48 protein-coding genes (2 of these 48 only partly in view) are annotated in these 57671 nt (G+C 70.4%); 24 read left to right on the forward strand and 24 right to left on the reverse strand.

All coding sequences use genetic code 11. The features are described 5' to 3' along the window. The 3 genes from C4V41_RS02115 to C4V41_RS02125 form a co-directional block, all read right to left on the reverse strand. Window positions 1-4720: the 5' portion of a SpvB/TcaC N-terminal domain-containing protein gene (locus C4V41_RS02115; RefSeq protein WP_146103493.1), read on the reverse strand. The gene continues 3932 nt to the left of window position 1, outside the view; the window shows 4720 of its 8652 coding nt (coding positions 1-4720); the start codon lies at window positions 4718-4720; its stop codon lies beyond the left edge, outside the window. Window positions 4721-4954: 234 nt separating this feature from the next. Then, entirely contained in the window at window positions 4955-5158 is a 204-nt protein-coding gene (locus C4V41_RS02120; RefSeq protein ID WP_103953993.1) for a hypothetical protein, read from the reverse strand. Window positions 5159-5231: 73 nt separating this feature from the next. Next, complete coding sequence (locus C4V41_RS02125) at window positions 5232-6509, reverse strand: Glu/Leu/Phe/Val family dehydrogenase (RefSeq protein WP_103953994.1); 1278 nt, start codon at window positions 6507-6509, stop codon at window positions 5232-5234. 215 nt (window positions 6510-6724) lie between these two features. On the opposite strand from C4V41_RS02125, the gene C4V41_RS02130 reads away from it, so the two are divergent. Then, complete coding sequence (locus tag C4V41_RS02130) at window positions 6725-8278, forward strand: alkaline phosphatase D family protein (RefSeq protein ID WP_200823686.1); 1554 nt, start codon at window positions 6725-6727, stop codon at window positions 8276-8278. 5 nt (window positions 8279-8283) lie between these two features. Then, window positions 8284-9012: a class I SAM-dependent methyltransferase gene (locus C4V41_RS02135; RefSeq protein WP_103953995.1), complete on the forward strand. Its 729-nt coding sequence runs from the start codon at window positions 8284-8286 to the stop codon at window positions 9010-9012. Between the two features lie 87 nt (window positions 9013-9099). Here C4V41_RS02135 and rocD read toward each other — a convergent pair whose 3' ends face one another. The 3 genes from rocD to C4V41_RS02150 form a co-directional block, all read right to left on the reverse strand. Next, a complete protein-coding gene (gene rocD, locus C4V41_RS02140) occupies window positions 9100-10314 on the reverse strand; it encodes an ornithine--oxo-acid transaminase (RefSeq protein ID WP_103953996.1) in 1215 nt (404 codons plus the stop codon). 1 nt (window position 10315) lies between these two features. Then, on the reverse strand, window positions 10316-11113 hold the full coding sequence (gene ddaH / locus C4V41_RS02145; protein ID WP_103953997.1) for a dimethylargininase: 798 nt from the start codon (window positions 11111-11113) through the stop codon (window positions 10316-10318). A 154-nt stretch (window positions 11114-11267) separates the two neighbouring features. After that, window positions 11268-11723 carry an Lrp/AsnC family transcriptional regulator gene (locus C4V41_RS02150; RefSeq protein ID WP_103953998.1) on the reverse strand — a complete coding sequence of 152 codons (456 nt, stop codon included), beginning with the start codon at window positions 11721-11723 and terminating at the stop codon, window positions 11268-11270. 90 nt (window positions 11724-11813) lie between these two features. Between C4V41_RS02150 and C4V41_RS65760 the strand changes: the two genes are divergently transcribed. Next, entirely contained in the window at window positions 11814-14165 is a 2352-nt protein-coding gene (locus C4V41_RS65760; RefSeq protein ID WP_103953999.1) for a GH1 family beta-glucosidase, read from the forward strand. On the opposite strand, the gene C4V41_RS02160 is transcribed toward C4V41_RS65760, so the two are convergent. Further along, window positions 14162-15103 (reverse strand): isopenicillin N synthase family dioxygenase, encoded by a 942-nt coding sequence (locus C4V41_RS02160; protein ID WP_200823687.1) that lies wholly within the window; start codon window positions 15101-15103, stop codon window positions 14162-14164. The two genes, C4V41_RS65760 and C4V41_RS02160, sit on opposite strands and share 4 nt — an antisense overlap. 90 nt (window positions 15104-15193) lie before the next feature. On the opposite strand from C4V41_RS02160, the gene C4V41_RS02165 reads away from it, so the two are divergent. Further along, on the forward strand, window positions 15194-16381 hold the full coding sequence (locus C4V41_RS02165) for a hypothetical protein (RefSeq protein ID WP_103954001.1): 1188 nt from the start codon (window positions 15194-15196) through the stop codon (window positions 16379-16381). A gap of 103 nt (window positions 16382-16484) precedes the next feature. Here the strand turns inward: C4V41_RS02165 and C4V41_RS65765 are convergent, their stop codons facing one another. The 5 genes from C4V41_RS65765 to C4V41_RS65215 form a co-directional block, all read right to left on the reverse strand. Then, window positions 16485-17870, reverse strand: a complete 1386-nt coding sequence (locus tag C4V41_RS65765) for a glycoside hydrolase family 16 protein (RefSeq protein ID WP_327535608.1) — start codon at window positions 17868-17870, stop codon at window positions 16485-16487. A gap of 110 nt (window positions 17871-17980) precedes the next feature. After that, on the reverse strand, window positions 17981-18787 hold the full coding sequence (locus tag C4V41_RS02175) for a hypothetical protein (protein WP_146103494.1): 807 nt from the start codon (window positions 18785-18787) through the stop codon (window positions 17981-17983). After that, a complete protein-coding gene (locus C4V41_RS02180) occupies window positions 18777-19814 on the reverse strand; it encodes a hypothetical protein (RefSeq protein WP_103954004.1) in 1038 nt (345 codons plus the stop codon). The genes C4V41_RS02175 and C4V41_RS02180 overlap by 11 nt, the downstream gene beginning before the upstream one ends. 283 nt (window positions 19815-20097) lie before the next feature. After that, a complete protein-coding gene (locus C4V41_RS65210; protein ID WP_103954005.1) occupies window positions 20098-20820 on the reverse strand; it encodes a DUF5941 domain-containing protein in 723 nt (240 codons plus the stop codon). After that, the gene (locus C4V41_RS65215) at window positions 20817-22346 is read right to left on the reverse strand and encodes a CDP-alcohol phosphatidyltransferase family protein (RefSeq protein WP_103954006.1); all 1530 of its coding nucleotides are present in this window, start codon (window positions 22344-22346) and stop codon (window positions 20817-20819) included. The genes C4V41_RS65210 and C4V41_RS65215 overlap by 4 nt, the downstream gene beginning before the upstream one ends. A 151-nt stretch (window positions 22347-22497) precedes the next feature. On the opposite strand from C4V41_RS65215, the gene recO reads away from it, so the two are divergent. The 3 genes from recO (at window position 22498) to C4V41_RS02205 (ending at window position 25727) form a co-directional block, all read left to right on the forward strand. Beyond that, the gene (recO, locus tag C4V41_RS02195; protein ID WP_103954007.1) at window positions 22498-23232 is read left to right on the forward strand and encodes a DNA repair protein RecO; all 735 of its coding nucleotides are present in this window, start codon (window positions 22498-22500) and stop codon (window positions 23230-23232) included. Next, on the forward strand, window positions 23229-24002 hold the full coding sequence (locus tag C4V41_RS02200) for an isoprenyl transferase (RefSeq protein WP_103954008.1): 774 nt from the start codon (window positions 23229-23231) through the stop codon (window positions 24000-24002). The genes recO and C4V41_RS02200 overlap by 4 nt, the downstream gene beginning before the upstream one ends. 105 nt (window positions 24003-24107) lie before the next feature. Further along, window positions 24108-25727, forward strand: coding sequence for an ABC transporter permease (locus C4V41_RS02205; protein WP_103954009.1), 1620 nt, complete (start codon window positions 24108-24110; stop codon window positions 25725-25727). A gap of 114 nt (window positions 25728-25841) precedes the next feature. Here the strand turns inward: C4V41_RS02205 and C4V41_RS02210 are convergent, their stop codons facing one another. Further along, window positions 25842-26369 (reverse strand): CGNR zinc finger domain-containing protein, encoded by a 528-nt coding sequence (locus tag C4V41_RS02210; RefSeq protein WP_327536089.1) that lies wholly within the window; start codon window positions 26367-26369, stop codon window positions 25842-25844. Window positions 26370-26482: 113 nt separating this feature from the next. On the opposite strand from C4V41_RS02210, the gene C4V41_RS02215 reads away from it, so the two are divergent. Then, on the forward strand, window positions 26483-27367 hold the full coding sequence (locus tag C4V41_RS02215) for a DMT family transporter (RefSeq protein WP_235029863.1): 885 nt from the start codon (window positions 26483-26485) through the stop codon (window positions 27365-27367). Here C4V41_RS02215 and C4V41_RS02220 read toward each other — a convergent pair. The 6 genes from C4V41_RS02220 to C4V41_RS02245 all read right to left on the reverse strand — a co-directional run bounded on the left by C4V41_RS02220 (window position 27364) and on the right by C4V41_RS02245 (window position 32415). Then, on the reverse strand, window positions 27364-27753 hold the full coding sequence (locus C4V41_RS02220) for a Fur family transcriptional regulator (protein WP_103954012.1): 390 nt from the start codon (window positions 27751-27753) through the stop codon (window positions 27364-27366). The two genes, C4V41_RS02215 and C4V41_RS02220, sit on opposite strands and share 4 nt — an antisense overlap. Beyond that, window positions 27750-28622: a metal ABC transporter permease gene (locus C4V41_RS02225; protein ID WP_235029925.1), complete on the reverse strand. Its 873-nt coding sequence runs from the start codon at window positions 28620-28622 to the stop codon at window positions 27750-27752. The genes C4V41_RS02220 and C4V41_RS02225 overlap by 4 nt, the downstream gene beginning before the upstream one ends. Next, window positions 28622-29401 carry a metal ABC transporter ATP-binding protein gene (locus C4V41_RS02230; RefSeq protein WP_200823690.1) on the reverse strand — a complete coding sequence of 260 codons (780 nt, stop codon included), beginning with the start codon at window positions 29399-29401 and terminating at the stop codon, window positions 28622-28624. Before C4V41_RS02230 ends, C4V41_RS02225 begins: the two co-directional genes overlap by 1 nt. Next, window positions 29398-30324 carry a metal ABC transporter substrate-binding protein gene (locus C4V41_RS02235; RefSeq protein WP_103954015.1) on the reverse strand — a complete coding sequence of 309 codons (927 nt, stop codon included), beginning with the start codon at window positions 30322-30324 and terminating at the stop codon, window positions 29398-29400. Before C4V41_RS02235 ends, C4V41_RS02230 begins: the two co-directional genes overlap by 4 nt. A 132-nt stretch (window positions 30325-30456) precedes the next feature. Next, entirely contained in the window at window positions 30457-31332 is an 876-nt protein-coding gene (fdhD, locus tag C4V41_RS02240) for a formate dehydrogenase accessory sulfurtransferase FdhD (RefSeq protein ID WP_103954016.1), read from the reverse strand. A gap of 105 nt (window positions 31333-31437) precedes the next feature. Beyond that, on the reverse strand, window positions 31438-32415 hold the full coding sequence (locus C4V41_RS02245) for a 2-dehydropantoate 2-reductase (RefSeq protein WP_103954017.1): 978 nt from the start codon (window positions 32413-32415) through the stop codon (window positions 31438-31440). A gap of 120 nt (window positions 32416-32535) precedes the next feature. Between C4V41_RS02245 and C4V41_RS02250 the strand changes: the two genes are divergently transcribed. The 7 genes from C4V41_RS02250 to C4V41_RS02280 all read left to right on the forward strand — a co-directional run bounded on the left by C4V41_RS02250 (window position 32536) and on the right by C4V41_RS02280 (window position 41905). Beyond that, window positions 32536-33747 carry a molybdopterin molybdotransferase MoeA gene (locus tag C4V41_RS02250; protein WP_103954018.1) on the forward strand — a complete coding sequence of 404 codons (1212 nt, stop codon included), beginning with the start codon at window positions 32536-32538 and terminating at the stop codon, window positions 33745-33747. Between the two features lie 88 nt (window positions 33748-33835). Further along, window positions 33836-35509, forward strand: a complete 1674-nt coding sequence (locus tag C4V41_RS02255; protein ID WP_103954019.1) for a thiamine pyrophosphate-binding protein — start codon at window positions 33836-33838, stop codon at window positions 35507-35509. Between the two features lie 14 nt (window positions 35510-35523). Continuing rightward, a complete protein-coding gene (gene frc / locus C4V41_RS02260) occupies window positions 35524-36747 on the forward strand; it encodes a formyl-CoA transferase (RefSeq protein ID WP_103954020.1) in 1224 nt (407 codons plus the stop codon). After that, the gene (locus C4V41_RS02265; protein WP_103954021.1) at window positions 36747-38858 is read left to right on the forward strand and encodes an acetate--CoA ligase family protein; all 2112 of its coding nucleotides are present in this window, start codon (window positions 36747-36749) and stop codon (window positions 38856-38858) included. The genes frc and C4V41_RS02265 overlap by 1 nt, the downstream gene beginning before the upstream one ends. A gap of 166 nt (window positions 38859-39024) precedes the next feature. After that, on the forward strand, window positions 39025-40431 hold the full coding sequence (locus C4V41_RS02270) for an Nramp family divalent metal transporter (protein WP_103954022.1): 1407 nt from the start codon (window positions 39025-39027) through the stop codon (window positions 40429-40431). After that, window positions 40431-40925: a hypothetical protein gene (locus tag C4V41_RS02275; protein ID WP_103954023.1), complete on the forward strand. Its 495-nt coding sequence runs from the start codon at window positions 40431-40433 to the stop codon at window positions 40923-40925. The genes C4V41_RS02270 and C4V41_RS02275 overlap by 1 nt, the downstream gene beginning before the upstream one ends. Then, window positions 40922-41905, forward strand: coding sequence for a TerC family protein (locus C4V41_RS02280; protein WP_103954024.1), 984 nt, complete (start codon window positions 40922-40924; stop codon window positions 41903-41905). The genes C4V41_RS02275 and C4V41_RS02280 overlap by 4 nt, the downstream gene beginning before the upstream one ends. A gap of 42 nt (window positions 41906-41947) precedes the next feature. Here the strand turns inward: C4V41_RS02280 and C4V41_RS61620 are convergent, their stop codons facing one another. The 3 genes from C4V41_RS61620 to C4V41_RS02295 form a co-directional block, all read right to left on the reverse strand. Further along, window positions 41948-42124, reverse strand: coding sequence for a hypothetical protein (locus C4V41_RS61620; protein ID WP_160150141.1), 177 nt, complete (start codon window positions 42122-42124; stop codon window positions 41948-41950). 339 nt (window positions 42125-42463) lie between these two features. Then, window positions 42464-43210 carry a GntR family transcriptional regulator gene (locus C4V41_RS02290; RefSeq protein ID WP_103954026.1) on the reverse strand — a complete coding sequence of 249 codons (747 nt, stop codon included), beginning with the start codon at window positions 43208-43210 and terminating at the stop codon, window positions 42464-42466. Window positions 43211-43392: 182 nt separating this feature from the next. Then, on the reverse strand, window positions 43393-44697 hold the full coding sequence (locus C4V41_RS02295) for an MFS transporter (RefSeq protein WP_103954027.1): 1305 nt from the start codon (window positions 44695-44697) through the stop codon (window positions 43393-43395). Window positions 44698-44786: 89 nt separating this feature from the next. On the opposite strand from C4V41_RS02295, the gene sucC reads away from it, so the two are divergent. From sucC to C4V41_RS02325, 6 genes are read left to right on the forward strand one after another with little or no spacing between them, the layout of a single operon-like run. Then, complete coding sequence (gene sucC, locus C4V41_RS02300; RefSeq protein WP_103954028.1) at window positions 44787-45917, forward strand: ADP-forming succinate--CoA ligase subunit beta; 1131 nt, start codon at window positions 44787-44789, stop codon at window positions 45915-45917. Beyond that, complete coding sequence (sucD, locus tag C4V41_RS02305) at window positions 45918-46793, forward strand: succinate--CoA ligase subunit alpha (protein ID WP_103954029.1); 876 nt, start codon at window positions 45918-45920, stop codon at window positions 46791-46793. After that, complete coding sequence (locus tag C4V41_RS02310; protein ID WP_103954030.1) at window positions 46790-47554, forward strand: hydroxypyruvate isomerase family protein; 765 nt, start codon at window positions 46790-46792, stop codon at window positions 47552-47554. Before sucD ends, C4V41_RS02310 begins: the two co-directional genes overlap by 4 nt. Further along, complete coding sequence (locus C4V41_RS02315) at window positions 47551-48411, forward strand: NAD(P)-dependent oxidoreductase (RefSeq protein WP_103954031.1); 861 nt, start codon at window positions 47551-47553, stop codon at window positions 48409-48411. Before C4V41_RS02310 ends, C4V41_RS02315 begins: the two co-directional genes overlap by 4 nt. Then, complete coding sequence (gene gcl / locus C4V41_RS02320) at window positions 48408-50129, forward strand: glyoxylate carboligase (RefSeq protein ID WP_103954032.1); 1722 nt, start codon at window positions 48408-48410, stop codon at window positions 50127-50129. The genes C4V41_RS02315 and gcl overlap by 4 nt, the downstream gene beginning before the upstream one ends. Window positions 50130-50139: 10 nt before the next feature. Beyond that, window positions 50140-51669, forward strand: coding sequence for an aldehyde dehydrogenase family protein (locus C4V41_RS02325; protein ID WP_103954033.1), 1530 nt, complete (start codon window positions 50140-50142; stop codon window positions 51667-51669). Window positions 51670-51673: 4 nt separating this feature from the next. Here C4V41_RS02325 and C4V41_RS02330 read toward each other — a convergent pair whose 3' ends face one another. Beyond that, window positions 51674-52021: a DUF6703 family protein gene (locus C4V41_RS02330; protein WP_235029864.1), complete on the reverse strand. Its 348-nt coding sequence runs from the start codon at window positions 52019-52021 to the stop codon at window positions 51674-51676. A 60-nt stretch (window positions 52022-52081) separates the two neighbouring features. Here C4V41_RS02330 and C4V41_RS02335 point away from each other — a divergent pair, with 60 nt between their 5' ends. The 3 genes from C4V41_RS02335 to C4V41_RS02345 all read left to right on the forward strand — a co-directional run bounded on the left by C4V41_RS02335 (window position 52082) and on the right by C4V41_RS02345 (window position 57186). Continuing rightward, the gene (locus tag C4V41_RS02335) at window positions 52082-52369 is read left to right on the forward strand and encodes an antibiotic biosynthesis monooxygenase family protein (protein ID WP_103954035.1); all 288 of its coding nucleotides are present in this window, start codon (window positions 52082-52084) and stop codon (window positions 52367-52369) included. 95 nt (window positions 52370-52464) lie between these two features. Beyond that, window positions 52465-53850, forward strand: a complete 1386-nt coding sequence (locus C4V41_RS02340; RefSeq protein ID WP_103954036.1) for a glycine--tRNA ligase — start codon at window positions 52465-52467, stop codon at window positions 53848-53850. Between the two features lie 261 nt (window positions 53851-54111). After that, complete coding sequence (locus C4V41_RS02345; RefSeq protein WP_200823691.1) at window positions 54112-57186, forward strand: M14 family metallopeptidase; 3075 nt, start codon at window positions 54112-54114, stop codon at window positions 57184-57186. 120 nt (window positions 57187-57306) lie between these two features. On the opposite strand, the gene C4V41_RS02350 is transcribed toward C4V41_RS02345, so the two are convergent. Beyond that, a protein-coding gene (locus tag C4V41_RS02350; RefSeq protein WP_103954038.1) for a dienelactone hydrolase family protein crosses the window boundary here: on the reverse strand, window positions 57307-57671 show its final stretch. Its footprint extends 541 nt past the window's final position; only the last 365 of its 906 coding nucleotides appear in the window; its start codon lies off the right edge, out of view; it ends in the stop codon at window positions 57307-57309.

Genomic DNA, 57671 nt, shown 5'->3' on the forward strand with positions numbered 1-57671 from the left:
CGTCGGAGGTCTTGACCGAGCTCAGCACCCACTGCGACTGAGGCTGGGCGTAGGTGTTGCCCGCGCGGGCGTAGCCGAGCTCGATCGACGATCCGAGCGGCCGCTTGACGGTCTTGAGCAGGTTGGTGCGGCCGGTCTGGTTCGCGGCGACCGTCAGCTCGTTGTCCTTGGTCGAGGCGAGGTGGTCGGTGAAACCGTCGCCGTCCAGGTCGCGCAGGCTCTGCGCCGCTCTCGACGCGCCGGTGGAGACGTCCGCGCCAGGGTTGATGATGATATATCCGCCTAATCCGAAGGCGATCGGGATCTTGATGGAGAAGTACAGCCCGCCGCCGACCTTGGCGTTGCTGTCGGCGTTGATGCCGGTCAGGCTGCCGTGGAAGTCGACCGGATCGGCGAAGCCGGTCCCCGTGTTCAGCGCGACCTTGATCGGATTGCCCGCGCTCACCTGGTCGGCCAGGCCGTCGCCGTTGACGTCGGCCAGCGACTTCCTCGTGGTGCTGTCGCCCTGGCTGAACGAGGCGCCGCCGGCCAGGCCGTAGAAGTCGGTGTTGAAGCCGATCCTGAGCCCGCGGTTGGCGCTACGGCCGTCGTTGAGCGTCACCCCGGGCCACGGCTCCGGCGCGGCGAACCGGTAGCCCAGGTTGAGCGCCACCTTCCCGTCGGAGGAGACCCGGTCGGGCAGGCCGTCGGCGTTGATGTCGAGCAGGTCGCTCTTGCCCTCGCTCTTGCCGCTGCCCAGGTCGCCGCCGATGCCCAGCGGCGGCAGGTCGTTGCCGGCGTTGGCGGTGTTGGACGTGGTCGAGGCCGGGGGCGCGGCATGGCCGCGGCCGGTCGTGATCGTACGGGCCGCGCTGCCCGCGCCCGCGTTGCCGACCTTCTGCGACGAGGAGCGGATCCCGCCGGGCAGCTCGCCCCGGGTGGCGCCGAGCACGCCGGTCGGGTCGGTGTACTGCACGCCGCCGCTGCCGACCACGTCGGGGAAGCCGTCGCCGTTCATGTCGAGGTAGTCCAGCTCGCCGGTGGAGGTGCCCTCGGCGATGCTGCCGCCCACGGTGCCCACGTCACCGCCGACGTTGCCGGTCAGGGAGATCTGCTCGGTGCGCGAGATCCTCGGCACGGCGCGTACCTCGGCCAGGCTCGCCGCGGTGGGCAGCCCGATGGACTGACCGCCCAGCCGGGAGCTGGACACCTCCGCGGCGGCGACCCAGTTGAACTCGCCGGCGCCCCAGCGCCCGGTCGCGGGGTCGGGCGCGAAGAGGATCGCGTTCGGCGGGGTGATCCTCGGGTCCCGCTCGAACGCGGCGCGGTCGGCCTGCGGGTCGACGCGTTCGGGCAACTGCGCCTTGACGTCGCTGACGTCGGTCAGGTCCGCCTGCTTGATCGGCTGCTCGGCGCGCGCGCCGTTGCCGTTGTAGCCGACGGCGGCCCAGCCTCGGTACGGCCTGCCGTACACGCCCTCCTCGGCCCTGGTGTGCAGGGTCGAGGCGGCCTCGGCGCCGCCGACCGTCACCGTGTGCCCGGTGATCTTCCCGGTGAGCCGCGGGTCGGCGGCCGTGAAGTCGAAGTACAGCTCGTCGCCGGCCTTCGCGTCGACCTCCACCGCCTCGGCCGTGCCGCCGGCGGTGAGCGTCGCCTTCGCCAGCAGCTCGTTGCGCCGCTTGACGGTGAAGACCACCGTCCCGCTCGTCCCGTCGGCCACCGTCAGGGCGGGCGTGACGGAGAGCCGCCCCGCGGCCGCCACGGCGAACGGCCGCACCGGCTGGTCGCCGCCCGCCACATAGGTGTCGATGTCGTACGGCACCGAGAACGGCCGCCCGTCCTCGGAGGTGTACTGGGCGGTGGGCGCCCATTCCAGCACCGTCACGTCGATGGGGGAGTCCACCGCGATCCGCCACGCCAGCTCCTGCCCGGTGCTGACCGCGAACTCGCCCGCCACCGGGATCTCCCCGGTGAAGGCGGCGTCGACCTTCTTCTCGAAGACGACCTCGCCCTCGCGGGTGACGAGCACGGTGACGTCGTCGCTGGTGGCGGCCTTCTTCGTGATCGCGCCGCCGAGCCGCAGGGTGCCGTCGGCCGGGGCGGTGGCCAGCGCCGCCCGGCCGGCCAGGGTGAAGTCCTCGGAAGCCTGGTAGGTGGAGACGGGCAGGCCGTTGGCGTCGTCGCCGGTCAGGCCGGTGTAGGTGATCTTCGGATCCCACGCGACCAGGTCGTCCGCGCCGTCCATCACCGAGCCGACCCGGAAGTACAGGTGCTGGCCCCGCTCGACCTGGACCGCGTCCACCCCGGCCGGGGCGTGCTGCCCGTGGTCGCCGGTGGCGATCTCGGCCGCCCACAGCTCGGTGCCCTCGCGCTGGATCGCGACGCGGACGCCGTCGGGCTCGGCGAAGTCGGGCCGTGGCTGCGTGGCCGGCTTCAGCGTGACCGCGCCGCTGATCCCCACGGTCCCGGTGTAGGGCGCCGTCCACCGGCGGACGCTGTCCACCAGGGGGAAGGAGGCCGCCCGCCGCTCCGCGTCCTCGGTGTAGTCCGGCAGCAGGCCGTTCGCGGCCACCGTGCTGGACCCGATCGGGACCGGGGTGTCCGCGGCGGCGCCGTAGGCCACGGCCCCGTTCGCCGCCACCCGGCCGAACAGCACCGCGCCGCCGTTGACCAGGTCCGGGATGCCGTCTCCGTTGACGTCGCTGAAGTAGCGGCCGGTGGTGGAGATGGTGTCGACGTAGTTGAGCTGCAGGGCGCCGGCGCCGGGGTAGGCCTCGGCGCCGACGGTGCGGGTGCTGGCGTTCTCGCCCAGGATGCCCGGCAGGTTCTGCAGCGGGGTGATCTCGGCGGCGAACCTCGGCTGCCCGCCCGGCCTGGCCAGGTTCTTGCGGAAGCCGAACCCGCCGCCGTTCTGGAAGACCTTGTCGGGCAGGTGGTCGCCGTCCACGTCGAGCAGGGCCAGCAGCCCCTTGTCCGACGATCTGCTGTAGCCCGCCTTCACCCCGATCGATCCTGACTTGCTGCGCCTGGGTCCCCAGCCGACGTACAGGTGGCCGCCGCCGCCGGTGGAGGCGTTGCCGTTGATCGCGCCCGCCTCGCCGGCGCCGTCGTTGATCGCGTCGACCGCGCCGCTGACCACGTTGTCGTCGGGCGAGGTCCAGTCGACCTTCGCGAACGCCTGGTAGGCGCCGGAGGCGTCCCTGATGTCGTCGAAATAGCCGAACTCGTGGGCGGTGAACGCCTTGCCGTCGGCGTCGAACTGCTTGACCGAGCTCAGCAGCGTCTTGAGGAAGGCGCCCTTGGTGTAGGTCAGCTCGTAGGCGCGCACCGGCTCGCCGTTCAGGGTGACCTCGACGCGGCGCAGCAGGTCGGCCGTGACCTGCTTGAAGCCGCCGCGTGCCGTGACGCTCACGTCGCTGCGGCGCGGTTCGCCCAGCTCACGGTCCCGGACGAAGGTGACCGCGTACGGGCCTTCCGCGTTCCCCCGGCCGGTGTAGGTGATCTTCTTCGGGTAGAGCGCGCGGCCGGTCACGCTGCCGCCCTCGATCCCGGCGTCGTCGACCTGCGTGTAGTGGTAGCGCACCGTGTTGTCGTTGCGGTCCCGCACCTCGCGCAGCGCCCAGGTGAAGACGTTGCCCTGGTCGTCGGCGAGCGTGGCGCCCTCGCCGCCGTACAGCCGGCGGACGCCGGCCTTGTCGGTGACTTCCCAGGTGTACGTGCGCGGCGAGTCGCCAAGGCGCACGATGCGGTCGAATCGGCCCTCGATCCGGGGCCGGAACACCTTGTTCGCGGTCCTCGGCGGCGGGGTGCCCCGGTGTGCCACGGGGGAGAGCTGTTCGCCCATCATGGAGTAGGTCTCGGTCTCCGTCCGCGCGTCGTAGCGGGGCACGCCCCAGCGGCTGTCGACGCTGATGGACGGGATCGTCACGTCCCAGCCGAGCCCGAGCCAGCCGTTGGTCGCGCCGGAGGAGTACGCGATGGCGAGCGAGGGGGCCAGCCCGGCCCGTCCGGCCGGCAGTTCGAGCGGGTACGACAGCCGGGACTCACCACGGTTGTCTGCCACCGGGGGCGCGATCTGGTTCACGCCCGTCGCCGGGGTCGCCGCCTGCAGGCCCTTGATCTGCGTGGGGTCGAACGACACCTGCTCGGGCGACTCCGGCGCCACGACCGCCGCGTTCACCATGTCGGTGAAGTGGTTCGTGCGCGAGACCACGAGCCCGGCCTGCTCGTCGATCGAGACCCGCTCCAGCGCACGCCAGCAGGTGCTCTTCTCGTCGAAGTAGTAGGTGCGCACGTCCTGCGGGGAGAGTCCGGCGGCCTTCAGCGCCGCCGGGTCGTACGGCAGGCTGACCGTGATGTCGCGCTTGAACTCGAACGGCGTCGGCGTGAAACGGTAGCCGCGGCGCGGCCCCTTGGTCACGTTCTCCATCCCGGCGCCCAGGGCGGGGAGCTGCGCCTCGCTGAGCGGGGTCACGCCGATCTCGGTCGGCGAGCCGAGCGCCTCGGCGCCGATCTCCAGCCGTGCCTCGTCGTGCGTGAGAGTTCTGGCCGCCTTGCCGGCGGTCGTCCGGAACGCCGGTCGCTCGGCCTTCCGCTGATCCAGTGGCGCCGCGCCGGCGACGCAGTTGCTCGTGGACAGGGTTGTCTCGGCGGATACGGGTCGCATGCCCGACGCCAGGCAAGAGGTCACCAGCGTCAGGCAGGCGACCAGGGCTAAGACGCGCGTACGAAAGGTGTTCACGTCAACCACTCCCGGGACCGTAAGAGGGCATGCGCGTAGAACGCGGGGCTAGACGACTAAAGGCGGCATAAATGATCATTACCGCGTAATACAGATAAACACTCGCGATCACCGCTGTCCAGTAGTGCGAGTGCTTTGTAAAACCCAATGGGTCGGTCGCCTGCCCACTCCCGGTCGCCCGGAGATCAGGGCCTCTTGCAGGGACGGAGCGGTGAAAGGGATTCTGACAACTCTTTATCCCTCTTGGCGCTTATGGGCGGCCTCCGACACGAGCAGTACCACGACGGCGGCCAGGGCCACCGCCAGATAGCCCCAGGTGGGCAGGTCCACGAGCCGGTGCAGAAAACCCCATTGGCTGTCGAACCAGACGCGGCCCGCGAAGCCGACGAGTCCCTGGATGATGGCGACGACACACACGAAACCCAGCAGCGATCTCATGCCTCGACCCTCGCAGCACAGGGCCCGCCCCGGCATCGAACCTTGGGCGGGCCCTGTGCGACTTAAGTCGCGGTCACGGGTAGAGACCGCGCATCTGGTGCGCCTCGGCCACCCGGCCCACGCCGATGACGTGCGCCGCCTGCCTGAGCGTCAGGCCGCGCTCGGCGGCCACCGACTTGACCTCGGAGAAGGCGCCCAGCATGAGGTCGCGCAACTTGAGCTCGATCTCGCCGGAGCTCCATGGGTAGGCCTGCATGTTCTGCACCCACTCCAGGTAGGACACGATCACTCCGCCCGCGTTGGCCAGGATGTCGGGCACGACCGTGGTGCCGTTCGCGGCGAGGATCTCGTCCGCCTCGGGCGTGGTGGGGCCGTTGGCGCCCTCCACGATGAGGCGGGCGCGGATCCTGGGCGCGTTGACCGCCGTGATCGCGCCTTCGAGCGCGGCCGGGACCAGCACATCGACGTCCAGCTCGAACAGGTCCTCCTGGGCCAGCGCGTCGCCGTGCCGGAAGCCGCGCACGCCGCCGGTCTCGGCGGCCCACTCGCGCAGGCGGGCGATGTCGAGCCCGCCGCTCGCATGGACGGCGCCGGTGGCGTCGGAGACCGCCACCACCTTGCAGCCGGCGTCCGACAGGTATTGCGCGGCCGGGCCGCCCACCTTGCCGAAGCCCTGCACGGCCACGGTCACGCCCTCGGGCGAGCGGCCGAGCGCGGCCAGCGCCGCGATCTGCACACCGCGCGAGGTCGCGCCCGAACGCCCGAGCGAGCCGCCCAGCGTCGCGGGCTTGCCCGTGACCACGCCGGGCACCGAGTAGCCGGCGCTGACGCTGTAGGTGTCCATGATCCAGGCCATGGTCTGCTCGTCGGTGCCGACGTCGGGGGCCGGGATGTCCTTCTCCGGGCCGATCAGCGGCAGGATCTCGTTGACGTAGCGGCGGGTCAGCCGCTCCAGCTCGCGGGTGGTGAGCCCGGACGGGTCCACGGCCACGCCGCCCTTGGCGCCGCCGTACGGGATGCCGACCAGCGCGCACTTCCAGGTCATCCACATCGCGAGCGCGGTGACCTCGTGGATGTCGGTGCCGGGATGAAACCGCAGGCCACCCTTGGCCGGGCCACGCGAGACGTTGTGCTGGACGCGGAAGCCCTGGACGACGTCCAGGCGGCCGTCCTCGCGCCGCACCGGGACCGAGACGGTCAGCGAGCGGCGGGGCGTGGCCAGCATCGTGCGCAGCCCGTCGTCGAGACCGAGCTGCTCGGCGGCCTGTCCGAGCTGGTGGAGAGCGGAGTCGAGGGCCTGGCGGCCCGGGGTGATCAGGGCCGGCGTCGTTGACGGCACCATGATGCTCATGGAGCGATTCCTCCTGTTATGTACGCCCTATTCGTGGGAGAAGCGCCATTGCCCTTCCCATTTGGGCGTTGTTGTCGCGATCATCCTAGCGCGGGTGGTTTGACCTTGCCCGGTTCTTGGTAGAAATCCAAGCTCGCGATCGAGATGCCGTGGACCGTGCCACTCTGGCAGTCTTGCGAGCGAGTATGTGCCTAATCGTCGAATCGAGGGGTGGAATGCCCGCACTCGTGGTGGGACCGATGTTGCGTCATGTCGATCGCGACAGCGCCTCGATCTGGGTGGAGACCGCCGAACCCGGCACGGTCACCGTGGAGGCCGACGGCAGGGCTTACCGGTCGCCTACCTTCACCGTGCACGGACATCACTACGCGATCGTGGATCTCGTCGAGTTGTCCCAGGATATCGCGTCGTACACCGTGACGCTCGATGGGGAGCAGGTATGGCCCATGGCGGGTCGCCCGCCGAGCCGGATCAGGCTGATGCCCGCGGAAGGGATCCGCCGGCTGGCGTTCGGCTCGTGCCGCACCAGCGTGCCGCACGACGCCGCCCACGTACGCAGCCACGGCGACGACGTCCTGCGCGCCTACGGCGAACACCTGCCGCAGGCCGGCGAGGACGAGTGGCCCGACCTGCTGCTGCTCCTCGGCGACCAGGTCTACGCCGACAACCCCTCGCCCGACATGCTGGCCTACATCCACGGCCGCCGGGACACCGAGCCGCAGGCCGAGATCGCCGACTTCGAGGAATACGCCGAGCTCTACCGCCAGGCGTGGACCGAGACGGAGATCCGCTGGCTGCTGTCCACCGTGCCGACCGCGATGATCTTCGACGACCACGACCTGCGCGACGACTGGAACACCTCTCAGGCCTGGCGCGACCAGATGGCCAGGACACCGTGGTGGCGCCGCCGCGTCGTGGCGGGGCTCGGGGCCTACTACATCTACCAGCACCTCGGCAACCTCTCCCCGGCCGACCGCGCGGAGGACGCGCTCCTGCGCACGCTGCAGGACGGGGGCGGCGACGGCGCCGACGTGCTCGACGCCTTCGCCGAGAAGGCCGACGCCGAGCCGAGCAGCAACCGCTGGAGCTACGCCCGCGACATCGGGCCCGCCCGCCTGATCATGATCGACACCCGGTGCGCCAGGCAGCTCACGCCCGGCGACCGCCGCATGCTCGACCCCGACGAGTGGGCCTGGCTGCAGGAGCAGGTGACGCGCCCGGCCGAGCGGCTGATCATCGGCTCGTCGATCCCGTTCCTGCTGCCCGAGGGCGTCCACGGCGTACAGAACTGGAACGAGGCCCTGTGCGACGGCAAGTGGGGTCCCCTGGTGCGGCGCTGGTCGGAGACGCTCAGGCAGGCCATCGACCTGGAGCACTGGGCGGCGTTCCGTCGCTCGTTCGAGGACCTGTCCCGGCTGCTGATCGGGCTCGGCAAGCCCGTGGTCATCCTGTCCGGCGACGTCCACTACTCCTACCTGGCCAAGGCCAACAACGGCCCGGTCTACCAGATCGTCTGCTCGCCGATCCGCAACCCGCTCAGCCGCATGCTGCGCTGGGCCAACGTGTTCACCCAGTTCTCGGTCGCCACCCTGGTGGGCAGCCTGCTGCGGCGGCTGGCGGGCATCCCGCGCCCGCCGTTCAGGTGGCGCATCACCAAGGGCCCGCTGTTCCAGAACGCGCTGGCCACGCTGACCCTGCCCGACGAGGTCACCTGGCACGGCTCCACCGGCGAGGTGGTCAAGCCGATCGACTCGGTCCGCCTACGCTGATCTCCATGCACAAGGACAATTACGCCGTCGCCGTGCCCTTCTACGACCTCTGGCACGAGGACGGTCACGTTCCGGTCGTGCGCGGGCTGCTGCCGCCGCTCCTCAAGGACGTGCGGCGAAGCGTCATCGAGATCGGCGCGGGCACCGGGCTGATCACCCAGCTCATCGCCCGCGAGACCCCCGCCGAGATCTACGCGCTCGAACCGTCGCTGGGCATGCGCTCGGTGCTGATCTCCCGGCTGGCGGCCGACCCCGAGACGCTGCGCCGCGTGACCGTCCTGCCCTGCGGGGCCCTGGACGTCGAGGTGGACGAGCCGGTCGAGGCCATCGTGATGATCTCGGTGCTGCAGAACTTCGGCGCCGACGAGCGGGCCGAGCTCTGGCGGGTGCTGGCCAGGCAACTGGAGCCGGGCGGGCGGCTGGTGTTCAACTGGCGCGAACGCACCGCGCCCGAGCCCGGCGAGCTGGAGGTCATGGGTTCCTACCCGGTCGGCAGGCACGTGTACGAGGTCGCCGGGCAGGTGCTCGACGTCGCGGGCGAGAGCGTCACCTCGCGGTTCGTCTACCGGGTCAAGCAGCACGGCGTGGTGATCAGCGAGGACGAGACGATCTCCACCAACCACTGGCCGGCGGGGGAGACCCTGCGGGCCGAGCTCCGGAAGGCGGGGTTCACGCCCGGCGAGGCTCCCGACGGGATGGAGGTCTGGCACGTCGCCGGCCCACTTGGGTCGTGACGGCGGGCCACCGGTGAGCCGGAGGAGCGTTCCCCTGGACAGGGCCCGGCCACGTGCGGTGGGCGGGCCCTGCCGGGCGAAGCCGTATCAGACGGTCTGGAACTCGTAGAGGGCGTCGGTGAGCTGGCCGATCGCCCACAGCAGGTCGTCCTCCGAGACGACGATCGGCGGCGCCAGCCGGATCGTCGAGCCGTGCGTGTCCTTGGCCAGCACCCCCCGCTTCATCAGCGCCTTCGACACCTCGCGCCCCGTCGCCAGCTCCGGGTCGATGTCGATGCCCGCCCACAGCCCGCGCCCGCGCACCTCCACCACGCCCCTGCCGATCAGCTCGCGCAGCCGCGTGTGCAGCACCTCGCCCAGCTTGGCGGCCCTGGCCTGGTAGTCGCCCGTGTTCAGCAGCTCGATCACCGCGTTCGCGACCGCGCACGCCAGCGGGTTGCCGCCGAACGTGGACCCGTGCTGGCCCGGGTGGATGACGCCGAGCACGTCGCGGTTCGCGGCGATGGCCGAGACCGGCACGACCCCGCCGCCGAGCGCCTTGCCCAGCACGTACATGTCCGGCACGACCCCCTCGTGGTCGCACGCGAACGTGTGCCCCGTGCGCCCGAGCCCCGACTGGATCTCGTCGGCGATCATCAGGACGCCCTCGGCCGAGCACAGCGCCCGTACGTCGCTCAGGTAGCCGTCCGCCGGCACCAGCACCCCGGCCTCGCCCTGGATCGGCTCGACCAGCACCGCCACCGTGTTCGCGTCGATGGCCTGCCTGATCGCCTCCACCGAGCCGTACGGGACCAGCCGGAAGCCCGGCGTGTACGGGCCGAAGTTGTCGTGCGCCTCCGGATCGGTGGAGAAGCTGACGATCGTGGTGGTACGGCCGTGGAAGTTGCCCTCCATCACGATGATGTTGGCCTGGCCCGGTTCGACGCCCTTGACCTCGTAGCCCCACTTGCGCGCCACCTTGATGGCGGTCTCGACGGCCTCGGCGCCGGTGTTCATGGGCAGGATCATGTCCTTGCCCGTGAGGTCGCCGAGCCCGGCGCAGAAGCGCGCGAACTGGTCGTGGTAGAAGGCGCGGCTGGTCAGGGTCAGCCGTTCGAGCTGCTCCTTCGCCGCCTCGATGATCTTCGGGTGGCCGTGGCCGAAGTTGAGCGAGGAATAGCCGGACAGGCAGTCGAGATATCGCCTGCCGTCCACGTCGGTGACCCAGGCGCCGTGCGCCTCATGGATCACGACGGGCAGCGGATGGTAGTTGTGCGCGCTGCGGCGCTCGCTCACTTCGATCAGCTCTGCGCTGGTGGTCATGTCAGTTCTCCCCCCTGATCTCCAGTGTGCAGCACTTGGGGCCCCCGCCTGCTTTACGCAGCTCCGACAGGTCGATCGGGATCACTTCGTACCCGCGCCGCTTGAGCTCCAGTTGAAGGTTCGAGGCCTCGGCGTTGATGACCACGTTCGTGCCGTCGCTGACCGCGTTGAGCCCGAGCACCTCGGCGTCCTCGGCGGTCGCCACCACGGCGTCGGGGAACATGCGCCGCAGCACCGTGAGGCTGCCCGGTGAGAAGGCGTCCGGGTAGTAGGCGACGTTGTGCCCGTCGAGCGGGAACAGCGCCGTGTCGAGGTGGTAGAAGCGCGGATCCACCAGCTTGAGCGAGATCACGGGACGGCCCAGGTATTCCTGCGCCTCCTGGTGGGCGACCACGTCCGTGCGGAAGCCGGTGCCCGCCAGGATGACGTCGTCGAGGGTGAGGAAGTCGCCCTCGCCCTCGTTGACGTGCTCCGCCTCGGCCGCCGGGTAGCCGCGCTCGGTGAACCAGCGCAGGTAGGCGGGCCCCTCGGCGGCACGCTGCGGGTAGGCGAACCGGGCGCCGTAGACGCGCCCGCCCACGACCAGCGCGCCGTTCGCGGCGAACACCATGTCGGGCAGCCCGTCGATCGGGTCGATGAGGCTCACCCGATGCCCGAGCTCCTCGTACGCCGACTTCAGGCACTCCCACTGCCGGACCGCCACGTCGCGGTCGGCGCCGGCCTCGGGATGCATCCACGGGTTGATCGCGTACTCGACCGTGAAATAGTCCGGGCGGCACATCAGGAAGTGTTTGGGCATGCAGCGACTCCATGGTCTTTACCTGGGAAAACCCCGTTCAATGGGGACGCAGCCATGCTAAGAACGCATGGTTATGCAAGCCAAGCGGATCGCATTGCGTGTCCGCGCGGGTGTGTTGCGTCTTTGAGCCTCCGGGGCCCGATCGGTTGCGCGATTACGGCACAGCGGTGCCAGGAGGTGTGTCCACGAGTCTTGACAGGACGATCGAGCTCTTGGTTCGCACCACGAACGACTGCGACGCGATCCGCTCGATCACCCGCTCCACATGCCGTACGTCCGTGGCCCTGATGTGCAGCAGCGCGTCCGCCTCGCCCGTGATCGTGGCGGCCCCCACGACCTCGGGGAACTTGGCCACGGCCACCGCGATGTCCGACGGCTTGGTCTTGCCCTGGCAGAACAGCTCGACATAGGCCTCGGTCGTCCAGCCGAGCGCCTGCGGCGCCACCCTCGCGCTGAACCCGGTGATCGCCCCGCTGTCGCGCAACCGATCCACCCGCCGCTTGACCGCCGACGCGCTCAGCCCCACCTGCTGGCCGATGTCCGCGTAGGTCGCGCGGGCGTCTTCGACGAGCGCCGCGATGATGTCACGATCGAGCCGGTCCAGTTCCACGCGCCCTGTATACAGCCTGGCCAGGCTGGCGCGCGACGAGCGCCGCGCGGGAGACTGGGCGGCAACCATGACCGGAAGGTATCCGCAACAATGAGCACCGCAAGCTTCCCCGAAGGCTTCGTGTGGGGAGTTTCGACATCGGCTTTCCAGATCGAGGGCGCCACGTCCGCCGACGGGCGCGGGCCGTCCATTTGGGACACCTTTTCCGCCGACCGCGCCGAGGCGTGCGACCATTACCACCGATATCCCGAAGACGTGCGGCTGATGAAGGACCTGGGAATGGCCGCCTACCGGTTCTCGGTGAGCTGGGGGCGGGTCTTCCCCGAGGGGCGCGGAAAGCCCAACCAGGCCGGGCTCGACTTTTACGACCGGCTGGTGGACGAGGTGCTCGGCGCGGGCATCACCCCCTACGCGACTCTTTATCACTGGGACCTGCCACAGGCGCTCGAAGACCTCGGCGGCTGGCCCTCCCGTGACACGGCCTACCATTTCGCCGACTACGCGGCGGCCCTGCACGAGAAACTCGGCGACCGGGTGGACACGTGGTTCACGCTGAACGAGCCGTGGGTGGCCGCGTTCCTCGGCTACGGTTCCGGCATTCACGCGCCGGGCCGCACGTCGGCCTCCGACGCCTTCAAGAGCGCGCACCACATGCTGCTCGCGCACGGCCTGGCCACCCGCGCCCTGCGCTCGGCGGGCGCCCGGCAGGTCGGCACCGTGCTCAACATCTCGCCCGTCCTGACGCCCGCCCAGGTCAGCGACTTCACCAGGGAGTTGTCCGACGAGGACGCGGAGGTCGTGGCCAGGATCGACGCCCTGGCCAACCGGCAGTTCCTGGAGCCCATGCTGCGCGGCGCCTACCCGGCCGAACTGCTGCCGATCATCGAGCGCTCCGCCGGTCTCGGCCACGTCCATGACGGCGACCTGGAGATCATCGCGCAGCCTCTCGACCTGCTCGGCGTCAATTACTACACCCCACTGGTCGTCCAGGCCCAGCCGAGCGAGCCCGCCGACCCCGCCTTTCCCGGCAGCGAGGGCGTGCTGTTCTGCACCATTCCCACGGCGGTCACCGCGATGGGCTGGCCGATCGTTCCCGACTGCCTTTCCCTGCTGCTGCGCCGCCTTTCCCGCGAATATCCCGATCTCGATCTGCTGATCACCGAGAACGGCGCCGACTTCGTGGACGTGGTGACCGGAAACGGCATTCACGACACCGACCGGATCAGTTTCATCGAGGAGCATCTGCGGGCCCTGCGCGCGGCCGTCGCCGATGGTGCACGGGTGCGCGGATATCTCGTCTGGACCCTGCTCGACAATCTCGAATGGACGGACGGCTACCAGCGCAAGTTCGGCATCGTGCACGTCGATTTCGCCACCCAGCGGCGGCGGCTCAAGGACAGCGCGCTCTGGTACCGCGACGTCATCCGCCGCAACGGCCTGGCCGAGACCCGCCGCAAGCGGCCCACCCTGGAAACGGTGGCCGCCCGCTCAGGGGTGTCCAGGGCCACGGTGTCGCGCGTGGTCAACGGCGAGTCGTCGGTGAGCCAGGAGGTCAGGGCCGCCGTCCTGCGGGCCGTCAGCGAGCTCGGCTACGTGCCGAACGCCGCCGCCCGCAGCCTGGTCACCCAGCGGACCAACGCCATCGCCCTGGTCCTGTCCGTGCCCCGCCAGGGCGGCGACGCGCTGACGGCCGCCGTGGTCCAGTACGTCACCAGCCTGCTGGAGGGCGCGGGCAAGCAGATCACGCTCATGCTCGCCGACACGGCCGAGAGCCATCGGCGCATCGTCCAGCACGTGGAGTCCCGGCTGGCCGACGGGGTCGTGCTGCTGCCGCCCGACCGGGCCGACACCCTGACCGAGCGGCTGTCGCGGACCGGGGTGCCGCTGGTGCTGCTGGGCAAGCCGGCGATCGCCTCGATGGTCCCGTACGTGGACGTCGACCACACCGGCGGCGCGGCGGCGGCCACCCAGCACCTGCTCGCGCTCGGCCGCCGCCGCATCGGCATGATCTGCGGCCCCATGGACCTGGTCGCCGTCCAGGACCGCCTGGCCGGCCACCGCACCGCGCTTCAGCGGGCCGGCCTGCGGCCGCACCTGGCCATCGCCGACGACCTCACCCGCGCGTCGGGCGCGGCGGCCGCCCGGCGGCTGCTCGGCGACGATCCCGCGCTGGACGCCGTCTTCGCCGCCACCGACCAGCTCGCGATCGGGGCGCTGCAGGCGGCGCGGGAGACGGGCCGGCGGGTGCCCGAGGACCTGGCGGTCGTGGGCTTCGACGACGTCGACGCCGCCTCGGCCACCACTCCGGGGCTCACCACGGTCCGCGTACCGGTCGCCGACCAGGCCCTCGCGCTGGCCCGGCTGCTGCTCTCGCGCCTGGAGGGCCGCCACACCACCTCGGTCGTGCTGCCGGCCCGGCTGGTGGTCAGGGAGTCGGCCTAGAGCTGCCGTTCGAACAGGCGGGGAAAGACCTTGGAGACCTTGGACAGCAGGTACTGCCCGTAGGTGCCGGTGAAGTCCACCTGGCCGTCCCAGCGGTGTCCTGGGGCGTAGGGGAGGGGCGGCACCTCGCTGTCCCATCCAGGGTCGAAGAAGAAGGGGAAGCTGAGGCGCTCGTTGCCGCTGCGGTTGCGTACGCGGTGGGGCGTGGAGCGGTACTGGCCGCCGGTGAGCTTGTCGAGCATGTCGCCGATGTTGCACACGAACGTGCCGTCGAGCGGCGGGGCCTCGATCCAGCCGCCGGCCGTCCGTACCTGGAGACCGCTGTTGGCGTCCTGGAGGAGCAGGGTGAGCAGGCCGTAGTCGGTGTGCTCGCCCACGCCCCAGGTTTCGGGGTCGTCGGGTGGGGACGGCGGATAGTGAAATATCCGGAAAAGGATGGTCGGATCGGCCGTGTAGCCCGTACGGAAGTAGTCCTCGTCCAGCCCCAGGCTCAGCGCGATCCCCGCCATGACCGCCTGCCCCAGCTCCGTCATCGCCCGGAGATAGGCCAGCACCGCCTCCCGCAGCTCGGGCACCTGTGCCGGGAACAGGTTCGGGCCGTGCAGCGGCAGCGGGCCCGGCGGCTCCTCGGCGCCGAAATAGACGCCCTCCTTCAGGTCCGGCCGCCCCGAGGTCAGCTCGCCGCCGACCGGGAAGAACCCCCGCCAGGCCCGGCCGCCCCGCTCCATGGCGATCTCGTTCTTGACCGGCTCGGGCAGCTCGAAGAAGCGCCTGCTCGCCGCGTCGAGTCGCTCGATGAGCGCGGGCGGCACGCCGTGGCCGGTGACATAGAAGAAGCCGCTCTCCCGGCAGGCCGCCCCGATCCGCTCCGCGACGTCCCGCTTCCCTGTCCTGTTGGTGAGAAGAGGTGACACATCAATCACCGGCAATTCGCTCACTCGCACCATTGTTCCCCATTTCGCCCGCATAACCGTGGCTTTCCGGCGCCGCGAATTAGCATCAGAAGCAGGACCCGCTGGGGAGGCCAGATGCGTTTCGTTCGCCTCAATCGCCCGAAGCAGACCCCGCCCGCCGATCCCGGCGACGAGATCACCCGCATCGCGCCCGTCTTCGCCTACGACGGCGACCTCTACCACCTGCCCGACTGGGCGCAGCGCCGCCGCGCGGAACGCGAGCTCGGCCGCGCTCACGCCGCCGACGGCCAGATCGACACGCTCACCCTCCAGACCGGCGCCGTGCCCCGCTTCCACGAGCTGGAGGACGAGCGGCTGGAGGAACTGGCCACCATCGAGGACCGTACCGAGCGGGAGGTCCAGCAGGCCCGCGCCGAGTTCGAGGCCCAGAAGATCCGGCTGGCGGAGTCGCAGCGCGCCTTCGGTGAGGCCCGCAAGGCGCTCGACGACAGCCAGCAGCGGGTGACGGAGCTGGAGCAGCCCAGCAGGCGCCCCGGCGACGGCCGGCCCAGCTCCATCGCCATCTCGGGCAGCCACTGGCCGGTCATCCGCCGCTGGCTCCCCGCCGCCCTGCTCCTGCTGCTGCTCCTGATCGTCGAGGTGCCGATCCTCTACCAGGTCATCCTGAGCTGGGGCGACAGCATCGCGATGACCGCCCTCCTCGCCTCGGGAGCCGCCCTGATCATGCTGGTGGCACCGCACATGTACGGCCGGGCGTTCCGGTCCTGGCAGGAGCACGGCAGCTCCGCCAAGGGCCGCTGGCTGCTCATCGGCGTGGCGCTCACCTGGCTGGGCCTCATCGTCGCCGTCGCCGTCCTCCGGCGCGACGCCCTGGTCAAGCCCCTGGTGGTGGACGGCCAGGAGATCGGCCCCACCTCGGACGGGGTGGGCCAACTGCCCACCATGATCCTCCTGCTGGCCCTCCTGGTGGCCACCGCCCTCATCGCCGCCGACCTGGGCCGCAGGATGCACAACCCCAACGACCGCCGCCTGCGCGAACTGCGCGCCAAACGCGACGCCGAGCTCCGGGCCTGTGCCACCGCTCAGGCCGACTACCAGCGGGACGCGGGTTACGCGGAGAGCGTCGCCCAGTACCTCCAGGCCGTGGACCGCCGCCGCGCCAGCCGGCTCCGGCAACTGGACAGCGGATTCGACGGGCTGGCCACGGCGTACCTCGGGGGCGTGGTGGAGGGGCTGCGAGACCCGGAGGCGGCGAGCTGGGCCGAACGCATCGTCCTCCGCCGCCGCACCACCCGCTCCTGACCCTCCCGATCACCCCTGGCCCTTCCGCCCCTATCGGCCCCAGCCTCCGGGCCACCCAGTGGCCGGGCCCCGGGCGGGTGGTGGCCGCCCGGGGGCCGGAGGGTCAGGAGGTCGCGAAGGTGAACCAGTTGACGTTGACGAAGTCGGCCGGTTGGCCGCTGCTGAAGGTCAGATAGACCGTGTGGGTTCCGGTAACCCCGGAGATGTTGGCCGGCACCGTACGCCAGCTCTGCCACCCACCCGTGTTCCCGAGCGCGAAGTCACCCACCGGCGTGGCGGTCGGGCTGTCGAGCCGGACCTGCACCAGCCCGCTCACCCCGGCCCCCGCCCCCGAGGCCACCCGCGCCCTGAACTGGGTGGCGGCCGTCGAGCCGAAGTTGACCCCGTCGAAGCGCAGCCAGTCGCCGTTGGCGATGGCACCGATGTTCTGGCCGCCGCCCGAGTCGGTGGTCGTCTCGGTGATGGTGCCCGACTGCGCCTGGTACGACTCCGCCTGGATCGTGGACCGGGCGTCCACGCCGCCCGGCGGCTGCGTCGGGGTGGTGGTGCCGCTCTGCCACACCGCCACGTAGTCCACCATCATCGGCCGCCCCGGTACGGTCGCCGCCGTCGGTGTCTGGCCGCCGAGCGCGTTGGGGAACGCCCCGCCCATGGCCACGTTCAGCAGCAGGAAGTAGCCGGCGTGGCCGGTCATGTTGGACCAGGTCGTCGCGTCGAACTGCGACTGGGTGACGCTGTGGAACTGCTGGCCGTCCACGTACCACCGGAGCTGGTTCGGGCTCACGCTACGGTCCCATTCGAACCGGTAGGTGTGGTACGCCGACTGGCAGGTCGACCCCGGGCACGCGCGGTTGGCGCCGAGGCCGGTGGTCTCGTTGCACGGCCCGCCCGGGTTCACGCCGCAGTGCAGGACGGCCCAGACGGAGTTGATCCCGTTGACGTTCTCCATGATGTCGAACTCGCCGATCGCCGGCCAGTTCCAGTAGTTCCCCCGGTACGGCGCCCCGAGCGCCCAGAACGCCGGCCAGTAGCCGAGGGCGGCGTCGCCGGTCACGTTCGGCATCTGGATGCGGCTCTCGATGCGCAGGACGCGCCCGTCGGCGGGCTTGAAGTCGGCGCGCCGGGTCTCGATGCGGGCCGAGGTCCACTCGCCGGAGGAGCTGCGCAGTGGCGTGATGCGCAGGTTGCCCGAACCGTCCAGGCTGAGGTTGGAGGTGCTGGAGGTGTAGTTCTGGATCTCCCCGGTGCCCCAGTTGGCCGGGCCGCCCGGGTACGCGTGTCCGGTGTCGATGATCCAGTTGTTCGACGAGGGCAGGGTGTTCGCGTTGCCGTTGAAGTCGTCGGACCAGACCAGCGACCAGCCCGACGGGGTGGGCGGGACGGTGGCCGAGGCACTGACGGCCACCTTGACGAGCAGGCCGCTGAGTGCCGCGAGCACCACGGCCACGGCCGCCAGGCGACGTCTGTGCCTGTTTGCTGTTGTCATCATCGCTCCATTTGGGGGGTGCGGAGGCGCAGGAGAGAGCGCTCTCTGAGGCGATGTGAACACAGCGTTTACTTCCTGTCAACATCGCACACAGAGGTGAGTGAGAGCGCTCTCTACAGCAGATCCGCCGTGCTCGCTCCCGCCGCCTCGAACGCCTCCTTCCAGAAGCCTTCGAGCTGCGGGAACCGGTCCGGGCTCGACGTCTTCTCCCGCAGGAAGCCGTGCACGGTCACCGCGTACCCGGTCAGATCGGGCAGCAGCCGCGCGTCCCGCAGCTCCTGGATCTTCTGGCGGCGCGCGCTCTCGCTCAGGTCGAGCTTGTTGATGTTCAGGTCGCCCCGGTTGTTGATCAGGTCGCTGAATACGATGATCTGATGCGCCTTGTCCGGCTGCCGATGGGCGGCGATCTGCTTGACCACGTACCGGAGAGCGCCCAGCACGTCCGACCCCTCACCCTCGGTCGGGCAGTCGAACAGCTTCACCGCCCTCGGCACCACCTCCGTGATGCGGTGCTTCCTGATGCGGTCCTCGACGACGGGGTTGGCGTTGGGGTTCTCGGCCTGGGTGGCGGCGATGGGCAGCGGGTCCTGGCGGCAGGTGCTGCTCTCCGAACTGCCGGTGACGGCGGCGAAGGCCATCCAGTCGCAGTTCTGGGCGAAGGCGGGGAGCTTGGAGGTGACGTCGTTCCTGGAGGTGGCGGGGTCGGCGTAGCTGGTGGAGTCCACGATCACGCCACAGACGCCCTTGGCCTCGGTGCCACACGCGACCAGCCCGGACGCCACCAGCAGCAACGCCCCTAACGCACTGAGACGTCGAGAACGACGCCAGCCCACGCCGGGGTGCCGGAACCGCCCCTCGTCCGCGCTGGGGCGCTGGGAGCGACCCCCTTCGTCGTCGCCGCTCCTCACCTCAGTCATCATCCTTCGCCCCCTGCGCGCTCTCTTGAGGAGTTGCCCCGGCGTCCTCGGTGTCCGCCGTGTCCGAGGTGCCGGTCGCCGGTGGGGGGAGTTCGGCGCGGGACGGGCCGGGGAGCGCCCTCGGCAGGACCTCCGCGTGCCACACCTCGATGCGGTCCTCCACCTCGCGCAGGATCCGCCCGATCTCCTCCCGCCCCGAGATCGCCGTCGAGGTCCCGCCAGTGGCGTCCATCGCGATGACCTCGCCCTTCCACAGGGCCGGGACCTCCTCCTTACGCGGATGGGCCCGCAGCACGCCGCTCTTGTAGGCGGCGACGAGCTGCTCGGCCCTGGCGTGCACGGCCTCCACCTCGTGGTCGCGCTCGATCAGCGCGCTCTCCCACTCCTGCGTCAGGTGCTCGATCCGGGCCCTGGCCCGCTGCATGCCGGCGTTCGACTCCTCGACCACGACCCGCCGCCGCGCCTCCGCCCGCCGCGCCCGTGCCTCCGCGATCGAAATGAACGGGTCCATAACGGGCGGGGGAGAAACGCCGTCATCGGGCGGTACGGGGGCCTGACCGTTGGTGAGGGGCGGTGAGCCGGAACTCGTGAGGGGCGGCGATCCGGAACTCGCGTGGGGCGGTGAGCCGGGACGGGCGCCGCCCGTGGGGGCCGGCGGGTCAGAGCTCGCTTGGCCCGGTGTGTGGGGGCTCGTATGGGGCGGTGGGCCGGGGCTCGTGTAAGGCGGTGGGCTGGTGTGAGGCTGGGGGTCGGGGCGGGTGTCGCTTCTGGCCAGTTCCCGCAGGATCACCTCCCGCTCCCCGAGCGCCCGCTCCAGCAGCGCCGTACGCGTCGCGGCCAGCCGCCGGTCCACCTCGGTGACCTGCTCACGGGCCAGGGCCCGGATCTCGGTGACGTACGAGGGCTGGAACTCCGGATCTGTGAACTCGCCCAAAGGATGCCGGCGCGCGTCCCGCATCCCCCGCCGGCGCGCCTCCTCCCGTTCGGCCAGCGGATCTCCCCGCTTGAACAGCCGCGACAAGAACGCCATCCGCGTCTCCTGGCTCCGGCCGGACCGGCACCCGGCCCTAGGGTCCTGATCCCCAGACTAAGCGGTCAATTCCCACGATGGCGGCGATGTCACCTGTATCGGCTCGACCACGCTCCCGGCCCACGTCACGCCCGTTACGGCGGCGCGCCACCGAAGGGTCAGAGGCCGTCTCCCTGGAAGGTCGTCAGCCCGGTACGGCTCGGGCGGTCCGGTGGCACCGCGTACAGAAACAAAAAACGTGCGGCGCCGCACGTGAGAGCGGCGCCGCACGAATCAGAAAGAGTCAGCCCTTCTCGGCTTCCCCCGTGGCCTGCTCAAGAGCGTCTTCGGGAGACGCCTCCAGGTCCTGTTCGGCATCGGCGCCCGCCTGGGCGGAGGCCTTGTCCAGGCGGACCCAGCTCGTCACGCTCTCCACCGCGAACAGCACGAACAGGTACGCCGTCAGCACCGCCAGCACCGGCGTCACCACGTCGAACGCCGCCCCGGCACCGATGATCAGCAGCCGCAGCTCCCACCCGAGCCCCGCGTGGAAGACCCACGCCGGCGGCCAGATGCTCTGCCGCGTCCGGTAGACGGTGTCGTAGGTGTGGTAACCCACGACGTAGACCAGCACGAACAGCAGCCACTTGGGCGCGCCCGCCGCCAGCCCGATGGCGATCATGGTGAAGAACTCGGCGCCGCGCAGCAGCGGCGGGGTGAGCCAGTCGAAGCGGCCCAGGTGGTCGCGCGGCGTCGTCGGCAGGACGAGCAGCAGCATGACGGCCACGGGCAGGAGCAGGACGGGCCCGCCGCCGTCCAGCACTCCGGTGACCGTGATGACGACCACGGCCAGGAAGGCCACGAGCGTGGCGGGGACGGGCGGCAGGCCCGCGCCGATCTTGTCGGCCAGGGCGTGGGCCAGGGGTCCGTCGTCCCGGTAGGCGAGCAGGCGGGCGGTCTGGATGCGGCGGCGTTCCTCGTCGGGGTCCGGCGTGGGGGTGGCCATGGCCTGCGGTTGGGTGATCATACGAGCGACCTCATGAGGCGTCCGGTGAGGGTGTAGGCGGCGGCGACGGAGCCCCAGATCACCAGCGTCAGGAAGGTGATCCGGGCGTCGAAGAGGGCGGCGGTGATCGCGATGGCCGCGAACCGCTCGCCGATGGGGAATACGATCATCTTGCGCGCCCAGTGAACGGCCCGGAACTTGCCGGCCTTCGTCCACATCTTGAGCAGACCCCGCAGGCCCTGGCTGCGCTCCACCTTGCGGGCGGTCAGCTTCTGGCGCAGCTCACGGTCGTCGGGGGCGTCCAGCGCGATCGTGGGCAGCGGGGACGGGGCCTTGCGGCGGTTGGAGATGCCGAAGGAGAAGTCGAGCAGGTGGCGGATGGACTGCAGGCCGATCGCGGCCAGCGCCAGGATCCAGATGTCGTCGCCGTTGCCCGAGACCACCCAGCCGATGGCCAGGCCGGCGAAGACCACATATTCCTTGAACCGGTCGAACGTGGCGTCCAGCCACGCCCCCAGCACGCCGAACTTGCGGGCGTAGCGGGCGACCTGCCCGTCGACGCAGTCGAAGACGAAGGCGAAGTAGATGAGCACGCCGCCCAGCACCATCCACGGGCGGTCGCCGGTGGCGAAGCAGGCGGCCGCGGCCACGCCGAGGACGATCGAGATCAGCGTGACCTGGTTGGGCGTCAGCCCCCGCCGCGCCGCCCAGCGGGCGATGAAGCGGGAGTAGGTGGAGACGAAGTAGGTCGTGAAGAAGCCGTCGGCGCCCTTGACCGCGTTGTTGAGCCTGGCGCGGTCCTCGTCCATTCCGGCCATCTCGGCGCCGGCCTCGTTGACCTCCTCCTGGGTGGTGACCCGGCGGTAGAAGAGGTCGCGGCGGCCCCGGATGCCGACCGACACGCCGTTGCGCACCAGGCCGAAGACGATGAGCTGCATGAGGTCGTCGTCCTCGCCGAAGCGGTCGGCCATCGCGGCCAGCTCGCGGCAGGTCTGCGCCAGCACCGGCGCGTTGCGCGCGCTGAGGTGGAGCGGGCCGAGCATCACGGCGTTGGGCCTCGTCACGGCGTGCGTGGCGGTGCCCACCGAGACCACGCGCGACTTGCCGACGCGGGCCCGCACGGGCAGGCCCTCGACGCGGTTGAGGCCGATCTCCGGCTCCGCCTCGTCGATCGGGATGCGCCCGTCCTGGGCGTCTTCCTGGCCGTTGTCCTCCTCCTCTGTCACCTCCGGCCGCGGCTCCTTGGCGACGAGCGCCAGCGCACCGCGCTTGGACTTGGTGATCTGGTAGATCAGCTCGTCGTGGACGACCGAGTTCTCCGGGATGATGAACAGGCTCTCCGTTGCGGACTCGGCGACCTCGGCCAGGGCGCGCAGGGCCGTGGCCACATCGCCTGACTGGACCGTGGCGAAGCGCGGATCCATCGAAGTGAGCTGGCTGCGTAGCCGCTCGCCCACGGAGGGATTACCGGGCAGCGCGGCCAGCCTCAGGCCGGTCGGAGAGGTGTCGGGGCCGGGCGAGGAACCCAGCAGGACCACGCGGGTCATGACTCCCTTTCGAGGCGGTAGCGGGGGGTTGAACAACGGGTAATGCGGGGACAGACGTCAAAGTCTAGTGAGAGTGACGCAAAGTCGCGTCACCAGAGCATGCCCGTAACGTCGCGTCCGCCGGTATAGAGAGCGGCCGTAAGATGTTCGAGTGAGTCTCTACCGTGACGAAGGCGTGGTCCTGCGCACACAGAAACTCGGTGAGGCCGACCGCATCATCACCATCCTGGCCAAGCGCACCGGCAAGGTCCGCGCGGTGGCCAAGGGCGTGCGCCGCACGACCTCCCGTTTCGGGGCCAGGCTGGAGCCGTTCACGCACGTTGACGTGCAGTTTCACGTCGGCCGTACCCTCGACATGGTCACCCAGGCGGAGACGATCAGGCCCTACGGCGAGGCCCTGGCGGCCGACTATCCCCGCTACACCGCGGGCAGCGCGATGCTGGAGACGGCCGACAGGCTGACGCACGGGGAGAAGGAGCCGGCGCTGCGGCAGTTCCTGCTGCTGGTGGGCGGTCTGCGCACCCTCGCCGAGCGGGATCACGAGGCCAGGCTGGTCCTGGACGCCTATTTCCTGCGCTCCCTGGCTGTGGCCGGCTACGCCCCCGCGCTCGACGCGTGCGCCAAGTGCCAGGCCCCGGCGATCAGGGCGTTCGCCATCGTCGCAGGTGGCGTGGTGTGCGGAGGGTGCCGTCCGGCCGGCGCGGCGGTTCCGGCCGGAGAGACGATCGGGCTCATGACGGCGCTGCTTCGCGGCGACTGGGCCACCGCGGACGCCTCCGAGTCCCGCCATCGCAGCGAGTGCAGCGGCCTTGTTGCCGCATATCTGCAATGGCACCTCGAACACGGAATACGCTCTCTCAGACACGTCGAAAGGGAGCCTGCGTGAACGTCCGACCTCCGTCCCCGCATCCGTCGGGAGCGACCCCGCCGCCGATCCCGCGCGACCTGGTGCCGCGGCACGTCGCCGTCATCATGGACGGCAACGGCCGCTGGGCCAAGTCCCGTGGGCTGCCGCGCACCGAGGGGCACAAGGCGGGCGAATCTTCGCTGTTCGACGTCATCGAAGGCGCGATCGAGCTGGGCGTTCCCTACCTGAGCGCGTTCGCGTTCTCGACCGAGAACTGGCGGCGCTCGCCCGACGAGGTGCGCTTCCTCATGGGCTTCAACCGCGACGTCATCCGCCGCCGCCGCGACGAGCTCAACGCCATGGGCGTACGCGTGCGCTGGGCGGGCCGGCCAGGGCGGCTGTGGAAGAGCGTGATCTCGGAGCTGCAGACGGCCGAGGAGATGACGGACACCAACCGCACGCTCACATTGCAGTTCTGTGTCAATTACGGCGGGCAGGCCGAGATCGTTGACGCGGCGCTCAAATTGGCCGCCGACATCGCCGCCGGGAAGGTCAAGCCGGGCAAGGTCAACGAGAAGGTGTTCGGCCGCTACCTGGACGAGCCGGACATCCCGCCGGTGGACCTGTTCCTGCGGTCGTCGGGGGAGCAGCGGTTCTCGAACTTCCTGCTGTGGCAGTCGGCTTATGCGGAGATGGTCTTCCTCGACCGGCTGTGGCCGGACTTCGACCGGAGGGATCTGTGGGAGGCGTGCGAGATGTACGCCAAGCGCGACCGCCGCTACGGCGGAGCCATCCCCAACCAGGTCTGACCAGCCCCCTGTGGATCCCGCAGGGGGCCCACTTCTGTCCTCGATGCTATACATGAGTATAGTCAACTGTTCCCGTGAACAGTCATGGAGAGGAGTTGGTCGGCGATGGGCACCTTGCCTGGCACCGGCGTGCTCGCCCGTCTGGCGCTGCGCCGGGAGCGGTTCATCGCTCCCTGGTGGATCCTGCTGATCGTGACCATGGCCCTCGTGATGGTCTCCTACATCAACAGGAACATGGCCACCTACGAGCTCAAGGTCAACTACACCGAGGTCATCGGCGGCAACGCCTTCCTGGGCGCGCTCGGCGGCGGGCTGGTGGAGCCGCGGCTGGAGGTGCTGGCCACCTGGCGCAGCGGCGGCTTCCTGTACGTCGCGAGCGCGTTCGCCGCCCTCATGTCCGTCATCCGCCACACCCGCCGGGAGGAGGACGCGGGCCGGAGCGAGCTGGTCCTGTCGGGCAGGGTCGGCCGGCACGCGCCCCTGACCGCGGCGCTGCTCGTCGCGGGCGGCATCAGTCTGGCCGGCGGGACGCTGACGGCCGGGGTGCTGATCGGGATCGGCTTCGAGGGAGTCGGGTCGATCGCCTACGGGGCCGCCATCGCGGTCGCCGGGTGGGTGTTCGGCGGCGTCGCCGCGGTCGCCGCCCAGCTCGCGCGTAGCGCCAGGACGGCCACCGCGATCGCCCTCACCGCGCTCGGCGTCGCCTACGTGATGCGCTTCGCCGGGGACGCGAGCGGGCAGATGTGGCTGAAGTACCTGTCGCCGGTGGGGTGGAGCCATCTGGTGCAGCCGTACCAGGACGAGCGGTGGTGGATGCTCGGCGTCTCCGTCCTGGCCGCCACGATCCTGTACGCGGCCGCGTACGGGCTGCTCGGCCACCGTGACCTCGGCTCCGGGCTGCTGCCCGAGCGCCCGGGGCCGGAGTCGGCTCCCGGCCTGCGTGGCCCGGTCAGCCTGGCCTGGCGGCTGCACCGCGGGCTGCTGGTGAAGTGGGCGGCCGGCGTGGCGGTCTTCGCCGCGGCCGGCGGCGCGCTGAGCCCGCTGACGCGGGACCTGCTGTCCCGGCCGAGCGTCGTGGTCGACAACATCAAGCGGACCCTCGGCGTCTCCACGGGCGCGTCGATGCTCGGCGGCTACTCGTGGTATCTGATCCTGATTCTCGCCTACGCCGTCGCGCTCTACCCGGTGCTCATGACGCTGCGGCTGCGGGCGGAGGAGGGCTCGGGCCGCGCGGAGCTCGTGCAGGCCACCCCGATGATCCGCCTGCGCTGGGCGGCCGGGCACCTGCTCGTGACCGGGCTCGGCACGGCCGCCCTGATGGCCACCGCCGGGTTCGTCCTCGGCTTCGTCTACGCCCTCCTGGTGGGCGACGTGGCCACCGACCTGCCGCGCTTCGTGGCGGGCGCGCTGAGCGCCGTACCGGCCGCCTGGTGCGTCGGGGCGGCCTCCGTGCTGGCGTACGGCCTGCTGCCCCGGGCGAGCGTGGCGATCGCGTGGCTCGTGTGGTTCCTGACCGCCGGCCTGGGCCAGGTGGCCGGCCCCCTGTACGGACGGTGGGGCGGCAGCCCGCTGGAGCCGTTCCACTACATCGGCAACGCCATGATCGGCCCGCCCTTCGCGCCCGTGCCCACCCTGGGCCTGGTCGCGGTCACGGCGCTCCTCACGGCCGGCGGCCTGCTCGCCCTGAGCCGCCGCGACTTCGGCGCCGAGAAGATGGTCTCCTGAGCGACCGGAGACCGGGCGCGCGTCACGGAGCACGCCGTGCACATCAGGGGCGGCGATCCCGTACACGGGAAGGGGATCGACTACCGGCTCGTGGTCGATCTGGGCTGGCGCCGGTCAGGCGCGGCGGCGGGCGCGGTAGGCGGCCACGTGCATGCGGTTGCCGCAGGTGCGGCTGTCGCAGTAGACGCGAGAGCGGTTGCGCGACTCGTCCACGAACACCCGGTCGCAGTCGGGGGCCGAGCAGGTGCGGAGGCGTTCGTTCTCGCCCTCCACCAGCAGGTGCGCCAGCGCCACCCCGCAGTCGGCGGCCACGTGCTCGGCCAGGGTGGCGTCGGCCGCGAAATAGTGCACGTGCAGCGGGTGACCGTCGTGCTCGGTCAGCCGGGGGGTGATGCGGGTCTCCGACAGCATGGCGTTGAGCGTGCGGACGGCCGTCGGCTGGTCGGGGGCCGTGAAGACGCGGTGGAACGCCTCTCGCACCATGCGGACCTGGCCCAGGTCGCGGTTCGTGAGGGCACTGACGCCGCTGATCTGACGGGACTCCACGAACGTCTGCAACTCGGGCAGTCCGGCCAGGCCCTCCTCGCCGCCGGTCGAGGGCGAGGTGTTGACCAACTCGACAACGGTGGCCAAAGAATGCACCATGTCATGGCCAAACGGCATGTTGACTCCTGTCTGGGCCGGGTTCTAGCGTGGTCGCAGCGTATCTCCTGCATGGGATTCCGGGGGTCTCCATGGGTGCACATCGCCGTATCGTGCTGATCGCGATCGCGGGTGCGCTCATCATCTCCACCTCCGGTCCTTTAGTGCGGCTGTCAGATGTATCGCCCGCGACCTCCGCGTTGTTCCGCTGCGCGTACGCCGTCCCGCCCATGCTGGTCCTGGCCTGGCTGGAACGGCGCAGGCTCGGCCCGCTGCCCGCCAAGGGCCGGTGGCTCGCCTGGGCGGCGGGCGTGGTGTTCGCGCTCGACCTGCTCTTCTGGCACCACGCGATCGACTACGTGGGCGCGGGGCTGGCGACCGTGCTGGGCAACCTGCAGGTGTTCATCGTGGCGTTCGCCGCCTGGGGAGTGTTCAAGGAGCGGCCGTCCACGCGGCTGATGATCGGCACACCCGTCGTGTTCGCGGGCGTGGTGCTGATCTCCGGGGTGTTCGACAGCGCCGCCTATGGGAGCGATCCCGTGATGGGGGTGCTGGCGGGGGTGGCGACGTCTCTGTCGTATGCCGCGTTCCTGCTGCTGATGAAGGGCGGCTCCGAGCGGGCGGCGGGGCCGCTGGCGCACGCGACCGTGGTGGCCACGATCGCCATCGCGCTGCTCAGCCCGCTGTTCGGCGGCGCGGACTTCCTGCCGACCTGGCCAGGGCACGGCTGGCTGCTCATCCTCGCGCTGGGGCCGCAGGTGATCGGGTGGTCGCTGATCACGTTCTCGCTGCCGCGCCAGCCCGCCGCGCTCACCGCGCTGCTGCTGCTGATCCAGCCCCTGACGACGGTGGCGATCTCCGCGCTGGTGCTCGGCGAGCGGCCGTCGCCACTGCAGCTCGCCGGGTGCGCGGTGATCGTGATGGGCGTCCTGTACGGCTCCAGCCGCTCCCGGCGGCCCGCCACCCTCCCGGAGGAGGAACGGACGCCCGTCGCCTAGCTCACTCGCGCGGACGTCGAGCAGGACTGGCAGGTGCCGAACACCTCGACCGTGTGCGTGATCTCGGTGAAGCCGTGCTCGCTGCCCACCATCTCGGCCCAGCGCTCCACGGCGGGCCCGGCCACCTCGACGGTGCGCCCGCAGCGGCGGCACACCAGGTGATGGTGGTGGCTGTCGGTCGCGCACGCGCGATAGACCGACTCGCCCTCGTCGGTACGCAGCACATCGACCTTCCCCCCGTCGGCCAGCGCCTGCAGAGCGCGGTAGACGGTGGTCAGGCCGATCTTCGCGCCGTGCAGGCGCATCTCCGCATAGACGTCCTGCGCGCTGCGGAAACCCTCGTTCTTTCGGAGGGTGTCGTGCACGGCATCGCGCCTTGTCGTCATGCGACCTCCTCGACGCGAAGCGCGGGTCGCTCGCTCAATGTCGACTCCTGGGTACGGCCTCGCCGTACGAATCTACCGACACCGAGCGCCAAGACGAAGCCGGCGAGCGCAAGAAGCACGATCGCCGCGCCGGGAGGAACCTTGGCGGAGTAGGTGGAGGCCAGCAGACCCCCCACGGAGGCCAGCACCCCGAACAGCATGGCGAGCCCCATCGTGGCCCGGAACCCGCGCGTGAGCTGCTGACTGGTCGCCACCGGGATCACCATCAGCGCGCTGACCAGCAGCAGGCCGACCACCCGCATGGCGATGACCACGGTGAGGGCGGCGGTGACGGCGATGAGCAGGCTGAGGAAGCGCACCGGCAGGCCGCTGGCCCTGGCCATCTCCTCGTCCTGGCAGAGCACGAACAGCTCCCTGCCGAAGATCAGGACCACCGCGATCACGGTGACGGCCAGCGCGGCGATGACCCAGATGTCCAGGGGTGTGACGCTGGCGATGGCGCCGAACAGGTAGGAGTTGAGCTTGGCGTTGCTGCCGCCCGGCGCGATGCCCATGAGCATGACGCCGCCCGCGATCCCGCCGTAGAACAGCAGCGCCAGCGCCACGTCGCCGCTCGTGCGGCCGCGCGCCCTGACCAGCTCGATGGCCACGGCGCCGGCGATCGAGACGATGACGGCGGTGAGCACGGGCGCGGTGCCGGTCAGGAAGCCCAGCGCCACGCCGGTCAGCGCCACGTGCCCGATGCCGTCGCCCAGGAGCGCCAGCCGGCGCTGCACGATGAACGTCCCCACGGCGGGCGCGCACAGCCCCACCAGCAGCGCCGCGATCAGGGCGAGCTGGAAGAGCTGCTCCTGCAGAAGTTCGAAGATCACCTTGGTTCCCCCTGCCACCCGGTGAGCGGGCCCGCGACCGGTTCCTCCGCGTGCGGGTGCTGATGCTCGTGACCCGGCCGCGCGCAGTCGCCCTCGGGACGCGGCGGCCGGCCGTCATGGGCGACGCGGCCCTCGCGGATCACCACGCCGCGCGTGATGACCGGCTCCAGCGGGCCCAGCTCGTGCGCGACCAGGACCACGGTCTTGCCCGCGCGGACCAGCCCGGCCAGCGTGTCGGCGAGCAGCCGCTGGGTCTCGGCGTCCACGCCGGCGGTGGGTTCGTCCATCACGTACGTGTCCGGCTCGCCGGCCAGCGCGCGGGCGATGAGCACCCGCTGCTGCTGCCCCCCGGACAGCGACTGGACGGGGTCACCGGCGCGGCCGGTCAGCCGGACGGCCTCCAGCGCGCTCGCCACGGCGGCCTTGTCGGCCGCGTTGGTCCTGCGGAACCGGCTCTGCCTGGCGATCCGGCCCGAGGCGACGACCTCGCGGACGGTGGCGGGCACGCCGCCACCGATCTGGAGCCGCTGGGGCACGTAGCCGATGCGCCACCAGTCCTTGAACCTGCCCGGCGGGGCGCCGTACATCAGGGTCGTGCCGCCGCTCAGCGGAGTGAGGCCGAGCAGCGCGCGGACCAGCGTGGACTTGCCCGAGCCGTTGGCGCCCAGCAGCGCCACGACCTCCCCGGGACAGACGGTGAGGTCGATCCCTCGAAGGACGGGCTTGCCGTCGAAGGAGACCCGGCCGTCTGTCATCGCGAAGGCCGTTTCGCTCATGCCGTACACCCCAGTGCTGTTTGAAGGGTTTTGAGGTTATCGCGCATGGCCGACAGGTAATCCCCGGCGGGCTTGGTCTCCAGCGGGTCGAGCACGGCCGTCTTGGCGCCGACCTGGCTCGCCAGCACCTCGGCCACCTTGGGGCTGACCAGGGACTCGGTGAAGATCGTGGTGACGCCCTCGGCCTTGGCCAGCTTGGCCACCTCGGAGATGCGCGTGGGCGACGGCTCGGTCTCCGGGTCGAGGGTGATGCCGACCTGCTTGAGCTTGTAGCGCTCGGCCAGGTAACCGAACGCCTCGTGCGCGGTGACCAGCGTCTTCGTCTTGCACGTGGTCAGGCCCTTGGCGAGCTCCTGGTCGAGTGTGCCGAGCGTGGCCGCGGTCTTGGCGGCGCGGTCCTTGTAGCCCTGGGCGTGCGCGGGGTCGGCCGTGGCCAGGCGCTCGCCGAGCTTGGTGGCGACGGTGGCCAGGCGGGAGGGGTCGAGCCAGAGGTGCGGGTCGTACGAGACCTCCTCGTGGCCGTGCTCCTCGCCCTCCTCTTCGGCGTGCTCACCGGCGGGCAGCGTGGTGACGGCCGTGGCGGCGTCGAAGCTCTTGTCCGCGTCCACCGCGTCGTCGACGGCGGGCTGGACGCCCTTGATGTAGACGGTGAGCGCGGCGTTCTTGAGGTCGGTGACCTGCTGGATGCCCAGCTCCAGGTCGTGCGGCTCGACGCCGGGCGCGGTCAGCCCCGTCACCTGCGTGTCGGATCCCCCGACCTGCTCGGTCAGCCACTGGAGGGGGTAGATGGCGGCCACCACCTCGGGCTTGCCGCCCGCCGCCGGCGCGGTCTCGGCGGAGCCGGAACCGCAGGCCGCGACGGTGAGCAGGGCGGCTCCGGCCAGCAAACCGGCAGCACTGGACCGGGAAAATCCTGACATCATGTGAGTCAGTATGCGTCAAAATGAAAACGGTTGTCAAAATCCGGCGACCGGGCCCGCCTCACGGATGGACGTGGTGGGATGCCGGACGGCGGTGCCCAGGGGGCCTGGAGCTCGCCGTACGGCATCCCGTCATCACCCCGGTGATCGTGCGCCGGCGGAGCCGTCGCCGGCGCCCGAGGTGACGTTCTGTACGCCGGTGCGCAACCGCCGCTCGCCCGTGTAGACGTTCATCGAGTCACCGCGCAGGAACCCGATGAGCGTCAGCCCTTCCTCGGCGGCCAGGTCCACCGCGAGCGACGACGGCGCCGACACGGCGGCGAGCACCGGGACACCCCCCATGACCGCCTTCTGCACCAATTCGAACGACGCCCTGCCGGACACCATCAGTACGGTGCCCCGCAGCGGCAGGCGCCCGTTCCGCAGCGCCCAGCCGAGCAGCTTGTCGACGGCGTTGTGCCGGCCCACGTCCTCGCGCACGCACAGCGGCTCGCCATCGGCCGTGAACAGGCCGGCCGCGTGCAGGCCGCCGGTCCTGTCGAAGACCCGCTGGGCCGCGCGCAGCCGGTTCGGCAGGTCCGCGACGGTCGGCAGCGCCAGCTCGACCGGGTCCTCACGGGTGCTCCAGCGGGCCACTGTGCGTACCGCCTCCAGCGACGCCTTGCCACACACGCCGCAGGAGGAGGTGGTGTAGAAATTGCGCGGCTCGGGCGTCGGCACCTCCGCCGCGAGCCGCGCGTCCAGGACGTTGTAGGTGTTCTCGCCGCCCACCGTCGCGCCCGCGCAGTAGCGGATGGTGGAGATGTCGTCGGGCGACGCCACGGCGCCCTCGCTGACCAGGAACCCGGCGGCCAGGTCGAAGTCGTCGCCCGGCGTCCGCATGGTGACGGTCAGCGGGGTGCCGTTGAGCCGGATCTCCAGCGGCTCCTCGGCGGCGAGGGAGTCGAATTCCCGGACGCGGGCGGCGGCCCGCACCCGCAGGATGCGCTTCTTGACGGCGACCCTAGACAAGGCCGTACCCGAAGCGCCCCTTGGCGCGGAGGCCGCCCTTCGTGACCCGCACCGCGTGGGTGCTCACGATCTCTCCATTCTGTATACGATCTACGGTATGCCGAATTAGACCGCGCGGACAAGGTTCTCGTTCAGCAGATCGCTCACCGCGTGGATCGCCCGCAGGGTGGGGACCTCCGCGCCGGTGAGATCGGCCAGCTCGACCACCGCCGCCAGCAGCACGTCCAGCTCCAGCGGCTTGCCCTTCTCCAGGTCCTGGAGCGTGGACGTCTTGTGCTCGCCCGTCTTCTCCGCGCCGCGCAGGCGGCGCTCGATGGAGATCCCCGGATCGCAGCCCACGCGCCTGGCCACCTCCACGGTCTCCGTCATCATGGCCACGACGAGTTCCCTGGTGCCGTCGTGGCGGCAGATTCCGGCCATGGTCGCCCTGGCCAGCGCGCTGATCGGGTTGAAGGCGATGTTGCCCATGAGCTTGATCCAGACGTCCCGGCGGAGGTCGCTCTCCACCGGGCACTTCAGCCCGCCCGCGACCGCCGCCTCGCTGAAGGTGGCGCATCTCCTGGTCAGCGTGCCGGTGGGCTCGCCGATGGAGAAGCGGGTGCCTTCGAGGTGGCGGATCACGCCAGGGGCCTCGATCTCGGTGGCGGCGTAGACGACGCAGCCGATGGCCCGCTCCAGGGGCAGCGCGGCCGTCACGGCGCCGGCGGGGTCGACGCTCTCGATGCGGTAGCCCTCGTACGGGCCCTTGAGCCCGTGGAAGTACCACCACGGGATGCCGTTCTGGGCGGCGATGATGCTGGTGTTCTCGTGGAGGAGCGGCTCGATCATGGGGCCCGCGAAGGCGTAGCTGTTCGCCTTGAGGCCCAGGAAGACGTGGTCCACCGGACCGACCTGGGTGGGGTCGTCGGTGGCATGGGGGTGGGCGATGAAATCGCCCCTGGGGGTGAGCACCCGCACACCGGTGCTGCGAATCGCCTGGAGGTGCTGGCCTCTCGCGATGAGATGCACCTCGACTCCCGCCCGGTGAAGGGCGGCACCCACGTATGCGCCGATGGCGCCGGCGCCAAGAACAGCGACCTTCACGCTGCGCTCCGTTCTCGCGTCGGAATGTCAGTACGGGTCCCCCGTAGCCTGCGGCGGGTCGCTGGAACGCGACCCGCCGTGCATTCGGTATACAGTATGGAAAAAATTGGGTCAAGGAGCATGCCTGTGACCGTTCTTCGGCATGGACCAGTGGTGGAAGCGATCTCATGGGGCTCCGCGCGGACCCTCGCGACCGGGGCGGCCTGCCCGTTGAAGCCCGCGTCGGTGCCCCTGGCGGAGGCCCTCGGGTGCCGGTTGGCGGCGCCTTTGCGTGCTCTGGTGGCGGTGCCCGGGGTGGACGTCTCGGCGATGGACGGCTACGCGGTGGCCGGGCCCGGGCCGTGGCGGGTGGTTGGAAGAGTGCTCGCCGGGGGAGCCTGCTACGAAGCCCCGCTGAGGGCCGGCGAGGCGGTGGAGATCGCCACCGGTGCGCCGGTGCCCGCCGGGTCGGAGTCGGTGCTGCCCTACGAGCGGGCCGTCGCGGACGGTGCGTGGGTGGACGGCGCCGCCGAGCCGGGCGAACACGTCCGGCGGCGCGGCGAGGACATCGCCGAGGGTGCCGTCGTGCTGGGCGCGGGCGCGGTGGTGACGCCGGTCGCGCTCGGGCTGGCGGCCGCGCTGGGCCACGACGTGCTGCGGGTACGGCCGCGTCCCCGGGTGGCGGTCCTGGTGACGGGCGACGAGGTCGTCCACGAGGGCCTGCCCGCGCCGGGCCGGGTCCGCGACGCCATCGGCCCGTTCCTGCCGGGCCTGGTGGAGTGGTCGGGCGGCCGAGTCGCCGGCACGGTACACCTCCCGGACGGCTTGGAAGCCCTGCGCGCGGCGCTCGTCCGGCCGCCGGATGGCGTCGCCCGCGAACCACGGGCCGCCGACGTCCTCGTCGTGTGCGGGGCGTCGTCCAAGGGGCCGGCCGATCATCTCAGGGCCGTGCTGGACGATCTTGAGGCCGAGGTGCTGATCGACGGGGTGGCGGTGCGTCCCGGGCATCCGCAACTGCTCGCCCGGCTGGCCGGCGGCAGGCTCGTCGTGGGCCTGCCGGGAAACCCGTACGCGGCCCTCGCCGCCGCCCTCACGCTGCTCGCCCCCATCCTGCGTGAGCTGGCCGGAACCGCCGTCGGCAAGGAGACGAGCGCCCTGGCCGGAGCCGTGCGGCCGCACCCTCGCGACACCCGCCTGGTGCCGGTCAGGAGGTCCGGTCGTGGGGCCGTTCCCGTGGGTCACGACCGGCCGGGATCGCTCTGGGGCGCGGCCCTGGCCGACGCGCTGGCGGTCGTCCCGCCGGCATGGGCCGGCGACCAGGTCGAGCTGATCGAGTTGCCCCCAGGGGGCTAGACAGGCTCATCGCAAGGGAGTAACCATTGCGTTCATACGGTATGCAGTATGCGGAAGACAGAGAGCTTAGTCGCCGGGAAAGGGTGGCATGATGTCGGAAACGATCTCTGGTGGTCATCTCGTAGCCAAGGCACTGAAGGCCGAGGGCGTAGACGTGATCTACACGCTCTGCGGTGGCCACATCATCGATATCTACGACGGCTGCGTCGATGAGGGCATCGAGGTCATCGACGTACGCCACGAGCAGGTGGCCGCCCACGCGGCCGATGGCTACGCGCGCATCACCGGCAAGCCCGGCTGCGCGGTGGTGACGGCGGGACCTGGCACGACCGACGCGGTGACCGGCGTGGCCAACGCCTTCCGCGCCGAGAGCCCGATGTTGCTCATCGGCGGCCAGGGCGCGCTGAGCCAGCACAAGATGGGCTCACTGCAGGACCTGCCGCACGTGGACATGATGACCCCGATCACCAAGTTCGCCGCCACGGTGCCGAGCACGGAACGGGTGGCCGACATCGTGTCGATGGCCTTCCGCGAGTGCTACCACGGCGCGCCGGGGCCGTCCTTCCTGGAGATCCCGCGTGACGTGCTGGACGCCAAGGTGCCCATCGAGAAGGCGCGCATCCCGGTGGCGGGTCAGTATCGGGCCTCCACCAAGCAGCAGGGCGACCCCGAGGCCATCGAGCGGCTGGCCGACCTGCTGGCGCACGCCGAGAAGCCGTGCATCCTGCTCGGCAGCCAGGTCTGGACGTGCCGGGCGACCGACTCGGCCATCGACTTCGTCAGGGCCCTGAACGTGCCCGCGTACATGAACGGCTCCGGCCGCGGCACGCTCCCCCCGGGCGACCCGCACCACTTCCAGCTCAGCCGCAGGTACGCCTTCACCGAGGCCGACCTCATCATCATCGTCGGCACCCCGTTCGACTTCCGGATGGGCTACGGCAAGCGCCTGTCGCCGACCGCCAAGGTCGTCCAGATCGACCTCGACTACCGCACCGTCGGCAAGAACCGGGACATCGACCTGGGAATCGTCGGCGACGCCGGCCTCATCCTCGCCGCGGCGGCCCAGGCCGCGAGCGGCCGCATCGACAACGGCGCGGCCCGCCGCAAGGAGTGGCTGGAGGAGCTGCGCGCCGTCGAGGTCAAGGCGTACGAGAAGCGCCTGCCCCGCCAGCTCTCCGATGCCCGGCCCATTGACCCGTACCGCCTCGTCCACGAGATCAACGAGTTCCTGACCGAGGACTCCATCTACATCGGCGACGGCGGCGACATCGTCACCTTCTCCGGCCAGGTCGTGCAGCCCAAGTCGCCCGGCCACTGGATGGACCCGGGACCGCTCGGCACGCTCGGCGTCGGCATGGCCTTCGCGATGGCGGCCAAGCAGGCGCGGCCGGACAAGGAGGTGCTGTGCCTGTTCGGCGACGGCGCCTTCAGCCTGACCGGCTGGGACTTCGAGACCATGGTCCGCTTCAACCTGCCGTTCATCGGCGTCATCGGCAACAACTCCTCCATGAACCAGATCCGGTACGGCCAGGCCGCCAAATACGGCGAGGACCGCGCCCGCGTCGGCAACACCCTCGGCGACATCCGCTACGGCGAGTTCGCCAAGCTGCTCGGCGGCCACGGCGAGGAGGTGCGCGACCCGGCCGAGATCCGCCCCGCGCTTGAGCGCGCCCGGCAGTCCGGCAAGCCCGCGTTGATCAACGTCTGGGTCGACCCAGAGGTGTACGCCCCCGGAACCATGAACCAGACGATGTACAAGTAGGGGGAAGCTCTGACATGAAGGCTCTCGAAGGTGTCCGCGTCCTCGACATGACCCATGTCCAGTCCGGCCCGTCCTGCACCCAGATGCTCGCCTGGCTGGGCGCGGACGTGGTCAAGCTGGAGGCCCCCACCGGCGACATCACCCGCCAGCAGCTCCGCGACGTGCCCGGCGTCGACAGCCTCTACTTCACGATGCTCAACTGCAACAAGCGCAGCATCACCCTGAACATGAAGAGCGAGCGCGGCAAGGAGATCTTCACCGAGCTGGTGAAGAGCGCCGACATCCTCGTGGAGAACTTCGGCCCGGGCGCGGTCGACCGCATGGGCTTCCCCTGGGAGCGCCTCCAGGAGCTCAACCCCCGCCTCATCTACGCCTCGATCAAGGGCTTCGGCGCCGGCCGGTACGCCAAGTTCAAGGCGTACGAGGTGATCGCCCAGGCCATGGGCGGCTCGATGAGCACCACGGGCTTCGAGGAGGGCCCGCCGCTGGCCACCGGCGCGCAGATCGGCGACTCGGGCACCGGCATCCACGCGGTGGCCGGCATCCTGGCCGCCCTGTTCCAGCGGGAGCGGAGCGGGCGGGGTCAGCGCGTACAGGTGGCCATGCAGCACGCCGTGCTGAACCTGTGCCGCGTCAAGCTGCGCGACCAGCAGCGGCTGGCCCACGGCCCGCTGCGCGAATACCCGAACAGGACGTTCGGCGACGAGGTGCCCCGCTCCGGCAACGCCAGTGGCGGCGGACAGCCCGGCTGGGCGGTGCGCTGCGCCCCCGGTGGGCCGAACGACTACATCTACGTCATCGTCCAGCCGGTCGGCTGGAAGCCGATCTCGTCCATCATCGGCCGCCCCGAGCTGGCCGAGGACCCCGAGTGGTCGACGCCGGAGGCGCGGCTGTCCAAGCTGGACAAGATGTTCCAGCTCATCGAGGAGTGGACGATCCGCCACGACAAGTGGACGGTCCTCGACCGGCTCAACGCCGAGAACATCCCCTGCGGGCCGATCCTGTCCACCAAGGAGCTGGTCGAGGACGAGAGTCTGCGCGACGAGGGCATCCTCGTGGCGGTCGACCACCCCGAGCGCGGCGAGTTCGTGACGGTCGGCAGCCCGCTCCAGCTCTCCGACTCGCCGGTGGACGTCATCACCCCGCCCCTGCTCGGCGAGCACAACCAGGACATCTACGGCGAGCTCGGCGTGAGCGCCGACGAGCTGGCGGAACTCAAGTCGAACGGAGTCATCTAGTGTCCAGGGAAGTCATCGAGAAGGCGCTCGCCGAAGGGCGCACCGCCCTGACGGCTCCCGAGGGCCGTGAGCTGTGCCAGGCGTACGGCATCGCCACCCCCGGCGAAGGGCTGGCCACCTCGGCCGACGAGGCCGCGCGGCTCGCCAGGGAGATCGGGTTCCCGGTCGTGCTCAAGATCGTGTCTCCCGACATCCTGCACAAGACCGACGCCGGCGGCGTCCTGGTCGGCCTCAAGACCGTGGGCGAGGTCCAGGAGGGCTACGACACGATTCTGGCCAACGCCCGCGCCTACAACCCGGACGCGAAGATCGACGGCATCCAGGTGCAGCAGCTCGTCAGCGGCGGCCACGAGGTCATCGTCGGCGCGGTCACCGACCCGACCTTCGGCAAGGTCATCGCCTTCGGTCTGGGCGGCGTTCTGGTCGAAGTACTCAAGGACGTGACCTTCCGGCTTGCCCCGGTTTCGGGTGATGATGCGCTTGGGATGCTGGACGACATCAGAGCGGCCGAGGTACTGCGTGGGGTGCGTGGGGCCGAACCGGCCAACCGAGAGGCCCTGGCGGCGCTGATCGAGCGCGTCGGCCGGCTGGTCACCGACATCCCCGAGATCGTCGAGGTCGACCTCAACCCCGTCTTCGCCGACGCCCGCGGCGCGGTCGCCGCCGACGTGCGCGTCCTCATCGGCGAGCCGGCCCCCGAGGTCACCCGGCTGTCGCGCGAGGAGATCCTGCGGCAGATGACGCGGATCTTCAAGCCGCGCTCGGTCGCCGTGATCGGCGCCTCCGCCGAAGCCGGCAAGATCGGCAACTCGGTCATGAGCAACCTCATCAACGGCGGCTACCAGGGGAAGATCTTCCCGATCAACCCCAAGGCCGACGAGATCATGGGGAGGACGGCGTACAAGAGCATCTCGGACGTGCCCGGCGACGTGGACGTGGCCGTGTTCGCGATCCCGGCCAAGTTCGTGGCCTCCGCGCTGGAGGAGGTCGGCGAGAAGGGCGTGGCGGGCGCGATCATGATCCCGTCCGGGTTCGCCGAGACCGGGAACGTCGAGGGCCAGCAGGAGATCGTCGAGATCGCGCGCAGGCACGGCGTCCGCATGCTCGGGCCCAACATCTACGGCTACTACTACACGCCGGAGAACCTCTGCGCGACGTTCTGCACCCCGTACGACGTCAAGGGCAGCGTCGCGCTGACCTCGCAGAGCGGCGGCATCGGCATGGCCATCCTGGGCTTCAGCCGCACCACCAAGATGGGCGTCTCGGCCATCGTCGGCGTCGGCAACAAGGCCGACGTGGACGAGGACGACCTGCTGACCTTCTTCGAGCAGGACGACAACACCAAGGCCGTGGCCATGCACCTGGAGGACCTCAAGGACGGGCGCGGCTTCGTCGAGGCCGCCCGCCGGGTCGTCAAGGAGAAGCCGGTCATCGTCCTCAAGGCGGGCCGCACCGCGATGGGCGCGCGGGCCGCCGGCTCCCACACCGGCGCGCTGGCCGGCGACGACAAGGTGTACGACGACATCCTCCGCCAGGCCGGCGTCGTCCGCGCGCCCGGGCTGAACGACATGCTGGAGTACGCCCGCGCGCTGCCGATCCTGCCCGCCCCCAAGGGCGAGAACGTCGTCATCATCACCGGCGCCGGCGGCTCGGGCGTGCTGCTGTCCGACGCCATCGTGGACGCCGGGCTCACGCTCATGGACATCCCGCCCGACCTGGACGCGGCCTTCCGCGCCTACATCCCGCCCTTCGGAGCGGCGGGCAATCCCATCGACATCACCGGCGGCGAACCACCCTCGACCTACGAGAACACGGTCCGCCTCGGCCTCCAGGACGAGCGCATCCACGCGCTCGTCCTGGGCTACTGGCACACGATCGTGACGCCGCCGATGGTCTTCGCCGAGCTCATCGCCCGTGTGGTGGCCGATGAGCGGGCGAAGGGCAATGTCAAACCGGTCGTGGCGTCGCTCGCCGGCGACACCGAGGTTGAGGAGGCCAGCGAGTACCTGTTCGAGCACGGCGTGGTCGCGTACCCGTACACGACTGAGAAGCCCGTGGCGGTCCTCGGTGCGAAGTACCGCTGGGCCAGGGCTGCCGGACTGCTGCGCTAAGAGCCGAGCGCAACCGTCAGGCGAGGGGGCTTTATTCGGGGCAGCGCACGAGGAAGGCAACAACCCCCCAGGAGGTCCGTAGGTGGACACATCGAACACACCACCGGCGACGGCCGCGCCGCCGGTCGAGGATCAACGAGTATGGAAAGCGGGCCGGCTTGAGCCGATGCCCATCAGGAAGCTGCCCGACGCGCCTCCGTCGGTGCACATTCTCGGGCCGACGGTCTTCCTCGTCGCGCTGGGCGTGGGCATGGGCGAGTCGTACATGTGGCCGCGTCTTGTGCTGCTGTTCGGGCCGGAGATCAGGTGGCTGTTCCTGATCGGCGTCACGCTGCAGGCCGTGGTCATGCTGGAGATGGCGCGCTACGCCATGGCGACGGGGGAGAGCATCTTCTCCGGCGCGGCCCGCGTGTTCAAGCCGCTGATGTGGTTCTTCTTCATCGTGGCCATCGCCGTCTACATCTGGCCGGGACACCTGTCGGCGGGAGCGGCGGCGTTCGAGGAGATAACCGGAATCCCCTGGATGGTGACCGCGATCGCCGGGTTGATCCTCGTCGGCGTGGTCTTCACCCTGGCCAAGGTCATCTACAACCTGCTCGAAAACGTCCTGTCGCTGCTGATCGGCGCTCTCGTGATCGGCACCGCCGTGGTCGCCGCCATGGTGGGCTCGTGGAGCGACGTGGTCACCACGATCACCGGCATGTTCTCCTTCGGCTACCTGCCGGCGGAGGCCCTGTCGGCCGCCTGGTTCCCCGTCATCGTGGGAGCCTGCGCGTTCGCGGGACCGTCGGGCATGCAGCAGATGTGGTACACGCTGCACCTGCGCGACTCCGGCGCCGGCATGGGCGCGCACATCCCGCAGGTCCGCGGGCTGCGGCACGCGAGTGAGCAGGAGGAGATGCCCTCGCGCGGGTTCATGTTCGACACCGAGGACGCGGCCGAGATGGCCAAGTGGAAGGGCTGGCGGCGCTGGGTCACGTTCGACGCGCTGCTGCTGTTCTGGGGCATCACCATGCTGGTCACGATCTCCTTCACGGTGATCGCGCAGGCGGCGGTGCGGCAGAACCCGGCCGTGCGCACGGCCATTCAGGGCGACGACCGGGAGGTGGCGCTGACCGCGATGTCCGACGCCGTCTCCTCGGCGGGCAGCTCGGTACTCGGGGCCGTCTTCCTCGGGTTCATCGCGCTGATCGGCCTGAACGCGACGCTCGGCCTGTTCGACTCCTTCTCCAGGGGTCAGGCTGACATGACCTACAACTTCGTCCGCGGGGCGAAGAAGCTGGGCATGTCCCGCCTGTACGGCGTCTTCCTCTGGGGCGTGATCCTCTTCGGCATCCTGATCCTGCTGTTCGGCCCGGCCGACGGTCCCAGCGGGATCCTGGACACGCTGGCGTTCCTGTCGACGTTCGCGATGGGGGCCTACTGCGTGACACTCCTGCTGGTGAACAACCGGATGTTGCCGAAACCGATCAGGCCACGATGGTGGACCAACGTGATCATCGGCTTCGGCGCGGTGTTCTACCTGGGGATGCTGTTCTACAGTCTCTTCGCCTACGGCGTGGTCGTGGGCTGATGGGAGGACGGCACAGCCTCGAACTCGCCCTGCCAGGGGCGTCGATCGGAGCCGTCGCCGGAGCCATGGCCGGTGGGCTGACCCTGCTCGCGGGGCAGCCCACCGGGATGGCCGCGCTGTCCGCCCTGGCGCTCGCCGTACCGCTCGGCCTCTTCGGCGGGCTGTACGGCGTGCTCCTCGGCCACGGCGTCTTCCGGCCGGGGACCTTCGGGCCGGTGGGCCTCTACTGGATCGCGGCCTTCCCCGTGTCCCGGCTCACGCAGGAGACCCTGGCGCCGACCGGCGTCGGCATGGCCGACGGGGTGCCGTTGTTCCTGGCCTACCAGGCCATGGTCAGCCTCGGCTTCGCGATCGGCTTCGTCTGGCTGCACGAACGGCTCATGCCGCACTGGCTCATGCGCCGCGCGACCGGCAATCCGGTGGCCCAGGCGCTGCTGGAGCAGTACGTCCGGTACGCCCGGCTGGTCCGTACGCGGAAAGGGGCACGTAAGTGAACCTGCCCGTGTGGATCTGGCTGGCCACCATCGGCGGTTTCTGCCTCGTCCTCGCCTTGGACTTCTACCTCGTCGCCCGCAACCCCCACGAGCCCTCGTTCAAGGAGTGCGTGGGCTGGGTGACGTTCTACGTGGGACTGGCCGTCGCCTTCGGCGCCGGCCTGCTCCTGCTCTCCGGGCCCGCGCACGGAGGGGAGTTCTTCGCCGGGTGGATCACCGAGTACTCGCTCAGCGTGGACAACCTCTTCGTCTTCCTGCTGATCATGAGCCGGTTCAATGTGCCGCGGCAGTACCGGCAGAAAGTGCTGCTCATCGGCATCATCCTGGCGCTGGTCATGCGCGGCGGCTTCATCGCGGCCGGTGCCGAGGCCGTGACCAGGTTCGACTGGCTCTTCTACGTGTTCGGCGCCTTCCTCGTCTACACCGCGTGGAAGCTGATCGGGCACGAGGAAGAGGAGGCGGAGTTCTCCGAGAACCTCGCCCTGCGCACGGTACGCCGCGTGCTCCCGACGACGGACACCTACCACGGAGCCCGGCTCACCGTGCACCACGGCCGCAGGATGGTCACCCCGATGCTGATCGTCATGGTCGCCATCGGCACCACCGACCTGCTGTTCGCGCTCGACTCGATTCCGGCGATCTTCGGGCTCACGAAGGAGCCCTACCTGGTGTTCACCGCCAACGCCTTCGCCCTCATGGGGCTGCGGCAGCTCTTCTTCCTGATCGGCGGGCTGCTCGACCGGCTCGTCTACCTGAGCAAGGGCCTGTCGGTGGTGCTGGCCTTCATCGGCGTCAAGCTGATCCTCGAAGCCCTGCACCACGACGGCGTGTCGTGGGCGCCGGAGATCCCGATCCTGGTGTCTCTCGGCGTCATCCTCGGCACCCTCGCCGTGACCACGGTGCTGAGCCTGGTCAAGTCGGCCCGCGACGCGAAGGCGGTGGAACCAGAACCCGCGCAACGGTCGTCCTCGGGGCGCTGAACCGAGCCGCGCGCCGGGGGCCTTCCCGCCCTGCCGCGCGGCTCAGTGGCGCGGACTCTTGCGCACCTCGTGCTCGGCGCTCCACGCGCGCAGGTATCGGTCCGCGTCGTCCGCGGAGTAGTGCTTCCTCAGCGCCGCGCTCAGACCGACGCCGATGGAGCCGCCGTCGGCCGGCCGGCCCATGGGATCACCCAGAAGAAAGCGGAAGAACGCCTTCATGGTCATGCACCTCCTGTACGTACCGCTCCACCCTCTACCCGAGGTGTTTCGGAGCATGTGGCCTTCTGTGAACGTCACATCAATCCCCCCGACCGGACCCGTCCACCTGACCCGGCCGTCCCTCCCGAGCCACTGAGCCCGGCCGTCCATGCCGTGCCACGGGACGCCTGCCGCCTGCACCGAGCCCCCGGCCCAGCCGACTTCACCCGGTCCGGCCAAGCGCGTCTCCACGCGTGCCGAACCGACCTCACCCCTTAAAGGGACCTCAGCCGAAGTACGGCGGAGACGGAAGGGAGAGGGGAAGCCGTGACGACGAACGGGATCGGGGTTGACCTGGAGTCAGCCCGCCTTCCCAAGCCGCCGAGGCCGCCGCCGCCGGACAGGCTTGGGAGCAGGCTCCACCGGCTCGTTCTCCCGCTGCTCCATGTAGGAAGCCCGGGTGTGCTCGGTATGGTCCCGCATGATCTTCGCAGCCTCACGCTCATCGCCCGCCTCGATCGCGTCGATCAGCGACGTGTGCTCATCCCACGAGGCCATGCCCCGCTGCCGGGCCACGGGCGTGTGATACCACCGCACCCGCCTGGCCACCTGAGCCGCCAGCTCGGCCAGAACCATGTTGCCCGACAAGGCGGTCACCAGGTGGTGCAGCTCGGAGTTGGTCGCAACGGCCGAGTCGACGTCGTCGGACTCCACCGCGGCGATGCCCCGCGCACACAGGGCCCGCAACCGCTTCACACCATCCTCACCGGCATGCAAGGCGGCGAGCCGGGCGGACTCGGTCTCCAGTAGTGTGCGCACGGCGAGAAGCTGGTCGGCCTCCTCCAGCGTCGGTACGTGCACAAAGGCGCCCTGACCCGGGTGCAGATCCACCCAGCCTTCACCACTGAGCTGCTGCAGAGCCTCGCGGACCGGCTGCCTGGAGACACCGAGCAACTCGGCCAGCTCACTCTCGACGAGGTGCTGACCGGGCTTGAGCTGGCCGGAGACGATGAGCTCCTGGATGGCCTCGATCACGCTCTCCCTGAGCGTGGCGGGGCGGGGAATCTTGGCGGCCGCCGTCTGACCGGCCTGATCGGACAGCAACATGGTCACGTCTCCAGAGCAGCGTTAAAGTTTTTCGTCGACTGCCTACAGCATACCGTCCAGGGGTTGCCCACGGTCGTGAGTCTCATCACAGGGGTCGTCACAGGGATGGTCGCGGAGGCGGTCGTGAAGGCGGCCACGGAGGTGGTCGCGGGGGCGGTCACGCGGGCCGTCATGACGGCGCGTTACAGGGGGATGGTCGCGGGCAGGCCGGGGATGCGCAGGCGGGGCGTGGCCAGGGCGGGCAACGCCGCCAGCGCGGCCGCCGCCAGGAGCGCGGTGCCGGGGGCGTTCAGGGCGACGAGGGCCAGCGCCACGGCCGCCACCCCCGCCAGGGCCTTGGCGCTGTAGACGACCGCGTGGATCTCGCCGGCGCCCTCGGTGCCGAAGAACTCACGTACGAGGCTGGCCACCAGCGGATAGAACGCACCCCCGCCCAGCCCGGCCGCCACGACCCCGGCCCACAGCACCGGCCCGCCCACTCCATCTGCCCCACCGGCGATCGCCGTGGTGCTCTGGAAGGTGGTGGCGAGGAGGACCTGGCCGGTGGCCAGCGCGGTGAGGACGGCGGCCAGGGTGCGGCGGCGGCCGAGGAGTTCGGCGGCGCGCATGGCGGCCGAGCGGCCGGCGCCGTTGAGGGCCACCAGGAGCGCCAGGGCGCCCCAGGAGCCGGTGCTCGCGACCACGATCACGTCGAACACCGACACGGCCCCGGCGCAGATCAGGATGAGAGCGAGCGCCGGAAGCGCGCGCGTGCGCAGCGCCTGGGACAGCAGGAACTGCTTGGCCGCCTCAGGAGCCGTGCGCAGCCGGGCCGCGTCGAGGGCGTGGGTGCGCGGGTCCACGGTGTCGGGCCACCACAGCGGCGGGGGCAGGCGCAGGTGCCGGGCCGCCGCCCCGATGACGGCCGCCGCGATGACGGCGGCGACCAGGAAGGCGGCGGACGTGGCGCCGGGCGCGATCCCGGCCCACACCAGCAGGGGTACGGCCCCGTACCCGAAGGCGCCGGTGATCAGGCCGACCCGGGCGGCGGGCCGTTCCGGGTACCAGGAGGACACGACCTGCCCGCACACCCCATAGACCAGCCCCGCCCCCAGCCCCCCGAGCAGGGCGTACCCGAGAAAAGCCAGAAAGACCAGTGCGCCCGACCCGGTGAGCGCGGCCCCCGTGACCGCGGGGCCGGTGAGGGCGGCTGTGGCGAGGCCGAGGGCGCTCAGCGCGGCGCCCGCGATCAGGGCGGTGCGGACGGTCAGGCGGCCGCGGCGGACCAAGTGGAGGGCGGGCAGGGCGCCCACCGCCTGGCAGGCGATCCAGGCGGCGAGGAGCGTCAGCCCCGCCGGTTCGCGGGTGAGCAGCGCGGCGTAGCCGTACTGGAGCGGGCTGATCGCGGCCATGGCCCCCAGGGCGAGCCAGAACATCCGGGTGCGGTCGGCGGGGACGGGGCCGGGAAGGTACGAGCGCCCGCGCCAGTCCTTAACTGCATTCTCCATACGGTATGCAATATCCAGAAAACAGCCGCCTGTCGAGACCCTAGACGGAGGATACTCCATACGGTATACCGTCTACAAAGGAGGCTCGAATGGACCTGTACGAACACCAGGCGAAGGAGCTCTTCGGGCGTCACGGGATCCCCGTACCGGCAGGCGGGGTGGCGACCACACCAGCACAGGCCCGCGCCATCGCGGCCGAGCTGAACGCGCCCGTGGTCATCAAAGCCCAGGTGAAGACCGGCGGACGGGGCAAGGCGGGCGGGATCAGACCGGCGGCGGGGCCGGTCGCGGCCGAGACGGAGGCCGATCGCGTCCTGGGAATGGCCATCAAGGGGCACATGGCGCGCACCGTGCTGGTGGAGGCCGCGACCGTGCCGTTCGAGGAGTATTACGCGGCCTTCCTGGTGGACCGCGCCGAGGGCGGGTTCCTGGCGATGGTGTCGGGCCAGGGCGGCATGGAGATCGAGGAGCTGGCGGCCACGAACCCCGACGCCCTCGTGAGGTTGCCGATCGACCCGGTGACCGGCGTGGACGCGGACACCGCCCGGCTGCTGGCGGCCAAGGCGGGCCTGCCCGAGCAGGCGGCGGGGGTGCTCGAACAACTGTGGAAGGTGCTGGTCGCCGAGGACGCCCTGCTGGTCGAGGTGAACCCGCTGATCTGCACCACCGACCAGCGGATCGTGGCACTCGACGGCAAGGTCACCCTGGACGACAACGCCGCCTTCCGGCACGGCTGGGAGTACGGCGAGCAGGCGGACACCCTGGAGGACCGGGCCAAGGCCAAAGGCTTGAACTACGTCAAACTGGACGGCAAGGTCGGCGTGATCGGCAACGGCGCGGGGCTCGTCATGAGCACGCTCGACGTGGTCGCCGGAGCCGGCGCCGCCCCGGCCAATTTCCTGGACATCGGCGGCGGCGCCTCCGCCCAGGTGATGGCCGACGGCCTGGAGATCATCCTGGCCGACCCCGACGTGCGCTCGGTGCTGGTCAACGTCTTCGGCGGCATCACGACCTGCGACGCGGTGGCGAACGGCATCGTCACCGCACTCGAACTCCTCGGCGAGCGCGGCCACGGCACGCCCATCGTCGTACGGCTGGACGGCAACAACGCCGAGGTGGGCCGGCGCATCCTCAGCGACGCCAGGCACCCGGCGGTCCGCCAGGTCTCCACCATGGACGGCGCCGCCGAGACGGCGGCCAGACTCGCGGCAGGTGCGTAAATGGCGATCTTTCTGACCAAGGACAGCCGGGTGCTCGTCCAGGGCATGACCGGCGCGGAGGGCACCAGGCACACGGCCCGCATGCTGGCCGCGGGCACCGACGTCGTGGCCGGGGTGACGCCCGGCAAGGGCGGCAGGTCGGTGGACTTCGGCGAGCGTACGGTGCCCGTGTTCGGCTCGGTGGCCGAGGCGGTGACGGAGACCGGGGCGGACGTCTCGGTGATCTTCGTGCCGCCCCGGTTCACCGGCTCGGCCGTCGAGGAGGCCGTCGCGGTGGGGGTGCCGCTCTGCGTGGTCATCACCGAGGGCGTGCCGGTGCACGACGCCGTACGCTTCCGCGCCCTGGCCGCCGGCCGGAGCCGGATCATCGGGCCCAACTGCCCCGGCCTGATCAGCCCCGGGCAGTCGTCGGCCGGGATCATCCCCGCCGACATCACCGCCGCCGGGCGGATCGGGCTGGTCTCGAAGTCGGGGACGCTGACGTACCAGCTCATGTACGAGCTGCGCGACCTCGGCTTCTCCACGGCCGTCGGCATCGGCGGCGACCCGGTGATCGGGACCACGCACATCGACTGCCTCCAGGCGTTCCAGGAGGATCCGGGCACCGACGCCATCGTGATGATCGGCGAGATCGGCGGCGACGCCGAGGAGCGGGCCGCCGCCCACATCGCCGCCAACGTCACCAAGCCCGTGGTCGCGTACGTGGCCGGGTTCACCGCGCCGGAGGGCAGGACCATGGGCCACGCGGGCGCGATCGTGTCCGGTTCGTCCGGCACCGCGCAGGCCAAGAAGGAGGCACTCGAAGCGGTCGGGGTACGCGTGGGGCGCACCCCGTCCGAGACCGCCCGTCTCATGCGATCGGTGCTGAAGTCATGAGATACGACGTCAACCTCTCCATCCTGTTCACGGACCTGCCGCTGCTGGAGCGCCCGGCCGCGGCGGCCAAGGCCGGGTTCGACGCGGTCGAGCTCTGGTGGCCGTTCGGCACGCCCGACCCCGGCGGCGCCGAGCTCGCCGCGCTGCGTGAGGCCATCGAGGACGCCGGCGTCCGGCTCGTCGGCCTGAACTTCGACGCCGGCGACATGGCGGCGGGCGAGCGCGGCCTGCTGGCCAGGCCGGACGGCTCGGCCCGCTTCCAGGCCAACATCGACGTCGCGGTCCAGCTCGCGGGCGAGCTGGGCTGCGGGGTGCTCAACGCCCTCTACGGCAACGGCCCCGGCACCGACCGCGACCTGGCCGTGGCCAACCTGCGCCGGGCGGCGGACGCGGCGGCCGGCATCGGCGCGACCGTGGTCGTCGAGGCGCTCAACTCCCACGAGAACCCGCACTACCCGATCACGTCGGCGGGCGCGGCGTTCGAGCTGATCGACCAGGTGGACAGGGAGAACGTGGCGTTCCTGGCCGACCTGTACCACCTGCACCGGATGGGCGAGAACGTGCTCGCGCTCATCGACCGGCACGCGGCGCGGTTCGGCCACGTGCAGATCGCCGACGACCCCGGAAGGGGGTGGCCGGGCAGCGGGCGCATGCCGTACGCGGAGATCTTCGCGCGGCTGGAGGCCGCGGGCTACACCGGCCACGTCGGCCTGGAATACCGGCATGAGGGGCCGGGCGCGTTCGAGTGGAGGCAGCGATGAACATCGGCTTCGTCGGCTTGGGGATCATGGGCAGCCCGATGGCGGCCAACCTCCTCAAAGCCGGATATGTCGTGACCGGCTATGACGTGAGCCCCGCGCGCGTCGAACGGCTCGCCGCGCTGGGCGGCAAGGCCGCGCCCGGCGTCGTCGACGCGGTCGCCGGCGCGGACGTGGTGATCACCATGCTGCCCGACTCTCCGCAGGTGGCGGAGGTGGCGCCGCTGGTCATCGAGTACGGCAGGCCGAACCTGCTCTACATCGACATGAGCACCATCAAGCCCGAGACCTCCCGCTGGGTCGCCCAGAAGGCGGCGGCGGCCGGCGTACGGGCCGTGGACGCCCCCGTCAGTGGCGGCGAGCGCGGCGCGGTCGACGGCACCCTGTCGATCATGGTGGGCGGCGCGGCCGAAGACGTCGAGAAGGCCCGGCCCGTCCTGGAGCGCCTCGGCACCACGATCGTCCACGTCGGCCCGGCCGGCTCGGGACAGACCGTCAAGGCGGCCAACCAGATCGTCGTCGGCGGCATCTACGGGCTGGTGTCGGAGGCGATCGTGCTGCTGGAGGCGTCGGGCGTGGACCCGGTGGCCGGGCTCGACGTGCTCGCGGGCGGCCTGGCAGGCTCCAGGATCCTCGAACTCAAGCGGCACACCATGGTCAAACGGGAGTTCGCCCCCGGCTTCCGCATCGACCTGCACCACAAGGACATGGGCATCGCCGTCGCCGCCGCCCGCGAGGCCGGGGTCAGCCTGCCGCTCACGGGCCAGATCGCCCAGCTCGTCGCGGCCGCCAGGGCGCAGGGGCACGGCTCGCTCGACCACTCCGCCCTGCTCAAGGTCGTCGAAAGGCTCAACGCATGAAAAGGGTCCCCTGCATGGAGGCCGTGGTGGCGGTGCTGGAGTCGGAGGGGGTGGACACCGTCTTCGGCATCCCGGGGGCGGCCATCCTGCCGCTGTACGCGGCGCTGCAGCACAGCTCGATCAGGCACATCACCGTACGGCACGAGGAGGGCGGCACCCACGCGGCCGACGGGTGGGCCAGGGTGACCGGGAACGTCGGCGTCTGCATCGGCACCTCGGGACCCGCCGGCACGAACATGATCACCGGCCTCTACACCGCCCTGGCCGACTCGATCCCGATGATCTGTATCACCGGGCAGGCGGTGTCCTCCAAGCTGCACCAGGAGGCGTTCCAGGCGGTCGACATCGTGGAGATCGCCCGGCCGGTCACCAAATGGGCGGTCCAGCTCAAGGAGCCCGCCCAGGCCCCGTGGGTGTTCAGGGAGGCGTTCAGGATCGCCCGCTCGGGGCGTCCGGGCCCCGTGCTGATCGACCTGCCGGTCGACGTCCAGCGGGGCCTGTGCCTGTACGACCGTGAGCTGGACGCCCCGCTGCCCGTCGAGGCGCCGAAGCCGCTGCCCAAGGCCGTGCGCAAGGCCATGGACCTGCTGGAGGAGGCCAGGCGGCCGATCATCCTGGCCGGCGGCGGCGTGATCGTCGGCGAGGCGTGGGACGAGCTGCGCGCCCTGGCCGAGCACCTCCAGGTGCCCGTGCAGGTGACGCTGATGGGCAAGGGCGCCTTCCCCGAGGACCATCCGCTGTTCGCGGGAATGGCCGGCATCCAGACCCAGACGCGGTGGGGCAACGCCGCGTTCCTGGCCAGCGACCTGGTCCTGGCCGTGGGCGCCAGGTTCGGCGACCGGCACACCGGCGACCTCGACGTCTACCGGCGCGGGCGCACGTTCGTGCACGTGGACATCGAGCCGACGCAGATCGGCCGGGTCTTCGAGCCCGACCTCGGGATCGTCGGGCACGCGCGGCCGGTCCTGGCGGAGCTGCGCGACGAGGCGCGCCGCCGCGGCGGCCCGCGGGAGCCGGGCAAGTGGGTGAGCAAGGTCGCCGACCTGCGCCGCACGATGCTGCGCCGGGACGACTTCGAGGACGTGCCGATCAAGCCGCCCCGGGTGTTCAAGGAGATCAACGAGTATTTCGGCAGGGACACCACCTTCGTCACCGCCATCGGGCTCTACCAGATCTGGTCGGGCCAGTTCCAGACGACGTTCCTGCCGCGCCGCTACCTGGTGTGCGGCCAGGCCGGGCCGCTGGGCTGGGAGGTGCCGGCCGCCATGGGGGTCAAGCTCGCCCATCCCGAGCGGCAGGTCGTGGCGGTGGTCGGCGACTACTCCTTCCAGTTCCTGATGGAGGAGGTGGCGGTGGCGGCGCAGTACCGGATCCCGTTCGTCATCGTCATGATCAACAACGAGTACCTGGGTCTCATCAGGCAGGCGGAGCTCCCGTACGGGATGAACTACGCCGTGGACCTGCACTACGGCGAGGGCGGCATCGACCATGTCAAGGCCATGGAGGCGTTCGGCTGCCCGGCGCGCCGCGTGGAGTTGCCCGGCGACATCCAGGACGCACTCGCCTGGGCGTCCGCCGAGGCGGCGCGCGAGCGGCTGCCGGTGCTGGTGGAGGTGATGGTGGAGCGCGAGGCGAACGCCGCCATGGGCCCCTCGCTGGAGGCGATCAAGGAGTTCGAGCCGCTGCCCGAGCTCATCACCGCGGACTGGTCCGACTGAGGAGGAGCGCATGCAGCTCAAGCCGGGTACGTCCTGGTCCGAGACCTACCAGCAGTGCTGTACGGCGGCTCCGGAGGCCTTCCACGACGACCGGGTGCTGAACCACTGGGGCGGCATCTGGCACCGCGACGGCCGCCCCGTGCCCGGTTTCTCGCCCCTCGACGGCACCGCGATCGCGGGCCTGCCCAGGCTCGACCGGGCGGGTGCGGGCCGGGCGGTGGCGGGCGCCGTCGAGGAGCACCGCCGCTGGCGTTACCTGCCGCTCGACGAGCGCAAGGCCATGGTCGCCGCCGCCGTGGAGTCCATGGCGGCCCACCGCGACCTGCTGGCCATGCTGCTGGTCTGGGAGATCGGCAAGCCGTGGAAGACCGCCTGCGCCGACGTGGACCGCTGCCTGGACGGCGTGCGCTGGTATCTCGGCGAGATCGACCGCATGGTGGCCGGGCGCACCCCGCTGCCCGGCCCGGTCAGCAACATCGCGAGCTGGAACTATCCGATGAGCGTGCTCATGCACGCCATGCTCGTGCAGGCGCTGGCCGGCAACGCGGTGATCGCCAAGACGCCCACCGACGGCGGGCTGACCTGCCTGACCCTCGCGTGCGCGCTGGCCGTCCGGGAAGGGCTGCCGTTCACGCTGGTCAGCGGGGGAGGGGCGGAGCTGTCGCCGGTGCTGGTGGCGGGGCGCTCGCTGGGGTGCGTGTCGTTCGTGGGCGGCAGGGACGCGGGGTCGAAGGTGGTGACCTCACTGGCCGACCTCGGCCGCCGGCACGTGCTGGAGCAGGAGGGGCTCAACTGCTGGGGCGTGTGGGAGTACGGCGACTGGGACCTGCTGAGCCGGCAGATCCGGGCGTCCTTCGACTACGGCAAGCAGCGGTGCACCGCCTATCCGCGGTTCGTGGTGCGGCGGTCGTTGTTCCACGAGTTCCTGGGGGCCTACCTGGAGGCCGTCGGGTCGTTGCGCTTCGGCCATCCGCTCGCGGTCGCGGGCCCCGATGACCCGCTGCCGGAGCTGGACTTCGGGCCGCTGATCAACGCCTCGAAGGCCAAGGAGCTGACGGACCAGGTGGACGAGGCGATCGGGCGGGGCGGCGTGCCGATCCACCGGGCGTCCCTCGACGCCGGACATTTCCTGCCGGGGCAGGATATTTCCGCGTACTTCGCTCCGACGGCGCTGCTCAACCCGCCGCCCTCCTCCCCGCTCCACCACGCCGAGCCGTTCGGCCCGGTGGACACGATCGTGCTGGTGGACACGGAGGCGGAGCTGCTGGCCGCCATGAACGCCAGCAACGGCGCCCTGGTCGCCACGCTGTCGTGCGACGAGGAGGAGACGTTCCACCGGCTGGCGCCCGAGGTGCGGGCGTTCAAGGTCGGCCACAACCGGCCGCGCTCGCGCGGCGACCGCGACGAGCTGTTCGGCGGGCTCGGCGCGTCGTGGCGGGGCGCGTTCGTCGGCGGCGACCTGCTCGTCCGCGCCGCCACCGCCGGCCAGGACGGCGAACGCCTGCCGGGCAACTTCCCGCACTACACGCTGCTGCCGTAAGGCGCTAAAGCGCCCCGAAGCGGGTCGCCGCCAGCAGGACGAGAAAGGTCAGCATGGCGACCCGCAGCAGTTTGCCGCCGATCCCCAGCGACGGCCACGACAGAAAGGCCAGCCAGCCGATGAACGCGATCACCGGCAGCACGGCCACCCCGCCGAGCGGATTGGTCACGGCGAACCCCGCCAGCAGCAGGATCACCAGCACGACGGGCGCCACCCACCTGGGCACCTGCGTGAACAAGTAGGCCATCGGCACCGCGCTGCGCTGCTCGACGGCCTTGCGCAGGCCGGTCGCGCCCGGCGTGAAGAACTGCTCGCCCTGGGGTGTCGGGCGGCGCTTGTTGTCAGGGGCCACGGCCAAGAGCCTACGGGAGTTCGCGCTCCAGGGGCGGTCAAGCGCCTCTAGGCTGGTCGCGTGCTCGCCGTGATCCGATACACCGTTCCAGAGTCCCAGTCCCAAGACTTCGTCAAGCAGGGCCACACGATCCTCGACACGTTCGCCGAACAACCCGGCTTCCTGCGGGGCAGGCTGGCCCGCTCGGTCGACGAGCCCAATCTCTGGGCGCTGATCACGGAGTGGGAGGGCGCCGGCTTCTATCGCAGAGCGCTCTCCGCCGCCCGGATGGTGATGTATCCATTGATGATTCTCATGGTCAACGAACCCAGTGCGTACGAGGACGTCCACACCCGAGATGGGGCGTAGCATTACTCGCGCCCGAGAGCGGGCGACCGTCCCCTAAGCTGGGATCTCACCAATTACAACTCGCCGACCTCCAGCCGGAAAGAGAATCAACCAAAATGGCACGACGCAACGACGTCATGGACACCATTGTCAGCCTCGCCAAACGCCGCGGGCTCGTATACCCGTCGAGCGAGATCTACGGCGGACTGCGCGCGTCGTGGGACTACGGTCCTCTGGGTGTCGAGCTGAAGAACAACGTCAAGCGGCAGTGGTGGCTGGCGACGGTCCAGTCGCGCGACGACGTGGTGGGCCTCGACTCCTCCGTCATCCTGGCACCCGAGGTGTGGCGGGCCAGCGGCCACGTCGAGACCTTCACCGACCCGCTCACCGAGTGCCTGTCCTGTCACAAGCGCTTCCGCGCCGATCACCTGATCGAGGCGTACGAGGAGAAGAACGGCAGGACGCCTGAAAACGGCCTGGCCGACATCACCTGCCCCAACTGCGGCAACAAGGGCACCTTCACCGAGCCGCGGCAGTTCAGCGGCCTGCTGAAGACCTTCCTCGGCCCGGTCGAGGACGAGTCGGGCCTGGCCTGGCTGCGCCCCGAGACCGCGCAGGGCATCTTCATCAACTACCTCAACGTGCAGCAGTCGGCGCGCAAGAAGGTCCCGTTCGGCATCGGCCAGATCGGCAAGTCGTTCCGCAACGAGATCACGCCGGGCAACTTCATCTTCCGCACCCGCGAGTTCGAGCAGATGGAGATGGAGTTCTTCGTCAAGCCGGGCACCGACGAGGAGTGGCACCAATACTGGATCGACGAGCGCTTCCGCTGGTACTCCGACCTGGGCATCAGCAAGGACAACCTGCGGCTCTACGAGCACCCCAAGGACAAGCTGTCCCACTACTCCAAGCGCACGGTCGACATCGAATACCGCTTCGGTTTCACCGGCTCGGAGTGGGGTGAGCTGGAGGGCGTGGCCAACCGCACCGACTTCGACCTCACCGCCCACTCCAAGGCGTCGGGCACCGACCTCAGCTTCTTCGAGCAGGACACGGGCGAGCGTTACGTCCCCTACGTCATCGAGCCGGCGGCCGGTGTCGACCGGGCCACGCTCACCTTCCTCCTCGACGCCTACACCGAGGACGAGGCGCCCAACGCCAAGGGCGTCATGGAGAAGCGCACGGTCATGCGGCTCGACCACCGGCTCGCGCCGGTCAAGGCCGCGGTGCTGCCGCTGTCGCGCAACGCCGACCTGTCGCCGAAGGCCCGTGACCTGGCCGCGCAGTTGCGCCGCCGGTGGAACGTGGAGTTCGACGACGCGGGCGCGATCGGCCGCCGCTACCGGCGCCAGGACGAGATCGGCACGCCGTTCTGCATCACCGTCGACTTCGACACCCTCGAAGACCACGCGGTGACGATCCGCGAGCGCGACACGATGGCGCAGGAGCGGATCTCGATCGACGGTGTGGAGTCCTATCTCCGCCAGCACCTGAACGACTGATCCTTTTGTGAGAAGGCCGCTCGCCGACCCCGGCGGGCGGCCTCTTCATTTGCGGGACCGTGCGGTACGCACGTTTCACCGGCTCCATGGTCATTCGTCCCTGGATACGTTTCAGATGAAGTCGTGCAGACTTTGACCACATGTGGCCGTCTTGATTGACAAGCCTCCGGCATACGCGGACATTGCGGGCATCCCTAGCGGTAATCGGGGGCCCGATTTTTCGGAGGCGCGATGAAGCGCACGTTCATCATGTTCGCTGGCATGCTCCTGTTACTCACCTCTCTTGCCGTCCCCCCTGCCTCGGCGGTGCCGAAGCCCCCGGCGGGGCCCGACGGCGTGTTCGTCTATACCGGCGAACTGTCCGCCGACCAGATGGCCACATTGGTCGCGGCGGGCGTCGACCGCGAGGAGATGCGGATCGTCAAGCGGGCGGACGGCAAGGTCACCATCGAGGTGATCCTGGCCTCCGCGCTGGCCGACAGACTCGCCGCGCAGGGCATCGGCCTGCGGGCGCAGGTGTCGGCGGCCCGGGCGGCCCAGCAGGACGGGGTCTTCAAGCGGTACGCGGGCGCGGGCGGCATCCGTGAGGAGATCATCGCCGCGGCCAACGCCAAGCCCGGCATCGCCAAGGTCGTCAACCTGGGCAACAGCATCAACGGCACGCCGATCACCGCGATCAAGGTGACCAAGGACGCCCGTGGTCTGGCCGACGGCAAGCGCCCGGCGATGCTGTACTCGGCGGCCCAGCACGCCCGCGAGTGGATCACGCCCGAGATGGTGCGGCGGCTGCTGCACCACTTCCTCAACGGCTACGGGACCAACGCCGAACTGACCAAGATCGTCAACACCACCGAGCTGTGGTTCGCTCCGGTGCTCAACCCGGACGGCTACGACTACACGTTCACGCCGAACAACCGGCTGTGGCGCAAGAACCTGCGGGACAACGACGGCGACGGCCAGATCACCAGCGTCGACGGCGTCGACCCGAACCGCAACTTCGCCTACAAGTGGGGCTACGACGACGAGGGCTCGTCAAGCCAGCCCTCCAGCCAGACCTACCGGGGCAGGAGCCCGCAGTCCGAGCCGGAGACCGTGGCGATCGACAACCTGACCAGGCGGGTGCGTTTCACGTACCTGCTGAACTACCACTCCGCGGCCATGCTGCTGCTGTACGGGATCGGCTGGCAGCAGGCCACACCGTCGCCCGACGACGTGATCTTCGAGGCCATGCTGGGCGACGACGCCACCCCGGCCGTGCCGACGTACGACCCGGACATCGGCGCCGAGCTGTACACCACCAACGGCGAGACCGACGGGCACATGACGAATGTGCGGAAGATCCTGTCGATCACGCCGGAGATGTCCACGTGCGAGGCGGCGGCCCAGAAGTACCCCGATGACGAGTGGACGGTGGAGGGCTGCGCCGGTGGGCTCGGGTTCACCTTCCCCGACGACGAGCGGCTGATCCAGGAGGAGTTCTTGATGAACGTCCCCCTGGCGGTGGCCGCGGCCAAGTCCGTGCAGACGCCGGACAAGCCGGTCTCCGTGGTGGGGCGCTCGGTGCCCGACTTCACGCCCGACTCCTTCTCCGTCTCGTACGGTGACCCGCAGCCGGTGGCCGTCAACGCCCGCCGGTCGCTGCTGGCCAAGGTGCTGCGCTACCGCATCAACGGCGGCCCGGCGCAGACCAGGCTGCTGAGCGAGTGGAAGGGCGGCGAGCGGTACGGCGACGAGAACGACCTGTACTTCGGCGAGTACCGAGCCACCGTGAGCGGGGCGAGACCGGGTGACAGGGTCGAGGTCTGGTTCCAGGGCCTCAAGCCAGGCGTCGGCCTGGTGTCCAGCTCGCACTTCACCTACCGGCTGGCCAAGGACTCCGCGGCCAAGGTGCTGGTCGTGGCCAACGAGGACTACACCGGCTTCAACCCGGACTATCCGCCCTCGGTGACCGCGCCCAAGTACGCCACCCAGTACCGCCAGGCGCTCCAGGCGGCCGGGTACGCCTCCGAGACGTGGGACGTCGACGCCCAGGGCGTGCCGCACCACCTCGGCGTGCTGTCGCACTTCAAGGGCCTGGTGTGGGAGCTGGGCGACAACCGGCTGTCCATGGACCAGCAGGACGTCGTCACGGTGACGCCGCTCGGCAACCTGCCGGACGCCGACGTCAAACGGTCGCAACAGGACCTGACCATCTCCGTCCGCGACTATCTCAACGAGGGCGGCAAACTCCTCTACACGGGCGAGACGGCCGGCTACTACGGCATTCTCGACACGATCGTCGGCGGCATCTACTACGGCATCGACGGCAACCCGGACGGCGACTGCGTGGTCACCACCATCCAGGGCCTGTTCGACGAGTGCCTGCTGCTGGCCGACGACTTCACCCAGTACTACATGGGCGTCGGCGGGCGCATCCCGCGCGCCAACCCGAGCGGCTTCACCGGCGCGGGCCCGCTGGCCGGCATCTCCGGTACGTTCGGCGGCCCGGCGACGGTGGACAACCCGCTGAACGAGGCCGGAGTCCTGCTGCCCATGGGCACGGACTTCCCGCGCTTCACCGGCACTCCGGCGGCGGACTACCAGCTCGGCACGCCGGGGCCGTTCGATCCCATCGAGGGACAGTGGTACGTCGCCGGTGCGCACGCCGACGACTCGTACATGCGGCTGACCAGGACGATCAACCTGGGCACCGTGACGGCGGCGCAGCAGCCGCGGCTGGCGTTCCAGCTCTCCTTCGACACCGAGCCCGGCTATGACAACGTCATCGTCGAGGCCCACACGGTCGGCCAGGAGAACTGGACCACGCTGCCCGACCTCAACGGCGGCACCGACACCGGTGTCCCGACAGAATGTGAGGCCGGGTTCTACCTGGCCGAGCACCCGTGGCTGCTGCACTACCTGACCGGCGGCAACCCGTGCACGCCGACCGGCACCTCCGGCTCGTGGAACCGGTTCACCGGGAACTCGGGCGGGTGGCAGCAGGTGGCCTTCGACCTGTCCGCGTACGCGGGGCAGCAGGTCGAGGTGTCGATCAGCTACGTGACCGACCCCAGCACCGGGGGCGTGGGCGCGTTCGTCGACGACACCCGGGTCACCACCTCGGCCGGCACCCTTGAGGCCGAGGGCTTCGAGGCCGGGCTGGGCGCCTGGGCGATCCCCGGACCTCCGGCGGGCAGCCCGACCGGCGGCGGCGACTTCGTCCGCGACCAGGCCGACACCACGGCGGCCGTGACCACCAAGGACACGGTGCTGCTGGGCTTCGGGCTGGAGCAGATCGGCGGCGACGCCGAACGTGTCGCGGCGCTGCGCAAGATGATCAGGTATTTGATCGGCTGATCACCTCACGGGACGGCCACTCCGCAAGGGGTGGCCGTCCTTTTTGGAGGGAAAGGGGAAGGGCGAACGGCCGCTCGCCCGGCCGGCCTTTTGCGCGCAGATCAGTTCTGTACGGCGGGGTCAGGTGAGGTGGCGGGCGAACCAGGCGAGGACGCGGTCGTAGGCCTGGGCGGCGGCCTGGGGGTTGTAGCGCTGGCCGGTGTCGTTGAAGAAGGCGTGCCCGACCCCGGGGAACGTGACGATCTCGTGGGTGAGGCCGGCCTTCTCCAGGGCGGTCTTGGCGGCGTCCCTGGTGGCGTTGACGCGGTCGTCCTGCTCGGCGTACACCCCCATCACGGCCGCCTTGGTGCCGGCCATGTCGGCGTTGTCCGGAAGCGGGCCGTAGAAGGGCACGGCGGCCGCCAGGCGGGGCTCGGCCGAGGACAGCATCAGCCACGTCATGCCGCCCCCGAAGCAGAACCCCATCATGCCGAGCTTGGCCCCCT

This window comes from Nonomuraea solani, assembly GCF_900108335.1.
Classification (GTDB): domain Bacteria; phylum Actinomycetota; class Actinomycetes; order Streptosporangiales; family Streptosporangiaceae; genus Nonomuraea; species Nonomuraea solani.

What these genes read in the sequence shown, in the direction of transcription:
- C4V41_RS02120 (WP_103953993.1), bottom strand. Translation starts at nt 5,158, where the DNA reads ATGAGATCGCTGCTGGGTTTCGTGTGTGTCGTCGCCATCATCCAGGGA.
- C4V41_RS02125 (WP_103953994.1), bottom strand. Translation starts at nt 6,509, where the DNA reads ATGAGCATCATGGTGCCGTCAACGACGCCGGCCCTGATCACCCCGGGC.
- C4V41_RS02130 (WP_200823686.1), top strand. Translation starts at nt 6,725, where the DNA reads ATGCCCGCACTCGTGGTGGGACCGATGTTGCGTCATGTCGATCGCGAC.
- C4V41_RS02135 (WP_103953995.1), top strand. Translation starts at nt 8,284, where the DNA reads ATGCACAAGGACAATTACGCCGTCGCCGTGCCCTTCTACGACCTCTGG.
- rocD (WP_103953996.1), bottom strand. Translation starts at nt 10,314, where the DNA reads ATGACCACCAGCGCAGAGCTGATCGAAGTGAGCGAGCGCCGCAGCGCG.
- ddaH (WP_103953997.1), bottom strand. Translation starts at nt 11,113, where the DNA reads ATGCCCAAACACTTCCTGATGTGCCGCCCGGACTATTTCACGGTCGAG.
- C4V41_RS65760 (WP_103953999.1), top strand. Translation starts at nt 11,814, where the DNA reads ATGAGCACCGCAAGCTTCCCCGAAGGCTTCGTGTGGGGAGTTTCGACA.
- C4V41_RS02165 (WP_103954001.1), top strand. Translation starts at nt 15,194, where the DNA reads ATGCGTTTCGTTCGCCTCAATCGCCCGAAGCAGACCCCGCCCGCCGAT.
- C4V41_RS65765 (WP_327535608.1), bottom strand. Translation starts at nt 17,870, where the DNA reads ATGATGACAACAGCAAACAGGCACAGACGTCGCCTGGCGGCCGTGGCC.
- C4V41_RS02175 (WP_146103494.1), bottom strand. Translation starts at nt 18,787, where the DNA reads ATGATGACTGAGGTGAGGAGCGGCGACGACGAAGGGGGTCGCTCCCAG.
- C4V41_RS02180 (WP_103954004.1), bottom strand. Translation starts at nt 19,814, where the DNA reads ATGGCGTTCTTGTCGCGGCTGTTCAAGCGGGGAGATCCGCTGGCCGAA.
- C4V41_RS65210 (WP_103954005.1), bottom strand. Translation starts at nt 20,820, where the DNA reads ATGATCACCCAACCGCAGGCCATGGCCACCCCCACGCCGGACCCCGAC.
- C4V41_RS65215 (WP_103954006.1), bottom strand. Translation starts at nt 22,346, where the DNA reads ATGACCCGCGTGGTCCTGCTGGGTTCCTCGCCCGGCCCCGACACCTCT.
- C4V41_RS02205 (WP_103954009.1), top strand. Translation starts at nt 24,108, where the DNA reads ATGGGCACCTTGCCTGGCACCGGCGTGCTCGCCCGTCTGGCGCTGCGC.
- C4V41_RS02220 (WP_103954012.1), bottom strand. Translation starts at nt 27,753, where the DNA reads ATGACGACAAGGCGCGATGCCGTGCACGACACCCTCCGAAAGAACGAG.
- C4V41_RS02230 (WP_200823690.1), bottom strand. Translation starts at nt 29,401, where the DNA reads ATGAGCGAAACGGCCTTCGCGATGACAGACGGCCGGGTCTCCTTCGAC.
- C4V41_RS02235 (WP_103954015.1), bottom strand. Translation starts at nt 30,324, where the DNA reads ATGATGTCAGGATTTTCCCGGTCCAGTGCTGCCGGTTTGCTGGCCGGA.
- C4V41_RS02250 (WP_103954018.1), top strand. Translation starts at nt 32,536, where the DNA reads ATGCCTGTGACCGTTCTTCGGCATGGACCAGTGGTGGAAGCGATCTCA.
- C4V41_RS02255 (WP_103954019.1), top strand. Translation starts at nt 33,836, where the DNA reads ATGATGTCGGAAACGATCTCTGGTGGTCATCTCGTAGCCAAGGCACTG.
- frc (WP_103954020.1), top strand. Translation starts at nt 35,524, where the DNA reads ATGAAGGCTCTCGAAGGTGTCCGCGTCCTCGACATGACCCATGTCCAG.
- C4V41_RS02270 (WP_103954022.1), top strand. Translation starts at nt 39,025, where the DNA reads ATGCCCATCAGGAAGCTGCCCGACGCGCCTCCGTCGGTGCACATTCTC.
- C4V41_RS02275 (WP_103954023.1), top strand. Translation starts at nt 40,431, where the DNA reads ATGGGAGGACGGCACAGCCTCGAACTCGCCCTGCCAGGGGCGTCGATC.
- C4V41_RS61620 (WP_160150141.1), bottom strand. Translation starts at nt 42,124, where the DNA reads ATGAAGGCGTTCTTCCGCTTTCTTCTGGGTGATCCCATGGGCCGGCCG.
- C4V41_RS02290 (WP_103954026.1), bottom strand. Translation starts at nt 43,210, where the DNA reads ATGTTGCTGTCCGATCAGGCCGGTCAGACGGCGGCCGCCAAGATTCCC.
- C4V41_RS02295 (WP_103954027.1), bottom strand. Translation starts at nt 44,697, where the DNA reads ATGGAGAATGCAGTTAAGGACTGGCGCGGGCGCTCGTACCTTCCCGGC.
- sucC (WP_103954028.1), top strand. Translation starts at nt 44,787, where the DNA reads ATGGACCTGTACGAACACCAGGCGAAGGAGCTCTTCGGGCGTCACGGG.
- sucD (WP_103954029.1), top strand. Translation starts at nt 45,918, where the DNA reads ATGGCGATCTTTCTGACCAAGGACAGCCGGGTGCTCGTCCAGGGCATG.
- C4V41_RS02310 (WP_103954030.1), top strand. Translation starts at nt 46,790, where the DNA reads ATGAGATACGACGTCAACCTCTCCATCCTGTTCACGGACCTGCCGCTG.
- C4V41_RS02315 (WP_103954031.1), top strand. Translation starts at nt 47,551, where the DNA reads ATGAACATCGGCTTCGTCGGCTTGGGGATCATGGGCAGCCCGATGGCG.
- gcl (WP_103954032.1), top strand. Translation starts at nt 48,408, where the DNA reads ATGAAAAGGGTCCCCTGCATGGAGGCCGTGGTGGCGGTGCTGGAGTCG.
- C4V41_RS02325 (WP_103954033.1), top strand. Translation starts at nt 50,140, where the DNA reads ATGCAGCTCAAGCCGGGTACGTCCTGGTCCGAGACCTACCAGCAGTGC.
- C4V41_RS02340 (WP_103954036.1), top strand. Translation starts at nt 52,465, where the DNA reads ATGGCACGACGCAACGACGTCATGGACACCATTGTCAGCCTCGCCAAA.
- C4V41_RS02345 (WP_200823691.1), top strand. Translation starts at nt 54,112, where the DNA reads ATGCTCCTGTTACTCACCTCTCTTGCCGTCCCCCCTGCCTCGGCGGTG.